A 55,962-nucleotide genomic window follows, 5' to 3' on the forward strand; every position below is an offset into this window, starting at 1 on the left:
CGATCAGGTGCAGCGGCACGGGGTTCGCAGGCGCAAACTGACGCCACAGGAGCGTGCCCGGAACGTTGAAATCGGCGTCACACGCGGGCGGGTGGAGGCGATTTTTGGCCACTGGAAGCGGCACTGGGGCCTGCGCCGAACCCGGTTCCTCGGGGGTGCCAAAATGCAAGCCCTGACCCGTCTTGCGGCCATCGGCTGGAACCTGTGGAAAGGCGCAGGCTTCAAGGCGAGATACGGCTGATAACCCGGCTCCCTCACCAATCTCACCTGCCAGTCAAGGCCACCACCGAAGCCTAACAACCGGCCCAAAACCATCCCGGGGGAAACAAATCCCACCTCACCGCTCAAACGAGGCGTTTCGCTGAGGTCTCTAAAAAAATGTGATCACGTCTGGTGTTAAGCGCGCATCTCGGCGTCGATTAGTTCGACGAGACATTTGTGTACAGCGCGCGAAACCTGAAGAGGAGCGACCGCTCTAAACCCTTTTGAACCAAATTCGCGTGATCACGGTCACGCACGGGCCGCACATTACTCACCCTTCCGGCCTGTTTCCCAAGCTCCGGGCTCGCGCCCGATATAAATCTGACGAATGCAAGCGGCGCTGGAGCCGTGCGCATTGGCGTCACGGGGCCTCGGCCCTTCTCGCCCGTGGCATGTCGATGGCACGGGAGGGTTAGCATTTTGCTTGCCCATTTGTGTTTAACAAAGCTTTTTCTGCTGGAGGACAAAGCATGAAACGAAGAGATGCATTGAAGCTTGGCTTCGGTGCGGCTGGTGCGACGGTCGCGGCGACGCAGGCCGGCGCGGTCGAGATCGAACAATGGCCGGACAATGCCGCCGAGGGCCTGACGCAATCGGGCCTCGTGTTCCCCGACACGTTTCAGCCGAGCATCGTCACCGATCCGAGCCCCTTTGTGGAGCCGTTCACGGCCCCGCTCAACATCATGCCGCTCGCCGAGCCGGTCGATCCGGATACGCTTGACCCGGCCCCTGAGCCGGCGCGCCATCAGCGCTATGACGATTTCCCGCCGCAGAAATTTTACCAAGAGGTGCTGAGCGAGTTCCGCTGGAAATACCACTGGCAGCCCCCCTATGGTGACGGTACGCCGGATGTAGTGGGCAAGGACGGCGATCCCGATATCGGCTCGTGGCACTGGGGCTTCAACGGCATCACGCCGGGCGAGACCTATCACGCCCGCTACGGCGAGCCGGTGTTCCTGCGCCGCATCAACATGTTGCCGGTGGTGGGGGCGGGCAAGGTGCAGTTCGCGCTGCCGTCGCCTACGATCCACTTGCACAATGCGCATACCGCGTCGGAATCCGACGGCATCCCGCAGGACTTCTTCAATCCCGGCGAATTCTGGGATCACCACTATGCCAATTTCCCGGCCGGGTCGCCGAACGGGTGGAGCGCCTACAACACCGAGATCATGAATACCCTGTGGTATCACGATCACCGGCTCGATTTCACCGCGACCAATGTCTATGCCGGGTTCTCGGGATTCTACCTGCTGTTCGACGAGCGCGACTCCGGTGACGAGCGCGACCGCAACCGCAAGGCGTTCCGTCTGCCGTCGGGCGAGTATGACATTCCGCTGATCCTGCACGACGTACAGTTCACCGCCGACGGACAGGCGCGGTGGGATTTCTTCCTGCCCGACAACGGCGACCAGCCAAACCCCGAACCGCGCCCTAGCCCGGTCGATGTGGGCAACTCTCAGGGGGCGCCAGACACGTTTGACTCGAACCGCTTGCAATACACCACGCAGGGCATGATCGGCGACATGGTGACGGTCAACCGCATCATTACCCCATATCTCGACGTGGATCGGCGCAAGTATCGCTTCCGTTTCCTCAATGGCGGTCCATCGCGGCTTTATCGTCTGCGCCTGCGCATCGTGCCGGGTGATGGCGGTGATCCCTATTACGACGACTGGATCGTCCTGTCGAACGACGGCAACCTGTTGGAGGCGCCACTGGTGGAGCCGACCATCAACTTGTGGGTAGTCAACCGGTTCGACGTGATTGTCGATTTCTCGAAGTATGACGATGGCGACAAGATCCAGGTGTGGAACGATCTGGAGATCCGCGACGACGGTGCGGGTCCGACCGGCTATACGCTCGATGCGGACAACATGATGCCGGTGATGGAATTCCGCGCCAAGGGTCAGAAGGTGCCCGATCCATCGCGCATCCCGCGCCGCATGCGTGCCCTGCCCGATATCGACATGTCAGAGGTTCGCCGCGAGCGCCTGTTTGTGTTCGACTACGACAACGGGCTTTGGACGGTGAACGGCCGCCTGATGGATCCCAACCGCGTGGATGCCAAGATCGAGCAGGGCTCTGCCGAGATATGGACGTTCCGCAACGAGGGCAACGCGTGGGCTCACCCCGTGCACACCCATTTCGAAGAGTTCCAGATCCTCGAGATTAACGGACGTCCGCCCACGGCGGTCGAAACGTCCCGCAAGGATGTGGTCTCGCTTGGACCGGGAGACGAAGTGACTTTCTACAGCCGCTGGCGTGATTTCTTCGGCAAGCACGTGATGCACTGTCACAACGTTGTCCACGAGGACCACGCGATGATGATCCGCTGGGACATCGTCGAACCGGGTCAGGGCGACTGAGCGCGCCGTAACGGAATTCTCTGAACGAGAGAGGAAAAGATATGACCAACAGACGTCAATTCATGGCGAGCCTGCCGGTCGCGGCGGCTGCGGGGGTGACGGCGGGGTTCTACACCACGCCCGGCAACTCGCAGGAACGCGCGGCGGCGGCGGCAGCCGAAGCCCGGGGCCGGCTGCGCGACGCCGCGGCGCAGGCGCATCCCAACGACACGCCGGTCCTGTGCAACCCTGTCGAGAGCGGTGGCGTTATCGACCCCAACCTGCGGGATTCGTTTCCCAATGTGATGATGGTCAATCAGGACGGTCTCGGCATGGCCTTCTACGAGGGCTTTGTCGAGAACAAGGTCGTGATGATGCATTTCATGAGCCTCCAGGACGAGGCGCACCTGCCGATCACGCGCCGGATGGCCGATGTCGTGCACGAGCTGGGCGAGAAGGTCGGGCGCGACGTGTTCGTCTACTCTATCACCCGCGACCCCGAGCACGACACGCCCTCGCGGATGGCGGCCTATGCGCGCGAGTTGAACGCGCCCGAGGGCTGGCACTTCCTGACCGGCACGCCGCAGCATTGCGCCGATCTCGCGTTTCGGATGTATCGCATGAGCCATGCAACGCTGCCCGGCAAGCGCAAGGTGGACGTGGTGTTCTACGGCAATGGCCGTGCCGGACTGTGGGGCACCTTCCCGTGGGATATCCGCGCCGATGACGCCGCCGAGCGCGTGGGCTGGGTTATGCCCGGGCGCGCGCCCGAGCCCGATGCTGCGCCGCACCGCGCGGGCCCGCGGGTGTTCGATCTCACGGACCTGCGCAACCACAACCGCGAAGCGTGATTCCGGGCCCCGCCGCGCGGGGCCTGACAAATCATTTGTAACGGAGACAAACGAAATGTTTCGTAAATCCATGAAATTGGCCGCGGTGATGGCAGTGCCCGTCATCAGCCTGTGGGGGGGAACTGCCCTCGCGCAGGGGCCGGCCGGGCTCAACATGTTCTGCGAGAACGGCGGCCATGCCGCCGGCGGACAACAGCCCCGGGTTCCCTTTGAAATCCGCACAACCAACGAAGTGAGCGACGAGGTTATCACCCCCGCCACGCGCACCTACCTCACAACGGCGGGCGGCACGGCAGTGTTTCCCGAGGGCGATTCCTTCGGGCCTAACCCGCCCAACATGCTTCCGACCATCTACGAGAACGCCAAGACGTGCCGGGGCAACGAGATACCGAACACGTTGCCCTCGACACCAGATAACCCCTACAATCTGCATGATGATCCGGTGGTCCGCCCGATCAACAAGACCTCGCCCACCGACGATCTCGACTGGATCATGGACGAGATCGAGGCGATGGCGGAACCGCGCAAGGTCTGCCGCAGTTTCCGCGGCTACGAGTTCTGCTACTCCTATCCCCGCCGGGTCGATATTGGGGACTTGCGGGGTCTGGCGCAGCACGCGGTGGATATCATCGAGGGCAACGACTTGAGCGGGCGGTTCAGCGACCGTGAATACGAGGGCTTTCCGCTCTTGCACTATCTTGGCGGGCTGAAGACCAAGGCAGTCGATCCCGAGACCAAGACAATCACGATAACGCAGCTCTGGTACGACACGCATATCGAGTCGGACGTGGCCTATATCGACCCGACCGTGGTCAATGACGAGGAATGGACGATCAACTATGTCGTCAAGATCCTCAACCGCGGCCACGAGGATTTCGCGCCCTACGCGATGTTCTTCGACGATCCCACGGAGCTCGACCTGACCGATATGGGCGGGCCCGACCTCACACAAGGGGGTGACGCTTTCCCACGCCTGCCGAATGTCGGCATGGACCAGACCTTCTTTCCGATGGAGGAGGGGTTGGAGTACACGCTCAACATGAAGATGCCGCCGGCGCGGTTCTGGAACCTCAGCTATCACTGGGGCTGGCGGAACCACCCGCCGCGCGTGCAAGTCACGGAGAACGTGCTGGTGCCGCTCGGGGTGGACGAGGCGGGTAATCCGCGCCCGCGTAACTTCGCCGAAATCGCCGTGTTCGGGGAAAATCCGCGCGAGAGCGAGGAGGCCAAGCTCAATGCCATCGGCATGATCGGGGATACCGCGCCGGCCAAGCGCATGTGGCGGATGTTCCGCGAGCTGGCCGCGATGGATACCGGGCGTGACTACCGGCGACATTTCCGCGGGTTCAACGCCGCGGTCGTGCGGGCACAGATGGAGCTGATCCGGCAGGCCTTCTACGACTGGCGGAACCGTCGCACGCTGCCTACGGGCTATGAGATGGCGCCGGATGCTGACGTGACGGTGTTGTTTCTCAACAACACCATGTACGGCAAGCTCGAGGGGCATGACGGCGACGCCGAGGTGCGGATGAACCCGGGCCTGTGGGACAAGCGCGGCGATCAGGTCAATATCCAGCTTCTGAACGGCGACTACTTCCCCCATGCCTATGTGCTGGTGGATTTCGGCGGGCTGCGGGGGTGGGAGAACACCTTCCACAACACGCTGCCCGTGGGCGGGGCCGGTCCGCTCTTTACCTTCGGGCGCAACTACTTCTGGATCCACGTGGCAGGCCAGGGCCCGATCCCGGTGCCGCCGGCGACCAAGCCCAACGAGCCGACGCCAACGCCGGTGAGCGACATGGGCTGGCAGCCGGGCCGCTATGCCGGGCTGGGGCACCGTTTCGCCTGGGGTGGGATGCAGCAGGAGATGTCGGACTACGTCAACACCGATGGCGTGGGCGAGCATAACGTGGAGGTGACCTTCACCTACGAGCCCTCGCGTCGACTGCGGATGTACCAGTTCGACGCGTTGCACCACGACGTGGCGGTGTGGTCGGTGCACTGACCCGCAATCCAACACGGAGACCGGCGGTGATGCCGCCGGTCTCCACGCGACAGACATTACTCACTTTCAGTTCGTGGAGACCACGATGAACGTTCATCACATTTCCTTTCCGCGCCTGTGCGCTATGGTGGTCGCTACGGGTGCGCTCATTCTTTTCTCCGAACCCGGCGCGTTGGCACATGGGAGCAAGCATCGGATGCCCGATCATCTGGGCATGGACGACGGTAATACCGAGCTGGCGATGCGCCCCGACGGATTTCATTACAAGCGCGGTCACCACGCCTATGCCGCCCCCGCCGTCCCCTTGCGTGACCGGCAGGGACGCAAGGTGAATTTCGCGGATTTGATGGAGTTCGACGGTCCGGTGCTGCTGAATTTCATCTTCACCAGCTGCGCCACCATCTGCCCGGTGCAAAGCGCGACCTTCGGTCAGGTGCAGCCCGACCTCGCGGCGGTCGACGATCGGTACCTGATGGTGTCGATCTCGATTGACCCGGAATACGACACGCCCCGCCGCCTGCGCGAGTATGCCGAACTGCACGATGCGCGTGACAACTGGGTTATGCTGACCGGGCAGTTCGACGATATCTTTGCCGTCGTGCGCGCCTTCGACGCCGTCTACAAGGGCGAAAACAAGATGTATCACCGCCCACTCACATTCCTGCGCGCCAACGCCGGCGCCAAGTGGTTGCGGCTCGAAGGGCTGCTCGGCGCAGAGGAACTGGCCGAGGAATACGCCAAGCTGCTGCGCCCAGAGGTGAACTGATGCCACGATGGGCAGTAATCGGGCGGCTGCGGGCGGCGGCGCTCGCCGTGCTGCTGGCGGCGGCCCCGGCCTTTGTGGGTGCGGGGCAGGCGGGCGATGCCGAGGCGGGTAAGCGGCTCTACTGGGAGGGGATCGGCGCACATGGCGCCCCGATCCGCGGCGTAACGCAGGGCGATGTCGAAGTGACCGGCGCGCAGTTTTCCTGCGTGAGCTGTCACCGTCCGAGCGGGTTCGGCACCTCGGAGGGGGGCAACTACATGCCCCCCATCATCGGCGAGGTGCTGTTCAACGCCAAGACGCCCGACCGCAACCGCAATTTCAAGGAGCTTTACCAGGAGGTGCAGCCCCCCGGCTTCTGGGCACGGGTGCGCCAGCCGCGGATGCGGCCCGCCTATGACGAGGCGGCGCTGGCGCGCGCGCTGCGCGATGGGGTGGACCCCGGCGGCCACGAATTTGACCCGATCATGCCGCGCTACGATCTGTCAGACGCGGACGTGGTCAATCTTACAGCCTTCCTGCGGACGCTGTCGGACGAAATATCTCCGGGCGTCGATGGGCGCGACATCCATTTCGCCACGATCGTCGGCCCCGATGCCGACCAGGATGCGGCGGATGCCATGCTGCGCACGATGGAATTGTTCTTCGACTGGATGAACAAGGATACCGAGGGCGATACCAATAATCCCACCTTCTCGCCCAATTACCGGTCGAACTTCATTTCCGCCTACCGCTACTGGAAATTGCATGTCTGGCGCCTCGACGGCCCGCCCGAGACATGGCGCGCGCAGCTTGAGGCGAAATATGCCGAGCAGCCAGTCTTTGCTACGGTCAGCGGGCTGGTTGAGGGGCCATGGGACGAGATCGGCGCGTTCTGCGATGCGCGTCGCCTGCCCTGCATCTTTCCCAATACCGAATTGCCCACCCTCGGCGAGGGGCGGTATGGCTATTCGGTCTTCTTCAACCGCGGCCTCGCGCTTGAGGCCGAAGCGCTGGCCCTACACCTGGGCGACCGGGACAGCGCTCCGGCGCGTGTGGTGCAGCTTCACGGCACCGGCCCTGCAGGCACCCGGCCCGCCCAAGCCTTCGCCGCGGCGTTGGCGCGGGTGCTGCCGGATGTGACGGTAGAGACGGTGACCTACGAGGATGCGGCGGAGCTCAGGGCGGCACTGGCCGCCGAGGGGGATGCGGATGTACTTGCGCTCTGGCCACAGGACATTGACGGCGTGCTCGCGGCGCTGGCCGGTGCCGCGCCCGGTGCCTCGCGCATCTACCTGCCTTCGGCGGCCAAGGACCGCGCGCTCGAGACGCTGCCACCCGAGTTGATGGCGCGCACGCGATTGGTCTGGCCCTATGACAAGCCCGGCAGCTATCACCCCCGCAAGTTCCGCGTGCGCGGCTGGATGCATTCCCGGCGGCTCGAGGTGAGCCACCCGCGTATCCAGTTGCAGACCTATTACGCCCTGACGATGGCGCAGTTCTCGCTCCTGCACATGATTGATGATTTCTACCGTGACTACATGCTGGAGATCATTGAGCACCAGGCCGAGAACGAATTGAACCCTGGCACCCATCCCGAGCTTGCGCTGGGACCGGGGCAGCGCTTCGCCTCGAAAGGCGCGTTCATCGCCGCGCTCGCCCCCGATACCCGGCTGGGATATCGGGTTGTCAGCGACTGGATCGTACCCTGAGGTTTTGAGTAATGGGCCAACGGGTGCGTAGCGGGCGGCGGGGCGACCTGCCGTCCGCACATTCTTCAGGCGGCGACGCTGCCGCTCAGGATCCAGACCAGCGCTGCCGCGCCGCAGAGATAGGCGCCGAACGGGATTTCGGCATCGCGCGCCACCGATCCGCGGTGCAGCAGCAGCGTGATCGCGAGCGCGCCAAGTGCAGCGATCAGCGCGATCAGAGGCAGCGCTGCCCAGCCAAGCGCCGCGCCGATGCCAGCTATCAGCTTGACATCTCCCATGCCCAGCCCCTCGCGCCCGCGCAAGCCTTCGTAACCCAGCCGGATCGCGAGAAAACAGCCCGCGCCCACGCCCGCGCCGATGAGCGCGGGCCCCGCGCCCGGCCCCAGTACCCCCAAGGCGAGACCGGTCACGAACAATGCACCGGTGAACGGATCGGGCAGGCGCATGGCCACGAGGTCGCACAGCGCCAACCCCATGAGCAGCCACAGCCACAGCGCGCCAAGCGTCATGATGCCGGGGGTGGGCGAGACGAGGATCGCCGTTGCCGCCAGCGCCACGCCACCAAGCTCGGCATGAAACAGCCAGCGCGGGATCGGCGCGCCGCAATCGCGGCACCGCCCGCCCAGCCGCATCCACGAGATTACCGGCACGAGATCTCGCCAACCGATCCGTGCGCCGCAGCCCCGGCAGTGCGAGCTGCGCAAGATTACCCCCTCGCCATGCGGCAGTCGCTCGGCACAGAGCGCAAGAAACGACCCCGCCGCCGCGCCGAAGAACAGAAGGAAAAGGACGAGAGGCAGCAAGCTCTGCATCGGGCAGCACCGCGGGCAAGGGAGTGGTCAGGGGCGCAGGACGATTGTCAGACGCGTGGCCATCGGTTATCATCAATACTGAAAACTATAGCACTTTCCGGACAAAATTTACCATGAAAATCAATAAGTCACTCCTTTTCAGGCCAAAACTGGCACGGCGCGGCGACGCCGGGTTCTCGCTGCTGGAGCTGATGGTTGTCGTGGTCATCATGTCGATCCTCGCGCTGGTGGTCATGCCGCGCATCATTGACCGCCCGGATCAGGCCCGCGTGGCCCGCGCGCAGACCGATATTTCGGCGCTCGCGGGCGCGCTCAAGCTCTACAAACTCGATAATTTCCGCTATCCCACCACCGAGCAGGGGCTTGCCGCACTGGTCAGCGCCCCGGCCGCCGAGCCGGTGCCCGGCAACTACGCGCAGGGCGGCTATATCGACCGTCTGCCAATGGACCCGTGGGGCAACGCGTACCAATACCTTTCGCCTGGTGTGCACGATGAGTTTGACATCTTCACGCTCGGCGCGGACGGGGTGTCCGGGGGCACCGGGCTCGATGCGGATATCGGCTCATGGGACGGCTGAACGCACGTCCCGATTGCGGCTTCTCGCTGCTGGAAATGGTGGTGGTGGTGGCGATCATCGCCACCCTGTCGGTGGGCGCGAGCCTCTCCATTGGCCAGCGCGGCGGGACGGCGGACGCGCCGCGGCTCACCGCTACCTACGGCGCACTGCGCGACGCGGCCATTTTGGGGCAGGAGGTGCGCGGACTGCGTCTCGTGCCAGGGGGCTGGCAGGTCCTGTTGCCGGGCGAGGGCGGTGACACCGGATGGCGGGTCTCCGGCGGGACGCAGCCCTTCCGTTCCGAGGCACGCTTCGAGGGCGCGCGCGGCCCAATCCTGGCCGCCGCACCCGATGGCGGGCCGCCGCGCCCCGACATCGTGTTTCTTCCCGATGGCGAGGTGACGCCGTTCGAGGTGGTCTTTGTCACCGACGACGCTGTGACCGCCTGTCGGTCGCAGGGGCTCGCCGGCCTTGAATGCGCGACCCGATGAGCGTCAAGGCCGCAACCCGCGGCTTCACGCTGCTGGAACTGGTGGTGGCGGTGCTGGTGCTTGCGATGGCGACAATGGCGGCACTGCGCAGCACCGAGCATGCCACCCGTGCGCTGGGCGGCGAGACCGCGCGCGTGCTGGCGCTTCAGGTGGCGCTCAACCGGGCCGAGGAATACCGCCTCTACGGTGCGCGTGTGGCGGGCGGGCTGCCGCGCGAGGCGCGTTACGGCACCACGCTCTGGCGGCTCGACGTGACCGAGGAGCCGACGCGCGCGGGCCATGTGCTGGCCACCATCGGCGCGCGGGGCGAAGCCGGTCCGGGGGCGCGGGTCGCGGTGATCGCGCCGCGGGCGGTGACGCCATGACCGAGGCGGGCAGCCGAGGGCTGACCCTCGTTGAGCTGGTCGCCGCGCTCGCGATCTTCTCGTTGGTGGCAATCATGGGTCTGCAAACGCTGAGCGGCATGATGCGCGCGCGCGACGGAACCACCGCCGCCGCGACAGAGACGGCAGCGCTCGCCCGTGGCCTCGTGCTCCTGCGGGCAGACCTCAAGGCAGCGGCGGACCTGCCGTTCTGGCCGCCCGAGGCGGTGGAGCCAGAGCCACCCCTGCTTGACCTCAGCGCCGAAGAGGGGCGGTTTGCGCTCAGCACCGAGGCACGCGCCGTGCTGCCAAGAACGCAGGCCGCCGGGACCGAGCGCGTGATCTGGCGTCACGACCGGCGCGGCGAGCGGCTCTTGCGCACCGCCTGGCCGGTGCTGCGTCCGGCATCGGACGCGGCACGCGCCGCCGAAACGGTGATCTTCGAAGGTGTGTCGGGCCTGCGCCTGCGCGCCTATGCGGACCCCGAAGAGGGGTGGATCGGTGGCTGGGGACAGGCCCCGGAGGCGGCGCAGGCCGACCTGCCCCGCGCCGTCGAAATCATCGTGCAACTAGAACGTTACGGCGCGCTGCGCGTGCTGGTGGCGCTGCCATGAGGCGCGACCGGGGCATTGCGCTTCTCAACGCGCTGGTCATGGTGGCGGCGATCGCTGCACTGGCCGCCGGGCTGATGATCCAGGCCGGTCACAGCCGTGACCGGATGGCCCATGTCGCGGGCAGCCAGCGGGCGGCACTGCACCTGGATGCGGGCCTGCTGCTCATCGACCCGGTGCTGCGGGCGGACTGGTTGCGCGCGCCGGATCTCGACCACCTGGCCGAGCCTTGGGCGCGCGCGCCGCTCGATGCCGATATCGATCGGGGCCGCCTTGTGGCGCGGCTGTCCGATCTTCAGGGTCGGTTCAACATCAACAGCCTTGCCAATGTCTCGGACACTGCGGCGGCGCGCGCCTTCGAGCGGCTCTTGCGGCGGCTTGGCCTGCCAGTGGCGCTCGGGGCCGAGATCGCGGGCTTTGTGCAGCCGCGCGGGCCGGTGCGCCCGGCCGATTACGCGGATCGCTCGGTGCCAGTGCGGGTGGTGGGTGGTGCGGCGGACCGGGTCGAGGCACTGCGCCTCGTGCGCGGCATGACCGAGGCGCATTACGTGCGGCTTGCCCCTTTCGTCGCCGCGCTGCCGCCGCGCACGCCGCTCAACGTCAATACAGCGCCGCCCGAGGTTCTGGGCGCGGTCCTGCCCGCTGCCAGCCCCGCCGATATCGACCGTCTGGTAGCCGAGCGTGCCACAGCACCGTTTGCCGACATGGCCGATTTCGAGGAGCGCGCCCGGCGGCTGATCCACCCGAGGGCGACCGCGCGGGCACAGGTGCCGGATGGGGGATTGGGTGTCTCCACCCGTTGGTTTGAGGCGCGGCTCGCGCTGCACCTTGACGGACGCGTGCACAGGCGCATCCTGACCATAGAGCGCTCGCCCGAGGATGGCGCGGCGCTGATCGCCCACCGCCGGATGGTCCTGCCATGATCGCGCTCTTTCACCGCCGTCGCTCTGCGCCCGCCGCGCCGTCCCTCGCGATCCACGCGGTGGAGAGTGGCGCGCCCCTGCCCGATGGGCCGTTCGTGGCAACCGTACCCGGTGCTGATGTGCCGCTCCTGCCGCTCGATCTGCCGTCCGGGCTGAAGGGGGTAGCGCGCGAGCGGGTGGCGCGGCGGCAGTTGCGCGATGCCGGTTGCGCCGCCGGGCTCGACCTGCGGCCCGCGCGGCTGGGGTCAAGGCGCGAGTCGTGGGCGCGGATGCTGGTCTGCGACGGGGCGCTACGCGCCGATTGGGCGACGCTGGTGGCTCCGGCGGGCCGGCGTTGCCGCGCGGTGCTGCCCGACTATCTCACGTTGCCCGCTGCTCCGGGCCTGTGGGTGATCGAGGCGGGCGAGCGGGGTATGGTTTGCGCCCGGCTCGGCCTTGAGGACGGCTTTGCCGCCGAGCCCGACCTCGCCCGCGCGCTGTTGGAAGAAGCGGTGAAGGAGACCGCTCCCGCCGCGATCTTGCGGCTCGGCGCGCCCTGCGTGCCGCTCGACGACTGGCTGACCACGCTCGGTGTGCCGATCAGCGACGGGCCCGAGGCCTTGGCGTCAGCCGGTATCGCGCAGCCTGTGCGGCTTGGGCATGGCGAGCTTGCGCTCGACCTGGCGCGCGACCCTGAGGCGCTGCGTATTGCGCTGCGCGGTAGCCTGCGCCGGATCGCCGCGGCGCTGGTGCTGGCGTTGGGTGGCTTCGGGTTCTGGGCGACCTCGGTGCAGATAGAGACCGAACGACTGCGCGATCTCGACCGCAGCTATCGCGCCAATGCCGAGACGATACTGCGCACCGCGCTGGTGCCTTCGGGTCCTGTTCTAGACATTCGTGCACAGGCGGAGGGCGCGTTGTCGCGGGCGCGCGCCGAGGCCGAGGCCGCGCGTGTGCGATCCCGCCCGCTCGACGTGCTGCGCGCGGCCGGCGAGGCACTGGTCGCGCATGATCCAAGGGTCACGCGCGTCAGCTATCAGCCCGGTCTGGGACTGGTGATCGACCTCGAAATCGGCGATTTCGCGGCGCTCGATGCGCTGGTAGGTGACTTGGCCGCCGCCGGGACCGAGGCGCGCGTCGCCCGCGAGGGTCGCGGTGTCGAGGCGGTGCTGGCGCTGACCACGACGCGCGCGGAGGCGGAACGATGAGCGCGGCGTGGGACAGGCTCGCGGCCCTATTGATGGAGCGCAGCCGCCGAGAGCGTTGGCTGTTGCTCGTGCTGGTACTGGGCGCGCTGCCTCTGGGGCTATGGCAAGGGGTGGCCGTGCCGATGATCGAACGGCAGGCGCAGGCGCGCGCGGCGCTGGCCGTCACGCGCGCCACCGAAGTTTGGGTGGCCGAACAGGCGGTGGAGTATGCGCGGCTCACGCGCGCGGCGGGGGACGGGGCCGGTCGTGCCGCCGCGCCTGTCGGGATGAGCGGGCTGGAAAAGGCGCTGCGCGAGGCGGGGCTGCGCGCGGATGTGGCAGAACTCGCCAATACCGCCGATGGCGGGATCACCCTGCGCTTCGACGCGGTGCGCTTTTCGCGGCTGGCCGCGTGGCTCTCGGCGCAATCGGGGCAGTGGGGCTATGATCTCGACGCCTTCACCATCGAGCGTGGCGAGCGCGAGGACGTTGTGGCTGCCGATTTGCGGCTGGTGCCTGTGCCGCGCTGAATGGTCAGCCCTGTCCGAGGCTGCGTGCGATCTCGGCCCGTCGGCTTTGCATCGCGCCCAGCGGATCGAGCGCGGCATCGAGCGACAGCATCTCGGAGAGTGCGACGTCGGCGCGGCGCAGCTTGGCGTTGACCTCCGCCCCGGAACGCCCGGCCCGCATGTCCGCCAGCGCGCTTTCATGGAGCGCCGTGCCCTCGACGGCGAGCGCGGCGGCGCGGTTGCCGCCCTCCACCTCGGAGGCCAGCATGTTTGCGACCTGTGCCGCCTCGTCATTGCGCCCGGCGCGCAAGAGCGCATGGGCATATTCCAGCCGAAGACGCGGCGCGAGCGGGCCCGACGAGGGGATCAGCGCGGCATAATTGCGCGCTGCGAGATCGTAATTGCCCTCTTCCAGCGCCTTGCGCGCACCGGAATATTTCTTCTGGAAATTCGCGCCTTCGCCGATGGCGCCCGCCTCGCATCCCGCAAGCCCCGCCGTCACGACCGTGAGAACCAGAAATTTCGTTACAAGTTGCTTTATCATAATGCTTTTACCAGTGCCGGTCGTGATCTTGGGATACCATGCCTTGGCGCGGCATGGCCACGTAAAAGACGGGTGACGACGGAAAAAAGACGCCGCGCACGTATGCCTGCTTGGCGTGCGTCTTGGCGATGGCCAGGGCGGAACAAATGAGCTAGGCTCAACGGGTGGCGGGCAGACGCGGCGAGCGACCCGTGCACCTGCTCCCCTATTCCGCCGCGATGTGGCTTTGAAGACTGAATTGACAATGCAATTTTTGAGATTCTCGGCTTTGCTCCTGACGCTCTGCGCAGCGCTTCCACACGTGACCAAGGCACAGGTTTCGCTCGATTTGCGCGACGCGAGCCTGCGTGATTTCGTGCAGATCGTGGCGCAATCCACAGGGCGCAATTTCATCCTCGACGACCGGGTGCAGGGCAGCGTTACCGTGGTCGCCCCCAACGAGGTGTCGCCGGGTGCCATCTACGAGATTTTCCTAAACGTGCTCGAGCTCAACCGCCTGACCATCATCGAGGGCGACGAGACCGACCGCATCGTGCCCATCGACGTGGCGCGCGAACTGGCCCCCGGCGCTGATCGCGGTCGCCGCGGTGGCGATTTCGAGACACGGGTGATCGCGCTCGACAACAGCCCGGCGCAGGAAATCGCCGAGGTCGTCCGCCCGCTCCTGCCGGGCGAGGCGGTGCTGTCGGTGGTGCCCGAGGCCGGGCTGTTGATCCTGTCGGACCGGCGCGAGAATTTCCAGCGCATCGTCAAGCTCGTGGACCGGCTCGACAGCCCGACGCGCAGTGCCATCGAGACGATCCCGCTGCGCAACGGCAAGGCCGCCGAGATGCTCGGCGTCATCAACGCACTGTCGATCGCGCCGCCCGGCGCGACCCTGTCGGCCGATCCGCGATCGAACGCGCTGATCGTTTCAGGTACGCCGGAATTCCGCGACCGGGTGCGCAACGTGGTGGCCCAGCTCGACCGCCCGCAGCGCAGCTTTGCGACCGAGGTGGTGCGGCTCAACTATGCCGGGGCAGAGGACATGGCCGAGGTCATCCGCCAGAGCTTTGGCGGCGCGGGCGCGAGCATTGGGGCGGCGGCGGGCGAAGGCGGTGCCGCCCCCGCGACCACTGGCATCTAGGTCGTGGCCGAAACCTCGCAGAACGCGCTCGTCATCACCGCGCCCGCGGACCGCATGCAGGCCATTATCGCCGCCGTGCGTGGGCTCGACCAGCGGCCGGATCAGGTGCTCATCGAGGCGGTGATCTTCGAGTTGTCGGTCGATAATTTCTCTGACCTGTCGTTCCAGTTCGGCGGCGTAATCGAGGACGCGACCGTGGGTGGTGTCGAGTTCGCGATTCAGGGGCGTCCGACGCTTACGAGCCTCGTGACCACCGTTCTGTCGGGGGCCGAGCCTACCGGCGGAGGCACCGGCGGTAGCCTCGCCGCCTTCGACCGCAGCGGCATCGGTGGGTTCCTCGCTGCGCTCGCCTCGAAAAACTCCACGCGGCTGCTGTCTACCCCCTCTATCCTCACGCTCAACAACCGCGAGGCGCAAATCGTGGTGGCACAGAATGTGCCCTTCGTCACCGGCAGCTTTGCTACAGTGGGCGACAGCGCGGTGCCCGAGCAGCTGTTCCAGACCATCCAGCGGCAGGATGTCGGCCTCACCCTTACCGTCACGCCGCAGATCACCCGTGACAACACGGTGCGGCTGGAATTGCGGCAGGAGGTGTCGAATCTCACCAATTCCGCTTCAGCCGCCGGCAGCGAGATCACCGCCAAGCGGGAGCTCTCGACCAATGTTCTGGTGCGCGACGGGCATGTGATCATGCTGGGCGGCCTGCTGGAAAACGGCTCCGGCGCGGTCAACCAGCGGGTTCCGGGCCTGAGCGAGCTGCCGCTTCTGGGGCGGCTGTTCAAGGGGCGCTCTACCTCGCAGAATCAGCGCATCCTGCTGGTGATGCTGCGCCCTCGTATCCTGTCATCGGATGCCGAGGCCGCCCGTGAGACGCGCCGCATCGCCAAGGCCGCCAAGCGCGCGAGCGCCTATATCGCGCCGCCCGATGATGGCACCTGGCCGCAACAGCCCGATCAGGTCTTCCCTTTCGACGGGGCCGACCTCGCTCAGCCGTTCGACGCGGGCTTCATCGACCCGGCGGCGCGCGCAAGGCGGCTGCCGCCGCTGCCCTCGCGGCTGACCTTCGCGGATCGCTGAGCCATGCCCGCGCCGGTGCTGCCCTTTGCCCTCGCGCGTGACACGCAGGTGCTGATCGAGGGCGGGCGGCTTCTGGCCGGGCCGGAGGCGGGGGCGCGCGGACTGCGCGAGGCGCGCCGCCGCGCGGGGCAGGCGCTTTCGCTCGAACGGCTCGACGCGGCGGAATTCGAGGCGCGGCTCGCCGCGCTCTACCGCGACGATGGCGAGACGGACGAGGGCGACGCGGGGCTGGCCTTCGATCTCGAGGAGGGGCCCACGCGGCAGGGGCCACGCGATCTCCTGGAGGCGGATGAAGAGGCCCCGGTGATCCAACTCGTCAATCAGCTCCTGCGCCGCGCGGTGCGCGCCGCCGCCTCGGACCTGCATGTCGAGCCACATGAGGCGGGGCTGCGCGCGCGGATGCGGGTGGACGGGATGTTGCAAACCGTGCTGGACCGGCGCGACGTGCCGGTGCGCCGGATGATCTCGCGGCTCAAGGTGATGGCCGGGCTCGACATCGCCGAGACGCGCCTGCCGCAGGACGGCCATATCGCGCTACGCCTCGGCGGACGCGCCATCGACGTGCGTGTATCTACGCTTCCGGGGAACTATGGCGAGCGGGTGGTGATGCGGCTCTTGGATCGCTCCGCAGGGCTGATGCCGCTGGAGCAACTTGGCCTGCGCGCCGATCAGGAGGTCACGCTCAAACGCCTCGCCGACCGGCCCAACGGCATCATCCTCGCCACCGGTCCGACCGGCTCGGGCAAGACGACGACGCTCTATTCGCTGCTGCAACTCGCCAATGACGAGGTGCGCAACATTCTCACCGCCGAGGATCCGATCGAATATGACCTGCCTGGCATCAGCCAAACCCAGATCAATTCCGAGATCGGCATGACCTTTGCTGCCGGGCTGCGGGCGGCGCTGCGGCAGGACCCCGATATCATCCTCGTGGGCGAGGTCCGCGACGGCGAGACGGCCAGCATCGCCGCTCAGGCGTCGCTCACCGGGCATCTGGTGTTCTCGTCGCTTCACGCCAACGGGTCGGTTGGGGCAGTGGTCCGGCTGCGCGATCTGGGGCTCGACGATTTCCTCATCGCCGCCACGCTGCGGGGCGTTATCGCACAGCGGCTGCTCCGGCGGCTGTGCACGGAGTGCCGCGAGGCGCAGCCGGTCGATCCCGGGACCGCGCGCCATTTCGAGGCGGCAGGACTGGAGGTGCCGCGGGCGCACCACGGCGCGCGCGGCTGCGATGCTTGCCACGGCACGGGTTATGCGGGGCGGGTAGGCATCTTCGAGATCCTCGAGGTCTCGGACGCGCTGCGCGGGGCCATCGACGCCGGCCAATCCGAGACCGAAATGAAACCACTCGCGCTTCCCCCGGCAGAGACGCTGTTCGGGCAGGCGCTGCGACAGGTGGCCGAGGGGCGCACGAGCCTTGCAGAGGCGCTGCGGGTGGTGGGCGACGCGCTGTGAGGGCCTTCGCCTATACCGCCTTCACCGCCGACGGCGCGCGCAAGCGCGGCACGCTTGTGGCCGAGAGCGAGACGCAGGCCGCCGAAATCCTGCGCGGGCAGGGCCTCTTTGCCGAAGCGATCACCGCCAAAAGCCGAGCCAACGCCCGGCGCGGTTCGCTCACCCGTCGCACCCGGCTTTCTGCTGACATGCGCGCGGTCTTTACCCGGCAGATGGCAGTGCTGCTCGCCTCCGATCTCACCGCCGAATCGGCGCTCGAGACGGTGCGCGCCTCGGGCACCGCGCCCGTGATCGAGGCGGCGGCGGCCGAGGCCAAGGCTGCGCTGATGGACGGCCAGCCGCTCTCCGTTGCACTCGACATGGCCGGGGCCGGGTTCCCGCGCTTCTACATCGCTGCGGTGCGCGCGGGCGAAGGTTCGGGCGACCTGGCCGCCGTGTTCGATCAATTGGCCGATTACCTCGAAAGCGCGGGCGCTGATCGCGCGCAGCTTGCCACCGCGCTCATATACCCTGCCTTCGTGGCCGCCGTCTCGCTTCTGGTGGCGGGCATCCTGATGGTTAACGTCGCCCCCGAGATTGCCGCCATGTTCGCCGTCACCGGCCGCCCCCTGCCGCCGCTTACGCAGACCGTCATGGGAATCAGTGACTTCGTTCAGGCCAACGCGGTTGCCCTCGGGCTCGGTGCCGTGGGCCTCGTCCTCGGTACCGTCTTTGCCCTGCGTGTGCCCGCGATCCGCGACCGCTGGCACGGGCTCGCGTTGCGCCTGCCGGTGGTGGGGCGGCTGATGCGGCTCTCGGCGGCGGCGCAATACCTGCGCACGCTGGCGCTCGTCATCTCCAGTCGGCAGGCGGTGGTGGACGCGGTCTCCTCGGCCTCCGAAGTTTTGGTGGTCCGCCGGTTTCGCGACGAGGCACAAGACCTTGCCGATGCCGTGCGTCGTGGCGAGAGCCTCAGCCAGGGGCTCGCGCGGATGCACCTCGTGCCGCCGGTCTGCCGACAACTGATCGCCGCGGGTGAACAATCGGCGCGGCTGGGGCGGATGACCGAGCGCGCGGCTGTGCTGGTGGAATCGTGGCTCGCGAACGAACGCAAGCGGGTCGCGGCGCTCATCGATCCGCTGCTGATGTTGGTGGTGGGTACGATGGTGCTGGTGATCGTACTCGCGATCCTCTTGCCGATCTTCGACCTGCAGGCGGCCGTTGGCTGAGCGCGCCGTTGCGGCCGACCTGCCCGCCGCCTATAGTCCGCGCGACACGCGACGGAAGGCTGCACCGATGAAGGACACCGACGACATTCCCGCCCTCATGGCCGAGATCGGCGCGCGCGCCCGCGCGGCGGCGGCAGAGCTTGCGACCGCCGACGCCGGGGCCAAACGCGCCGCGCTCGAGGCCGCGGCAGATGCCGTCTGGCAGCGCCGCGCCGAAATACTTGCCGCCAACGAGCGCGACCTCAAGGCGGCGCGCGACAAGGGTCTGACGCCCGCGATGATGGACCGGCTCGCGCTCGACGAGGGGCGGATCGAGGGCATCACCAAGGGACTGCGCGCGGTGGCCGCGCAGGACGATCCGGTCGGCACGGTCATCGCCGAATGGGACCGGCCCTCGGGCCTGCATATCAGCCGCGTGCGCACGCCGCTGGGCGTGATCGGCGTGATCTACGAGAGCCGCCCCAACGTCACCGCCGACGCAGGCGCGCTGTGCCTCAAATCGGGCAACGCGGTGATCCTGCGCGGCGGATCGGAGAGCTTTCATTCCTCCGGCGCGATCCATGCCTGCCTTGTCGACGGGCTGCGCGCTGCCGGCCTGCCCGAGGATGCCATTCAGCGCGTGCCCGTCACCGATCGCGCGGCGGTGCAGGCGATGCTCACCATGACCGACACGATCGACGTGATCGTGCCGCGTGGCGGCAAGAGCCTCGTGGGGCTGGTGCAGCGCGAGGCGCGGGTGCCGGTTTTTGCCCATCTCGAAGGCATCGTGCATATCTATCTCGACGCGGGCGCCGACCCCGCGAAGGCGCTGAAGGTGGTGCTCAACGCCAAGACCCGGCGCACGGGGATCTGCGGTGCCGCGGAATGCCTGCTCATCCACCGCGACTTGGCCGACACCATCGGGCAGGGCGTGATCCGCGCGCTCGTCGACGCGGGGGTGGAGGTTCGCGGCGACGCGGCCCTGCAATCCATCCCCGGCGTTGTGCCCGCAGGCGAGGAGGATTGGGGCCGCGAATACCTCGACAGCATCATCGCCGCGCGGGTGGTCGATGATATCGACGCCGCCATCTCCCATATCCGCCGCTACGGGTCGGGGCACACCGATTGCATCATCACCGAGGACGATGCCGCTGCCGACCGCTTCTTCGCCCGGCTCGACAGTGCGATCCTGATGCGCAACGCATCGACGCAATTCGCCGACGGGGGCGAGTTCGGGATGGGGGCCGAAATCGGCATCGCGACCGGCAAGATGCACGCGCGCGGACCGGTCGGGGCCGAGCAGCTTACCAGCTTCAAGTATCTCGTTGTGGGGGATGGGGCGGTCAGGGCGTGACCGCTTGGGCCAATGCGCGGAATAATGGCGCGGAACGCGCCGCCGCGCAGCGCCCGACCGCTCAGCCTTCGTCATCCTCTGGCAGGCCGTGGTCCTTGAACAGCCGCCCCTGCGTTATGAAGAAGACGAAGATCGCCGCCGTCAGGCCGAAGGTCTTGAAATAGACCCATATCTCCTCGGTCTGCGTCCGCCAGATCGCCTCGTTGAGTATGGCCAATCCGAAGAAGAACAGCATCAGCCGCCGCGTCAGGAGCATCCATCCCCGGTCGGTGAGCGGCATCATCCCGTCCATCACCACCTGCAACCACGACTGCCCGCGCATGAGGCCAACCCCAAGGACACCGCCGAAGAGCAGGTAGATCATCGTCGGCTTCATCTTGAAGAACCGCGGATCGTTGAACCACACCGACAGGCCGCCGAAAACCACGATCAGCACCGCCGTCACCACCTGCATCCGGCTCAGATGCCCGGTCAGCCGCCACAGTGCCGCCATCGAGATCAGGAACACCGGGATGAACCCGGCGGTGACCACGATGAAGCCCTCATACTCGGTGCCGCCGATCTCGAAGCTGCGATCCTTGAGCAAGAGATAGGCCACGAAAAACGCGAGGATCGGGCCGAATTCCAGCGCCGGTTTAGCCCATTTCGGATAGGTCTTGTCAGCCATGGACATCTCCTGTTTCAGCCGCCGAATTCAACTATGACCGCCCCAGCGGCGATCAACCCCATGAGCGCGATGCGCCGCGGCCCGACCGTCTCTCGCAGCACCAGCCAGCCGATCAGCGCGGCAAAGACCGTAGAGGTCTCGCGCAGAACCGCCGCCTCGCCCACCTTGTCGAGCCGGGTGGCCAGCATGATCGAGCCGAACGATAGGAACGCCACCAGCCCGCCCGTCACCCCCCGCACCGCCAGCGGCCCGGGCGCGGGCCGCACCGGCATCGCGCGCCATCGGCGCCACGCCAGCGGCAGTATCGACAACCCGTCAAACATGAAGAACCACGCGAGAAAGGTGAAGGGATCGGCGCTCGCGCGGATGCCGTAGGCGTCATAGGTGGTGTAGAGCGCCACGAACAGCCCCGTCGCCACCGCGAGGCCGAGCGCCATCCGCAGCGTGTCGCGCTGCAGCGGGTAGAAGCGCAGGTTGTAGATCGCGAGCCCGTAGATACCCGACAAAAGCACCGCAACGCCCAGCCATTGCGTGGGCGTGAACCGCTCGCCAAAGAGGAGCCACGCGCCGATAACGGCAAAGAGCGGCCCGGTGCCGCGAACCACCGGGTAGACCACCGTGTAGGCGCCGCGCGAATAGGCCATCGCCTGCAACACCTTGTAGCCGATATGGATGAGCACCGCGCCCGCGAAGATGGGCCACATATGCGGCTCTGGCCACGGCACCACAAAGAGCGCGAAGGGCGCGGCCATCAGCGAGTAAGAGGCGTCAATCGCGCCGCGGCTCAGCCACGGATCGTGCCGCCCCTTTTGCAGCGCGCCGAACACGGCGTGCAGAAAGGCCGCCATGACAGCGAGGGCGGTGGCCAGCAGGCTGCCGGCCTCGGTTCCCTCCAGAGAGATCAGCCAGGCGCTCATGCGGCGGGGGCCGTCACTTGCGGGGCCTGCCTCCCAAACCGCGTGTTTGCTTGGGGGACCAGCCCCCCAAACCCCCCGGAGTATTTCCGCCAAGAAGAAGCAGGGGTGCGGCTCATGCAGCGTCGAGGCCGGTGAGGGCGGCGGCAAATTCCTCCGGGTCGAAGGGTGCGAGGTCGTCGATCTGCTCGCCCACGCCGATGGCGTGGATGGGCAGGCCAAAGCGGTCGGCCAGCGCCACGAGAACGCCGCCGCGCGCGGTGCCGTCGAGCTTGGTCATCACCAGCCCCGAGACATCGGCGAGTTTGAGGAAAATCTCAACCTGGCTCAGGGCGTTCTGCCCCGTCGTGGCATCGAGCACCAGTAGCGTGTTGTGTGGTGCGTCCGGATCCTTCTTGCGGATCACGCGGACGATCTTGGCCAGCTCCTCCATCAGGTCGGCGCGGTTCTGCAAGCGCCCCGCCGTGTCGATCATCAACAGGTCCGCGCCATCGGCCTCGGCCTTTGTCATGGCATCGAACGCGAGGCTCGCCGGGTCGGAACCTTCGGGCGCGGTCATCACCGGCACGCCCGCCCGATCGCCCCAGACCTGCAATTGCTCGACGGCGGCGGCGCGAAACGTGTCACCCGCCGCGATCACCACGGATTTGCCCGCCGCCTTGAACTGGCTGGCGAGCTTGCCGATTGTGGTGGTCTTGCCCGAGCCATTGACGCCCACCACCAGCACCACCTGCGGGCGCTTTGAATAGAGCGGCATGGGGCGCGCCACCGGCTCCATGATGCGTGCGATCTCCCGCGCGAGGATCGACTTGATCTCGCGCGAGGAAAGCCGCTGGCCCATCCGCCCCTCGGCCATGTTGGCGGTGACGCGGGCGGCGGTATCGACGCCCATGTCGGCTGTGATCAGCAGGTCCTCGAGGCTTTCGAGCATGTCGTCGTCGAGCACCCGGCGCGGGGCGCCGCGGGCGTCACCGCGGCCAAGCAGCCGACCGAGAAACCCCGCGCGCGGGGCGTCCGAAGGGGTTGGGTCGGCCGGGATTTCCAGCGGAGCGGGCGCGGCCGTGGCCTCGGAGGGTGGTGGCGGCACCTCCTCGGGGCGCTCAATGGGGGCCTCCTGCGGCGCGGGCGGCGGGGTCTCGTCGGGCCGCGGCGGGATGGTGGGCGGTTCGGGGCGGGGCTCAGGCTCTGGCCGGGGCTCCGGCTCGGGCGGGTCGCCGCCCTCCTGCACGATCGCGTCGAGCCCCTCGTCGAGCTTCGACGAAGACTTGAACAACCGTTCCTTGAGCTTCGAGAAAAACGCCATGCGCCCTCCATGCCGCCGATCACCCGATCCCTACTTCGGATCGGCGGCATATGGAAGCCCGTGCGGCCCTCAGATTTCCTCGGGGAAATGCCGCATGGTCAGCCGGATCGGGTTAGGGGCTGCTTGGCCGAGCCCGCAGATCGAGGCGTCGGCCATCGCGCCGCACAGCTCCTCCAGCAAGGGCTGATCCCAGCGGTCGGCCTGCATGAGCTTCACCGCCTTCTCGCAGCCCACCCGGCAGGGCGTGCATTGCCCGCAGCTTTCATCCTCGAAGAAGCGCAGCATGTTGAGCGCGGCGTCGCGCGCACGGTCGTGATCCGAGAGCACCACCACCGCCGCCGACCCGATGAAGGTGTCATGCGGCTGCAACGTGTCGAAATCGAGCGGGATGTCGTTCATCGAGGCGGGCAGGAGCCCCGAGGAGGGGCCGCCCGGCTGGTAGGCCTTGAATTCATGGCCATCGAGCATCCCGCCCGCTGCCTCGATGATGTCGCTGATGGTCGAGCCCGCGGGCAGAAGGTGCACGCCGGGGGTCTTCACCCGCCCCGAGACCGAGTAGGAGCGCAAGCCCTTGCGCTCGTTCTTTTCGACGCCCGACAGGATCTCGCCGCCCTCGCGCAGGACGCGCGTGACCCAGTAGAGCGTTTCCACGTTGTTGACGAGCGTGGGGCGGTTGTAGACGCCCACCTGCGCGACGAAAGGCGGGCGATGCCGTGGCAACCCGCGCTTGCCCTCGATCGATTCGATCATCGCCGATTCCTCGCCGCAGATATAGGCGCCCGCACCGCGACGCAGCTCGACGTAGCCCGGTTCAATGAGAGCTTCGTCCTCCAACGCCCTGATTTCACGGCGCAAAATCTCCAGCACTGCGGGGTACTCGTCGCGCATGTAGATGAAGCAACGCTCGGCCTCGACCGCCCAGGCCGCGATCAGCATTCCTTCAAGGAAAACATGAGGTTCCCGCTCGAGGTAAAAGCGATCCTTGAACGTGCCGGGCTCGCCCTCGTCGCCGTTGACTGCCACGTAACGCGGCCCCGCCTCGGCGCGGACGAAGCCCCATTTCTTGCCCGAGGGGAAGCCCGCGCCGCCGAGGCCTCGGACGCCAGCATCAAGCAGCGTCTGCTGCACGGTTTCGAAATCACCACCCGCGCGCAGGGCACGCAACGTGGTGTATCCGTCGCTTGAGGTGTAGTCCGCAAATGTCTGATATTGCGGGATATGCGGATGAGTGTCTCCCGAGGAGACGGCGGCCTGTACCTTTTCCGGCGTGGCATTGTCGATATGGTTATGGCCCAGTTCCAGCACCGGCGCGGTATCGCAGCGGCCCATGCAGGGCGCGCGCAGAATGCGCACTTCCGCCGGATCGAACCCGTCCTCAAGCGCGGTCTTGAGCTGTTGCGCCCCTGCGAGTTCGCAGGATAGCGAATCGCACACCCGGATGGTGAGCGCAGGGGGCGGCGTCTCGCCTTCCTTCACCACGTCGAAATGCGCATAGAACGTCGCCACCTCGTAGACCTCGGCCTGTGCGATGCGCATTTCCTCGGCCAACGCGCGCAGATGCGCCGCTGACAGGTGGCCGTATTCATCCTGGATCAGGTGCAGGTACTCGATCAGCAGGTCGCGCCGCCGGGGGGCGTCGCCGAGAAGCGCGCGCACCTCCTCCCAGGCCTGATCCTCAAGCTGGCGGCCCTTGGGCGTGCGCCGGCCTTTGCCCTTGCCGGATTTCCAGACGCCTTTGCGTTCGTCGAGTGCCATTGCGCTGTCCTCCTGCGTCGCTGACGAAGCCATATCCCTCCGGTCGCGTCATGGCGGGACCAAAAGCGACATTTGCGGCGCCGGATGCGTTGCCTTGCCGAGTAATGCCGCAGGTTTTAACGGGTTGCGCCCTGTGCGTGCCATCGTTTGCAGGGTAATCTGCGCACGTCAAAGGCAAATCGCAAGCCGGGGCTGGCCCATGTTTCTCTTCGCGCTCGCCGCATCCTTGCCACTGGTTATGGTGGCGCTCGCCGCGCTTTGGGGCGGAGTGTGGGGCTGGCTGGCCGTTGGGTATGTGACGGTGTTCGTGTTCTGCCTCGATCAGCTCAAGGCACGCGGAATGGTCAACGCCGACCCGCAGGCCGAGTTTCCCGGCGGTGACAGGCTCTTGATCGCGCTGGGGGCGGGGCATTTCGTGGTGCTGGCGCTGGCCGTGCGTGGGGTGGCCGGGGCGGGCGGGCTCGACCCCGCCGGGCGGGTTCTGCTGGCCCTGGCGGCAGGGCTCGTAGCGGGGCAGATCGCACATCCGGTGGGGCATGAATTGATCCACCGCAGCACGCGGGCCAAGCGGCGGCTTGGGCGACTCATCTATACCTCGCTGTTATTCGGTCACCACGCGAGCGCGCATCTGTATGTTCATCACGTCCACGTCGCCACCGCCGACGACCCGAGCAGCGCGCGGCCCGGGGAGGGGTTTTACCGCTACGCCTTGCGGGCTTGGGGCGGTGCGCTCCGCGCTGGATTGGTCGCTGAGACGCGCCGCCACCACGGTGCGGTCTGGCGGCATCCCTATGCGCTTTACCTTGGCGGGGCGGCGGCGATGCTGGCGGGGGCAGCGGTGCTCTGGGGGTTGCAAGGCGTTGTTTCCCTGGGGATTATCGCGGGGTACGCGCAGCTTCAGATATTGCTCTCGGACTACGTGCAGCATTACGGGCTGCGTCGCATGCGGCGTAAGGACGGGCGGATGGAGCCCGTTGGCGCGGCGCATTCGTGGAACGCGCCGCACTGGTATTCCTCGGCGATGACGCTCAACGCGCCGCGCCATTCTGACCACCACATGACACCCTCGCGGCCCTTTCCGGCCTTGCAGCTTACGCCGGGCGCCATGCCGGTGCTGCCGCATTCTCTGCCGGTCTGCGCGGTGGTGGCGCTGGTGCCGCCGCTCTGGCGGCGGATGATGGACAGGCGGGCGGCGCGGTGGCGCGAAACCGGTGGCGTGTCGGCGGACGATCTGGCAAGCTGAGGCCATGCGCCTGATTTCCCTTGTCCTTGCCTCCGTGCTGGCTGGCCCTTCCCTGGCCGGAATGAGCGCAGAAGAATTCGATGCCTACACGCGCGGGCACACCTTCTATTACGGGACCGAGGGCGAGGAGCCCTATGGCGCCGAGGAGTACCTGCCGGGCCGCCGGGTGCGGTGGTCCTTTCTCGATGGCGAATGTCAGGAGGGGTACTGGTACGCGCGAGGTCCGCTCATCTGCTTCGTCTATGAGAACCGATCCGAGCCGCAATGCTGGAGCTTTGAGCGCCGAACCGGGAGGTTGGTGGCGCGGTTTGAGGGAGAGACGCCGATGACCGAGCTTTATGAGGTGCGCAAATCGCTGGAGCCGTTGGAGTGCCCGGGACCAAAGATCGGCGTGTGAGTTTCCGATTGCCAACCTCCGCGCGCGGTTCGTAAGAATTTTGCTGCGCCAGAATATCAAGAAACCAACATTTCGCTAGTTATCCATCACCGCGTCGTTGATGCACGCGCGCGTCAACCAAGGCGCTTGCCCTGACTGATTTGCAAATCTACTCTACGGGATAAGCAAATCTGCGAAGGAAGGGTCGGGACCATGGCGACGCGGAAACTCTATGCCGGGGTCAAGCTGCGCGAAACGCGTCAGAGGCTGGGGCTTACTCAAAAGGATTTTGCCGCGAAACTCGGGGTCTCGCTGCCATATCTCAACCAGATGGAGAACAACAACCGCCCGCTCTCGACGACCGTGGTCTTGGCGCTGGCGCAGGAATTCGGCTTTGACGTCACAGAGCTGAGCACCGGCGATGCCGAGCGGCTGGTCTCTGACATGCGCGAGGCGCTGGCCGACCCGGTTTTTGGTGCCGAGCCGCCGCCGCTGGCCGATCTGCGGCTGACCGCCTCTAATGCGCCGGCGCTGGCGCGGGCGTTCCTGGAGTTGCACCGCGCCTATCGACAGACCCACGAGCGGCTGGCGAGCCTCGACGAGGCGCTGGGGCGCGAGGATGCGCGCAGCCCGGCAAGCCCGTGGGACGAGGTGCGCGATTTCTTTCACTATTGCGACAATTACATCGATGCGGTGGACCACGCCGCCGAGCGGCTGGCCGAGGGCGGGGGGCCGGGCGGGATCGAGATGCTGGCGCGCGCGCGGCTGCGGGACATGGGGATCGGCGTGACCGAGGCGGATACCACCACGCTGCGTCACTTCGATCGCGAGTCCAGCACGCTGACGCTGTCGGCGCGCGCACCGGCGGAGACGCGGCGCTTTCAGCTCTTGCTGCAACTGGCGCTCCTCACGCAGGATAACCTGCTGGAGGCGACGCTGGATTTCGCGCGCTTCCAGTCCGAGGCCGCGCGCGCCATCGCCAAGATGGGGCTGGCCAATTATTTCGCCGGGGCCGCGCTCATGCCCTATGGCGCGTTCCTGAGCACGGCGCAGACCGTTCGCCACGATCTGGAGGTGCTGGCGCTGCGCTTCGGAGCCTCGATCGAGCAGGTCTGTCACCGGCTCTCGACCCTGCAACGCCCGGGCGCGAAGGGCATCCCGTTCTTCTTCGTGCGGGTCGATCAGGCGGGCACGATCACCAAACGCCATTCGGCCACGCGCCTGCAATTCGCCCGCTTCGGCGGCGCCTGTCCGTTGTGGAACGTGCATCGCGCCTTTGAGACGCCGGGCCGGTTCCTGCGGCAACTGGCCGAGACGCCAGACGGGGTACGCTATATCAGCCTTGCCTGCGATGTCAGCAAGCCCGGTGGCAGCTTTGGTGCGCCGGTGCGGCGATTTGCGATCGCGCTGGGCTGCGAGGTCAAGCACGCGGGCGATCTGGTCTATGCCGATGACCTGGACGTGACCAATGCCCGCGCTTTCGAGCCGATCGGGATTTCGTGCCGCATCTGCGATCGTACCGAGTGCCACCAGCGCTCGGTCCCGCCGTTGGAGCGGCGGTTGCAGGTCACGCCGGATGAGCGCGGGGTGTTGCCGTATCGGGTGGGGTGAGGCGGCGTGCGGCGGCAGACCCGCGCCTCTATCCTTGGTGCTCCGCGCCGATCCCCTGAAACATGGTGCGCAGGTCGACGGTGCTTTCCTCGCCGATCCGGTCGAAGCAGCTATCGAGCCACACGGCGGCCGTCTCGCGCCCGACATCGCGCAGGCGGGTGAGGAACGCCCATTCCACGTTCATCTTGGACGAGGCCCCCATCGGTTTCAGCGTGTCCTCGTTCTCGACCAGGTGGACCTTGACCGGGCGGTAATGATCGACTGTGAGTTTGCCCTGCCGGATCAGCCGATCGACGAAGTCGATGGCGCGTAACTCCTTTAGCAGGCTCGCGTTGAAGCTGATCTCGTTCATCCGGTTCTGGATCTCCTGGGCGGTGCGCGGGGTGCCCTTGCGCTCGACCGGGTTGATCTGGATGACCACGATATCGTCGGTGCCGGTCTTGCCGTAGAGCGGGAACAGTGCCGGGTTTCCCATGTAGCCGCCGTCCCAATAGGGTACGCCGTCGATCTCGACCGCCTGATAGATATGCGGCAGGCAGGCCGAAGCCATCACCATGTCCACGGTCAGGTGCTCGCGCGGGAAGACCTTGACCCGGCCCGTCTCGACATTGGTGGCGGAGATGTAGAGCTCGAATGCCGTGCACTGGCGCACCATGTCGAAGTCCACGCTCTCCTCGACCAGGTCGCGCAGCGGATTGATGTTGAGAGGGTTGAGCTGATAGGGCGAGGCGACGCCGGTAAGCGCGTTCATGAAATGATAGAACGGGTTGTTTTCCAGCCCCCAATTGCCGGTCACATGATCCATCGGCGTGCGTTGAAGCGGCGTGTGGCTGGCGCTCGCGCTCATCGAGCGCCAGAATTCGTCGAGCGCGGCGCGCGCGCCTTCGGGGCCTGCACGGGTATAGCCGTCGGCCAGCGCCACCGCGTTCATCGCGCCCGCCGAGGTGCCCGAGACCCCCGCGATGCGCAAGCGGCCATCCTCGAGCAGGTAGTCGAGCACACCCCAAGTGAAGGCCCCATGCGCCCCACCCCCCTGGAGGGCGAGGTTGACGGGTTTCTGCCGTTTGGCCATCGCGGGTCTCCTTGCTGCGTCGCGGCGCGCCCTGTCTTAGCGCAGATTGCCCACGGGATGTAGGGGAAATGCGGCGCGGCGGGTCACGGTCGCGTGGGATCAGCGGGTGAACGCCACCGGCAGGTTGAAGCGGTGGCGTGCCCCCGGCAGGCGGTCGGGCGCGGCGGGCAGGCGGGCGCGGCGGACCGCCCTGACCGCCGCCGCGTCGAGCCGCGCGTCGCCAGAGGAGCGCCGCAGCCCCACGCCGAGGAGCTGCCCGTCGGCGGCAACGTCGAGCACGAGATGCGTGGTGCCGGAAGCGCGCGTGCCGGATGGGTAGCGTTTGTGCCGCTCGATCCGCGAGCGGATCGCCCCACCCCACTGACCCATCAGGCTGGCGCGGGTTGCGTCGTCGATCCGGGCGGGGGCGGCGGTTTGCGCCTGGCCGCCCGCCTGCGCGCCGCCGGAGCCGCGGGCGACTTCCTTGCGTCTTGCAGGGGCGGGCGTGGCGGGGCGCGCCCGGGGTCGCGTGTCCGGCGGCGGCGGGGCATGCACGGCAGGCGGGCTGCGGTCCACCTGTGGCAGGGCTGCCATTGCCGGGGCGCGGGGTGCGTCGGGCGTGGCGGGACGTGGAGTTGGGACCGGGCGGTTCGCTGGCGTGAGGGCTGCCTCTTGCGGTGCCTCGTGTGGCTGCGACGCGGAGGGGGCGCGGGTCTCTACGCGTGGTACGGGCAGGGGGAGTGGTGTGCTCTCCACCTGAGGACGGTGGGGGGTGCGGATGGTGTCGGGCAGGGCGTCCGGCGTGGGCGGGGCTGCGTGCCCCGCCTCGGGACGCAGCGCCACGGGTTGGGTATCCGGTGCGGGTGCAGGACGCGCCGCGGGGGCCGCGTCCTGCACCGCGACCGGGCGTTGCCAGGTCTCGACCAGCGCGGCCATCTGCGGGGTGGAGGCGGCGAGCGTGGCGGTATCGGTCCCGGTCTCGCCGCCCGCGCCGCCGCCCTCGGGCGCGGCGGTCCAGAGCCCGGCATGGACAGCGGCGGCGAGGGCTACGAAGCCCGCGAATTCCAGCCCCCGGATCATTTCGCCCCCGTCACGATCTCGACCTGCGCGATCCCGCGCGCCGCCAGCTGCGGCAGGAGCCGGGCCAGCGCGCGCGCCTCCATCCGCGCCTCGGCACGGATTTGCAGGGCCTCGTCGGGCGTGGCGCGGGCGGCGAGGGCGTCGAGCACCGCGTCGCCGCGCGCCTCGTTGAAGGCGAGACGCCCCTTGGCATCCATGTAAAGCGTGTCGGTGGATGCGGCGTGGTCTCCGTCTGCGCTTTTCGGAAGGGTCACGTCGAAGGGGGCGGGGGGCGCGATCTGCGCGCTCATCAGGAAGAAGATCAGCAGCAGGAATACCACGTTGATCATGGGCACGATGGGCTCTGGTGCACGGCGGCGGCGGGGGGTGGTAAACTGCATGGGCCTACTCCACCACCACGACCCTGGAAAGACCGGCGGCGCGCAGGCCGTCGCTCACCGCGATGAGCCGTTGCAGGGGCACGCCCTCGGCGGGGCGCAGCACGACGATGTCGGAGGGTGCGGACATCAGCGGGTCGAGCGCCGCGGGCAGGGCCTCGGGGGCAATGGCCTGCCCGTTGAGGGTGAGGCTGTCGTGGCCGATGACCACCAGGCGAGGCGGGCCGTCATAGACCGTCGCGCCGCCGCCTGTGGCTATGGGCAGGCTCAGGTCATGGCCGAAGCGCGCCGTCAGCATGAAGAAAACCAGCAGCAGGAACACGACGTCGATCATTGGCGTGAGGCTTGGGCGGCGGGCGTGGCGGGGCGTGCCGAACTGCATCATGGCCGCGCCTCCGGCGTGGTGAAGATGCGGGTGGCGGCGTCCTCCATGTCGGCCTGCACATGGTCGGCCACGCTCTCGAACCAGGTCAGAGCCATCGAGGCGGGGATCGCCACGGCCATGCCCGCCGCCGTCGTCAGCAGCGCCTCCCAGATGCCGCCGGCGAGTACGGACGGGTCGGCGCTGCTGCCGCTCGTCTGAAGCGCCTGGAAGGCGGCGATCATGCCCAGCACCGTGCCCAGCAGCCCCACGAGGGGCGCGATGGTGGCTATGAGTTCCAGCACGCGCAGGCCGGTGCGAGCCTCGTTCAGCAGGGTCTTGGCAACGCGGGTGGTTTCCTCGCGTGCCTGCGCCTCGGTCCACCGGGAGGCCTGTGCTGCCTCCATCGCGGCAAGGGCGAGCCGTGCGCGCAGGCTGCGGCGTGGGCGCAGGAGGGCCGTGGCCTCGGTAGCCTGCCCGTGCTGCCAGAGCGCCACCGCGCGTTCGGTCATCGCGCCCGACCACGCTCCGGTGAGCATCAGGCGCCAGATTTTCCACAAGATGAGCGCCAGCGTAAGCACGGAAAGCGCGGCGATCACCCAGAGCGCCGGGCCACCGCGGTCGAGAAAGCCGGTGAGAGTAGTCTCATCCATGACGGGCCTCCTTTGCGGTGTCGGTGGATTGCCAGAGCGCCACGCCGCGCGCAACCGCGTCATGCACGGCACGGCCCACGGCCTCGCCCACGCCTGTGTGGAGCCCGGCATAGCGCGTGGTCCCGTCGGGCGCGGCGATGGCGATGCAATCCGTGCCGGTGCCGGTGGCGGGTCCGGTGGGCAGGGGTATTTTCGCGGCCATGATTGCAGCGGTTCGGGCCTGGGTCGCAATGCTGAGCGCCTCGAGGCGGGCGGCCTCGGTCAGCCCGGCGTCGATCTCCACCGCGACGTTGATGGTGCCCCAGGCGTGGGTGGCGAGGGGTCGGCGGGTGCCCACCGACTCGGCGTTGGAGAGGCCCACTGTGGCCACGGCGTGGGCGCGGATGCCGTCGGCATCGGCCTCGGCGGTGGTGAAGCGGGCGATGTCGCAGGACGTTAGAAAACAGACCGCGTCACGCGCGTCGCGCGCGGCCAGTTGCGCGTCGAGCCACTGGATCACGTCGAGATGCTCGGGAAGGTCGGCATTGCGCACCTCGCGCCACAGGATGCGCCGGGCACGCACGAGGCCGGGGCGGTTCACGGCCCAGCTAAGCACCGGCATCTCGTGCGGCAGGTCGAGGCAAAGCCAGGGGGGATCGAGGCGGGGCGTGGTCATCGGATCACCTCGAGTGGCTGGAAGACAGGACCCCGGGGCGTGGTCGCGTAATGGGCGCTGACATGGAAGATACGGGCGAGGTTTTCGGGTGTGAGCACCTCGGCGGGCGGGCCGTCGGCGGCGACGCTCCCCTCGCCGAGAAGAATGAGCCGCGTGCAATGTCGCGCGGCGAGGCCGAGGTCGTGCAGGGAGGCGATGACCGCGCGGCCATCACCCGCCAGCCGGGCAAAGACCTGCATGGTGGCGATCTGGTTGGCCGGGTCGAGCCCGGCGATCGGCTCGTCGGCCATCAGGAGCGGGGTCTGTTGTGCGAGCGCCCGGGCGATGAGGGCCATCGCCTGCTCGCCTCCCGAGAGCCGCGTCGCGGTGCGGTGGCGGAGGTGCTCAAGCCCCATCGTTTCGAGCGCGGAGTCCACGTGGGCGCGATCCTGCGGCCCCATCCCCTGCCAGCCGCTGACATGCGGCGTCCGCCCCAGCGCGACCAGTGTCTCCACCGTGACCGGCCAGGCAATGTCGCGCGCCTGCGGCATCCACGCCGCAGCCCGCCCGCGTGCCGCCGGCGGCAGGGCCGCGAGGCTGCTTGTGCCCTCGTGCGGCAGCAGGCCGAGGGCCGCGCGCATGAGCGTGGTCTTGCCCGCGCCGTTGGGGCCGATGAGGCCGATGAACTCGCCAGCCTCCACGTCGAGGGTGACGTCCGTGAGTATCGACCGCCCGCGCAGGCGCACCGAGAGATCACGCAGGGAAAGCAGGGTCATGCCTGTCCTCCCCGCGTTTTGTAGATGAGGTGGAGGAAGAGCGGCGCACCGACGATGGCGGTGAGCACACCGAGTTTCAGGTCGCGCTCGGGCAGGACTAGGCGCACGGCGATATCGGCGGCGAGTACCATCGCTGCGCCGCCCAGGCCCGAGGCCCAGAGGAGCCGCGATGGCCGCGCGCCGACGAGGGGGCGCAGGAGGTGCGGCACCACGAGGCCGACGAAGCCGATGGCGCCGGCCACCGCCACCGCCGCACCGACCATCGCCGCGGTGCCCAGCACCAGCGTGAGCCGCAGGCGCGCGAGACGCAGCCCCATTGCCTCGGCCGCGTCCTCGCCCAGCGTGAGCGCGTCGAGCCCGCGCCCCAGCGTCAGGAGCGCCACCCCGCCCGCCAGCATCAGCGGAGCCGCGAGCCAGACATGGGTCATTGAGCGGTCAGCGAGCGAGCCCATCATCCAGAACACGATTTCCGAGGCGGCATAGGGGTTGGGCGAGAGGTTGAGCACCAGCGAGGTGAGCGCCGCGGCGAGTGCCGAGATGGCGATCCCCGCGAGGATCAGCGTGATCGACCCGCCGCGCGGCCCCGCCAGCAGCAGGATCAGCAGCACGCCGGTGCCCGCGCCCACCAACGCCGCCACCGGCAGGGCGAGCGTGGTGACGGCGGCGAGGCCGGTATGGATGGCCAGCACCGCGCCCAGCGCGGCGCTGCCCGACACGCCGATCAGTCCCGGCTCGGCCAGCGGGTTGCGCAGGTAGCCCTGAAGCGCGGCACCCGAGAGCCCGAGGCTCGCCCCGATCATCACGCCGAGAAGCGCGCGGGGCAGGCGTATTTCGCGCATCACCAGCGGTTCGGGACCGTCGCCGCCAAGGATCAGCGCCGACAGACCATCAAGCGCGCCGATGTGCGCGGGCCCCACGCTGAGCGAGGCGAGGAACAGGGCGGTCGCGAGCGCCGAGAGGCCGAGCGCGAGAGGTTTCATTGCAGCCCCTCCCGCGCGGTGACGAGCGTTTCCACCGCGTCCAGCACGTGTGGCGTGCCGCAGATCCAGTCAGGCGAAGTGATGCGCAAGCCAGCGGTGTCGGCGGTGAGGGCGGCGAGGGCCGGGTGGGTCATCACCGCCTCGGATCGCGAGGCGCCGGGCAAGGGCGTGCCGCGGATGAGCAGGTCGGGCGCGGCCATGACCAGCCGCTCCAGCGGCACCGTGCCGCCGCCCCGCAAGCCCAGTTCGCGCGCGACATTGCTGAATCCGGCAGCGCGCAGGATGTCGTCCGCAAGCGTGCCGTTGCCCAGGCTGTAGCCGTTGGGGTGGTAGAGCGCGGCGCTGTGGGTCGTCTCTCCTGCGCGCAGCGTCTTTAGCCGCGCGTCAAATTCGGCAATGAGCGCCGCGCCGGCCTCTTCGTGGCCCAGCACGCGCGCCATTTTTGCGATCAGTGCGCGGGTGTCGTCGAGAGATTTCACGGTGTCGAACTGCACCACGCGCAACCCCACCCGACGCAGCATTCCCACCGTGGCGGGATCGGTATAGGCCCCGGCCAGCACGAGGTCGGGATCGAGCAGGTAGACCTCCTCGGCGCGACCGTGGTTGGCCTTGTAGGCGCGGGCCTCGCGGGCCATCGCTGAGCTGTGCGGATCGGCGGCCAGCTCGGAGACCGAGACGAGCTGTCCGGGGGCGGCCAGCATCATCGCCAACTGATCGGTGCACAGGTTGATCGACACGACACGGGCAGGAGCCGGGCCAGCGCTGACCGAGGCCCCCGCGAGCGCGAGGGCCAGGCCAAGGGCTATGAGCCTAGAAAGACGCACGCAGCCCCGCATAGGCCGCGCGGCCAGGCGTATTGAACCCGCCAGCCGTCTCGTAATCCTCGTCGAAGAGGTTTTCCACGCGGAGCAGGGCATCGACGCTGTCGGTGACCCGGTATGTGGCGTTGACGTGGAAGAGCGTGTAGTCGCCCACCTTGTTCGCCGCCGGGGCAAAGGGCGACGGCGTCACGCCGCCAATATGCTGAACCGTGAACTGCGCGTCGAGCCGGGGCGAGATCGCGGCGCCGAGGCCGATGGCCACGTCGTGTTCGGGCACGCGCGCCGCGGCGGCACCGTTCTGCTCGGCATCGGTATAGGTGTAGGCACCGGTTAGGGTCAGGAAGGCGTTGATCGCCACCTGTCCCGAAAGCTCGATCCCCTTGCCCTTGAAATCGCCGGTCTCGAAACAGCCGAATCCGCTGGGACAGCGGGTCGAGGTGCCATCGAAGAATATCTGGTTGTCGATATCCGTGCGAAACAGCGTGGCGCGGACGAAATCGTCGCCCTCGAACCGCTTCTCGATCCCGAGGTCGTAGCTTTCGCTGGTCTCGGGCTGGAAATTCGGGTTGCCGAAGAACGGGTCGAGCTGCACCAGAGTGGGCGCGCGGAACCCGTCTGAGGCCGAAGCGCGCAGGATCAAATCCTCTTGGATCCGCCACGCGAGCGCGGCGCGCGAGGACCATTCGCCGGAAAACTCCGAATGGTCGTCGTGGCGCACGGAGAGGGCGATATCCACCGCGTCGGTGGGGGCGAGCAGCACCTCGCCCTGCACGCCGGTGATGTCGATGGCGAGGTTGAGATCTTCTTCCTCGGTGTAGTCCGCCCCGAAGTTGACCGACCAGATGCCGCCAGAATCATAGCTGCCGCGGTAGTCGATGCGCTGGCGCTCGCCTTCGAATGGCGTGGCGAAACCGTTGGAGAAGGAGGTGCGGTCGCTCTCGAAATAGCTCAGTGCCAATTCGTGCTCGAAGGCCCCGGTGGCGAGCTCGGCAAAGGCACGCGCGCCGTGAGCCTCGCTGGTGTTGAACTCGTCAAAGGGTGCTGTCCCGTCGCCGCCGAACTCGTCGAACTCGGCGTCGCTGTCGATGTGGAGCGCGCTCAGCCCGGCGGCGAACGTGTCCGTGAACTGGTGGCGCAGGTAAAGATTGGCCCGGCGCGCTTCGGAGCCGTCCGGCTCGGAGCCCGCAGCGGAGGCGGAAAAGCCGTCGGTCTCTGTTCGGCTGAAGCTGAAGGCAAGATCGGTGCGGTCGGTGCGCGCGGTGAGGCCGAATACGCCGCGGCGGAAATCGTAGCTTCCGGCCTCGACTTCGGCAAAGCCGTGGACGCCGTCCTCGGTGGGGCGCAGGCTCTGGATATTGATGACGCCGCCCACGGCGTTGAGCCCGAAGCGCGCAGATTGCGAGCCCTTGAGCACCTCGATCCGGCCGAGCCCCGCATTGGTCAGCCCGCCGAAATCGAAGCCGCCGCCGCTCGAGGCGGGGTCGGTCACGTCGATACCGTCGATGAGCACCGGCACGTAGGCCCCGCCGAGGCCGCGAATGCGCACGGTCGAGGTGGTGCCGAGCGGGCCGTTGGCCGAGGCGGAGATGCCCGGCTGGAAGGTCAGGAAATCGCCCAATCGCGCGGTGGGTGCGTCACGCACCTCCTCGGCGGGCAACACCTCGACGGTGGAGCCGCTGCGCTCGAGCGCGGTCTGGGTCTGGTTGGCGATCACGGTGATCGTGTCGAGATCGAAGCCCTCCTGTGCGAGGGCCGGGGCTGTGGCGAGAGCGCAGAGCGCGCAGGTTACGAGATATCTCATGTCATGTCCCCCAATACCGGTTGTCGGCATCGTGTTGTCCATCGGGTCGGTCGTTGGAAAAGGACATGCCTCTCCGCAGACGGTGAAAGTGCCACCACTACGGAAAAGGTCCGTTATCCACGGCGCGCCCCGCGCCCGGATAGGGTGATCACTTCGGCAGGTCTCCTGACTTGCGGGTCATCGCTTGGCCGAACCTTCCCACACCCCGCTCGGGTGCAGTGGCATTTTTCCGGCCTCGCTCACCGCTTACAGTTGCGGGGGCAGTCACGGATTTGATCCGATGATCGGATCGCACCGTATTCCCTATTACCGGGGTATTTTCCCGGACCGAAGCAGCCCCGCGTTACGCCTGAAGTCAGATTCGCGCAAGTGTAAATCGCGCTTGCCGCGCGCCGCACGCGCGCGGTATCCCTGCGCCGCCAAGTGGATTTCGAAAGGGTGCGGGTCATGGGCTGGGCCGAGTATGTGGTGGCGCTGGCGGTGTTTTTCCTCAGCCATACGCTGCCGCTGCGGCCGCGCGTGAAATCGGCCCTGGTGGCGCGATTCGGTCAGCGGGGGTTTGCGTTGGGCTACTCGGCGCTGTCGCTGGGGGTGCTTTACTGGGTGTTGATGGCGGCGGGGCGCGCGCCCCATGTGCCGCTCTGGGGTTGGGCCGCGTGGCAGAAGCATGTGACGTTGCTCGCGATGCTCGCAGCCTGCGTGCTGGCGGCGCTGGCCATCCGGCGGCCCAACCCGTTTTCCTTTGGCGGTCGTGCGGGAGCCGGGTTCGATGCCGCGCGCCCCGGCATCCTGCGCTACACGCGCCATCCGCTGCTGGTGGCGCTGGCGCTGTGGGCGGGCGGGCATATGGTGCCCAATGGCGATCTGGCACATGTGGCGCTCTTCGGTCTTTTCGCGGGGTTCGCGATGCTGGGGCAGCGCATCGTGGACCGCCGCCGCAAGCAGGCACTCGGGCCCGAGTGGGAGCGGCTAGACGCGGCGCGGCGCGCCGTGCCGGCGTGGCCGCCGCGCCCGGCCTCGGTCCGTGGCGGTGTTGCCCGGCTGGGGCTGGGGCTTGCGGCGTTTGCCGGGCTGGTCGCGCTTCACCCGTTGGTCATCGGCGTTTCGCCCCTGCCGTGAGCCCCTGCGACCATTCGGGGCACTTGACCCCGCGCGCCGCACTCGCCAAGAACCGGTGCGAACGAGAGGGAGTAGTCGGGAATGGTGCGCAAGGCCGAGAACGGCGCCGATCTGCTGGATCGCGAGAAATCAAAGCGCGTACGCGCGCTGGCCGAGCTGTGGCCGTTCCTGCGTCCCTACCGCAAGCTGCTGGCCGCTGCCGTCTCGGCGTTGGTGCTAACCGCCGCAGTGGCGCTGATGCTGCCGATGGCGGTGCGCCGGGTGGTGGACAATTTCGGCGGCGAGGATGGCGCGCTGCTTGATCAATATTTCGGCGCGGCGCTCGTTATTGCGGCGTTGCTGGCGCTGGGCACCGGGCTGCGCTACCTGCTGGTGTCGCGGCTGGGCGAGCGGGTGGTGGCCGATATCCGCAAGGCGGTGTTCAACCGGGTGATCGGAATGAGCCCGGCCTTTTACGAGCGGGTGATGACCGGCGAGGTTCTGAGCCGGATCACCACCGACACCACACTCATCCTGTCTGTCATCGGCTCGTCCGTGTCCATCGCGTTACGCAATCTGCTGCTGTTCTCGGGCGGCATGGTACTGATGCTGCTGACCTCGGCCAAGCTGACGGGTCTCGTGCTGTTGATCGTGCCGCTGGTGGTCGTGCCGATCCTGTTTCTGGGTCGGAAGATGCGCGTACTCAGCCGCGAGAACCAGGACTGGATCGCCAACAGTTCCGGCAACGCCTCCGAGGCTCTTTTGTCGGTGCAGACGGTGCAGGCATTCACCCATGAGCGCGAGAGCCGGGCGCGGTTCGGCGATGTGACCGAACGTAGTTTCGAGGTCGCGCGCCGCCGCGTGAATACCCGCGCGCTGATGACCGTGATCGTGATCTTCCTCGTCTTCACCGGGATCGTCGGCGTGTTGTGGATCGGCGCACGGGACGTGCGGGCAGGTGAGATGAGCGCCGGCAGCCTCGTGCAGTTCGTGATCTACGCGGTGATGGTGGCGGGCGCGGTGGCGGCGCTGTCGGAAATCTGGGGCGAGTTGCAGCGCGCGGCGGGCGCGACCGAGCGGCTGGTCGATCTGCTGCATGCAGACGACCCGGTCCGGGACCCTGCGGCACCGGTGCCCGTGCCGCAGCCGGTGCGCGGCGCGATCGCGTTCGAGGGCGTGCGCTTTGCCTATCCGGCGCGGCCCGAGACCCCGGCGCTCGACGATTTCAGCCTGTCGATCAAGCCCGGCGAGACGGTGGCGCTGGTCGGCCCGTCGGGAGCGGGCAAAACCAGCGTGATCCAGTTGATCCTGCGGTTCTACGACCCGGAGGAGGGGCGCATCACGCTCGATGGCGTGGCGCTCGCAGAGATGGCGCGGCACGAGTACCGCCAGGCGTTGGCGCTGGTGCCGCAGGAGCCAGCGATCTTTGCCGCCTCGGCGCGCGAGAACATCCGTTTCGGCCGGCCTGAGGCCAGCGATGCCGAGATCGAGGCGGCCGCCCGCGCCGCCCACGCAGATGATTTCATCGCGCGTCTGCCGCAGGGCTACGACACCTATCTGGGCGAGCGTGGCGTGATGCTGTCGGGTGGGCAGAAACAGCGCATCGCCATCGCCCGCGCGATCCTGCGCGACGCGCCCGTTCTGTTGCTGGATGAGGCTACGAGCGCGCTCGACGCCGAGAGCGAGCGCGCGGTGCAGACCGCCGTCGAGGCGATGGCGCAGACGCGCACCACGATCATCGTGGCGCACCGCCTTGCGACGGTGAAGAAGGCCGACCGCATCGTGGTGATGGATCAGGGCCGGATCGTGGCGCAGGGAACGCATGACAGTCTCGTCGCGGAAAACGGGCTTTACGCACGGCTGGCGCGGCTGCAATTCACCGATGGCGCCGCGGCCTAAGCGCGGCGAACGGTCCCTTGCCCAAGGCCCCGCAATCTGGGATAACATCTAGGACATCAGATCGGAGACGCCCATGCGCGCACGCATCTACAAACCCGCCCGGACCGCCACGCAATCGGGCGTGGCCAACACGCAGAAATGGGTGCTGGAATTCGTGTCCGAGTCTGCGCGGGAGATTGACCCGCTGATGGGGTGGACCTCGAATGCCGACACGCAGGCGCAGGTGCGGCTGCGTTTTGACACGAAAGAGGCGGCGCTTCAGTACGCCCGGGAACACGGCATCGACGCGGTGGTGCAGGATCCGCACAAGCGCAAGCCCAACATCCGCCCCGGCGGCTATGCAGAGAACTTCTCGACCAAGCGGCGGCAGGTCTGGACGCACTAAGCGTCATCCGCCAATTCCGGGCGCCTTCCGGATTACGCGGAAAGTACCGTTACTTCACGACCTGGTCACTTAACCCGCCATCAGCGCCTCGGCGGCGGCGCGGGCCTCTTGGGTGACATGCTCGCCCGAGAGCATACGAGCGATTTCGTCCACGCGGTTGGCCCCGTCGAGGGTGCGCACGGTCGAGAGTGTCATCTCGTCCTCCACCCGTTTCTCTACCCGCCAGTGATGCGCCCCGCGTGCCGCAACCTGCGGCGAATGGGTGACAACCAGTACCTGCCCGTCTGTCGCCAACCGTTCCAGACGCCGCCCGACCGCGTCCGCCGTGGCGCCGCCCACGCCGCGGTCGATTTCGTCGAAGATCATGGTCAGCCCCGCATCAGGGGCGGACAGGCAAAGCTTGAGCGCAAGCAGAAAACGGCTCAACTCGCCCCCCGAGGCGATCCGGCTTAGTGGTCCGGAAGGCGCGCCGGGATTGGTCGCCACGGTAAAGCTCACGGCGTCGTGACCCGAGGGACCGGGATCGGCAGGGGCGATTTCGGTCGTGAAAATGGCACGTTCCATCCTGAGCGGTGCAAGCTCGGCCATCACGGCGGCGTCAAGTCGAGCGGCGGCCTCGCGGCGGGCGTGGCTCAGTGCCGTTGCCTCGTGGTCATAGCGCTGCGCGGCGGCGTCCCGGTCTGCGCGGCGGGCCGCCAGATCGCTGTCGCCCGCGTCGAGCGCAGCCAGTTGCGTGCGCAGGGTGTCGGCGAAAGCAGCGAGGTCATCGGGCAGAACGTCGTGCTTGCGCGCCAGCCCGCGAATGGCAAAGAGGCGTTCTTCGCTGCGTTCGAGGTCGAGCGGGTCGAAGTCGAGTGCCTCGAGCGCCGCCTGTGTCTCGCGCCCGGCCTCGTCGAGTTCGACCAATGCGCGCGAGAGCGCGGCGAGTGCACCATCGAGCCGCCCCTCGGCCTTGTCGGAGACGCCTTCGAGCCAGCGCAGCGCATCGCCCGCTGCCCCCTCGGCCCCATCGGGACCAAGCACCTGCGCGGCGCGGGCGATATCCTCGCGGATGCGCTCGGCCCCTTGCATCAGGCGGCGTCGTGTATCGAGCGTCGCCTCTTCGCCGGGTTGCGGGTCGAGCGTATCAAGTTCGGCCACAGAATGGCGCAGGAAATCCTCTTCGGCGCGCATGGAGGCGAGAGCCGCCTCGGCCTCGTCAAGCGCCTTTTGCGCAGTGGCGCGGTTGCGCCACGCCGCCCTGACGGAGTTGCGCTGCGCGTCCAGCCCACCGAAGGCGTCGAGCATGTCGCGATGGCCGCGCGGGTCAAGCAGGCCGCGATCATCGTGCTGGCCATGCAGTTCCACGAGCGTCGCCGAGAGCCGCCGCAGCACCTCGCCCGAGACGCGGCGATCGTTGACCCAGGCGGTCTTGCGCCCGTCCTGTGCGTTGACGCGGCGCAGGATAAGGTCGTCCTCTTCGGGCAGCCCGGCCTCGGCCAAAACAACGCGGGCCGGGTGATCGGCGCCGAGCTCGAACACCGCCACGACCTCGCCGCGTTCGGCCCCTCTCCGCACCAGATCGGCGCGCCCGCGCCAGCCCAGCACGAATCCGAGGCAGTCGAGCAGGATGGACTTACCGGCCCCGGTCTCGCCGGTGAGCACGTTCAGCCCCGGCCGGAACCCGAGCTCCAGCCGGTCGATGATGAGCATGTCGCGGATTTCGAGCGTCGCCAGCATCCGGTCATTCCATGGGGCAGGGGCGCACCCCGCCGCCCCCTAGAGCCACCGACCGAGCACGGTCTGGCGGTAGATTTCCTGCAACCAGCCGTCACCTGCGGCCTCGAGTGTGTGACCCTGACCGGTCAGGAGCGCGTAACTCTGCTCGTACCACTCGGTACCGCGGAAATTGTGGCCAAGGATCGCGCCGGCGGTGCGCGCCTCGTCCACGAGCCCGAGCGAGAGGTAGGCCTCGACCAGGCGGTGCAGTGCCTCGGCGGTGTGGGTCGTGGTCTGGAAATCCTCGACCACCACGCGAAAGCGGTTGGCCGCGGCGGCGAAGTTGTCGCGCTTGAGATAGTAGCGCCCGACTTCCATTTCCTTGGAGGCGAGATGATCGTAGGCGAGATCGAACTTGAGCCGCGCAGACGTAGCATACTCGCTTTCGGGGTAGCGCTCGATCACCTCGCGCAATGCCTGAAGGGCCTCGAAGGTGAGCTGCTGGTCGCGGCCAACCTCGTCGATCTGATCATAATAGCTCAGCGCCAGCAGATACTGGGCATAGGCGGCGTCCTCGTCGGCGGGATAGAAATCGAGATAACGCTGCGCGGCCGCGCGGCTTTCCTCGTAATTGCGGTCGCGGTGATGGGAAAAGGCCTGCATGATGACCGCGCGCTTGGCGAACCCGGAATAGGGATAGAGCCGCTCGACCTCGGCGAAGCTCTGGGCGGCGAGCTTGGGCTTGTTTCGTGAAAGATCGTACTCGCCGCGTTCGAATATCTGTTGCGCGGTGTAATTCTCGTAGTTGAGATTGCCGCGCTCCACGCTCTCACCGCCATCGCAGCCTGCGAGAAACAGAACCACGAGAGCCGCCCCCGCGATCTGCGCCGGACCCTTGCCGATTGTCATGCACATTCTTCCCGTCGTGTTTCGCAAAGGCGTTCCCACCGCCACGGTCTCGCTCTAGCACATAAATCTGCGGTGCAAAACGGGTTTGGCGCGGGGAACGTGATCGCGGGTCAGGCGACGCGGGGAATCTCGCCGACATGCACGCCGGCACCGGGCAGGCGCGCTGCCGTGGCCGCGTCACAGGTGACGATCCGATAGTTGGCCTGATCGGAAAACAGCGCGTGCAGCAGGTCGTTGGTGAGCGCATGGCCCGCACGCATCCCCTGGTAGAAGCCGAGGATCGGAAGCCCCGCGAGCCCCAGATCGCCGACCGCGTCGAGCATCTTGTGACGCACCGCTTCGTCGGCGTGGCGCAGCCCGCCGGGGCTGAGCACCTCGTCGCCGTCTACGACGACGGCGTTTTCCATCGTGCCACCGAGCGCGAGGCCGTTGGCGCGCATGGTCTCGACATCGGCCTTGCGGCAGAAGGTGCGCGAATTCGAAAGCTCGCGCACGAAGCTGCCATTGGACATGTTGAGGCTCTTGGTCTGTACGCCTATGGCCGCGTCCTCGAACTCGATGGTGAACTCGATGCGCAGCGTATCGTCGGGCGAGAGCCGTGCGCGTGCTGCGCCATTTGCAACCTCGACGGGGCGCAGGACGCGGATGGCGCGCACCGGAGCGGCCTGCGGTGTGAGGCCCGCGGCGAGTATCTTGGTGACGAACGGCACGGCGCTTCCATCGAGGATCGGAACTTCCGGACCGTCGATCTCCAGCGTGGCGTTGTGGACGCCGCACCCGACCAGCGCTGCCATCACATGCTCGACGGTCGAGACAGACGCATCGCCCGCGCCCACCAGCCGCGTGCAGAGCGGCGATTGCACCACCCGGTCCCATAGTGCGGGAATTGGCGGGGTGGTCTCGTCCAGATCCGTGCGGTGAAAGACGATGCCGGCCCCAGCGGACGCCGGTCGCAGCACGAGACGCGCGGGCTTGCCCGAATGCAGGCCAACACCGTCGAAACTAACCGCCTGTCTGATCGTTCTTTGCACGCTCTGTTCCGATCATTCGACCAGATGGCTCGCTGCAGCGTGGCGTGCCGCTCTGGGCCGCCCATGACGCGAGCATATGGTCATGAAATTTTAACTGAGACGTGTCTAAAGGCTGCAAGGAACAGCCTCAACTCAATCTTTGTAACCGACTGAAACATCGCGACGCGTTGCATGGGCGGGATTCTGCCTATGCCGCCCAGGTGTTGCTATTGAAATGAAAAAGCCGCCCCGAAGGGCGGCCAGATCGGGCGGTGATGTGCCTGTTTTCAGTTTGCCTGACGCCGCAGGAAGGCCGGGATCTCGATCTGATCCTCCTCTTCCTGCTCGCGGGGCGCGGGCTGCGCGGAGCGCGCGGCCTGCATTGGGGGCTGCTGGCGCGCGGGGCGCGGGGCCTCTTGTCCGCCATGCCCGGTCATCCGGTTGATGAGCGAATTGATCCCGAACCGCGGCTTATCGTCCGGTGCGGCCCCGTCCCCGGACGAGGCGGGGGCCTGCTCGGATGCGGCTGGCTGTTGCTGGCGCGCTGCCGCCTGCGAGGGGACCTTGCTCACCGCCACCTGGAGCCGCTGCATCGCCTCAGGGGAGGGGGTGCCGGGCGCGGGCGCGCGTGGCGCGAGGAAGGCGTCGAGCTCTTCCTCGATCTCCATGTCGGTCTGGCCTGATGCCACGGCTTCTTCGGCGCGGGGCTGGTAGGCGGGTGGAGGGAGATCGTCATCGGCGCCCTGCGCAACGAAAGTATCGGGTTGGGCAGGCTCGGCCCGTGGTTCCTCGGTGCGGTCGAAGAGCGAGGGTTCTTCAGCCACCGCGGGGGTGGCCCCGCCATGCTCGGCGTGAAGGTCGGCCTCGATGGCCTCGGGCTGCCGGAGAGGCTCGGCCAGAGAGCGGCGCGGTACGGGCACGTCGGCAGAGTTTTCACTGGCGTCGATGCCGGTGGCAACGACGCTCACGCGCATCCGGCCCTCCATCTCGATGTCGAGCGTCGAGCCGACGATGATGTTGGCGTCGGGGTCCACCTCCTCGCGGATGCGGTTGGCGGCCTCGTCAAGCTCGAACAGCGTCAGGTCGTGGCCGCCGGTGATGTTGATAAGCACGCCGCGCGCGCCCCTGAGGCTGATTTCGTCGAGAAGCGGGTTGGCGATTGCCTTCTCGGCGGCCTGCACGGCGCGGGTTTCGCCGTCGGCTTCGCCGGTACCCATCATCGCCTTGCCCATCTCGTCCATCACCGCGCGCACATCGGCGAAATCGAGGTTGATGAGACCAGGGCGCACCATCAGGTCGGTGACGCCCTTGACACCCTGGTAGAGGACGTCGTCGGCCATGCTGAAGGCCTCGGTGAAGGTGGTCTTGTCGTTGGCAAGACGAAAAAGGTTCTGGTTGGGGATGATGATGAGCGTATCCACCATCTTCTGCAGTGCCTCGACACCGGCCTCGGCCTGCTTCATGCGCTTGCCGCCCTCGAACTGGAACGGTTTCGTGACGACGCCCACGGTCAGCACGCCAAGCTCGCGCGCGGCCTGTGCGATGATCGGGGCGGCGCCGGTGCCCGTTCCGCCGCCCATTCCCGCGGTGATGAAGCACATGTGCGAGCCCGCGAGGTGATCGACGATCTGCTCGATCGATTCCTCTGCGGCGGCGGCGCCGATCGACGCCTTGGCCCCCGCGCCGAGGCCCTCTGTCACCTTCACGCCCAGTTGGATGCGGCTCTCGGCCTGGCTCTGGCTGAGGGCCTGGGCGTCGGTATTGGCGACGACGAAGTCAACGCCGTCGAGGGCCTTTTCGATCATGTTGTTGACCGCGTTACCGCCAGCGCCTCCGACACCGAACACGGTGATCCGCGGCTTGAGGTCGTCCTGACCGGGGAGTGAAAGGTTGAGTGTCATTGCTCTGTCCGCCTGTCTCTGGGCCTGTCTGCGCAGGCCGTTTTCCGCCTGATTGTCCCCATTCTTACCGATGGTTGCGTCAATCGTCACCAAAAAAACACCGTGAAACTACCAAATATGCCCTGATTTCTGGGCGTTTTCGCGGGATTTCGCTCATTTCGCCACATATTGCGGTCACCAGTTGTCCCTAAACCATTTGACCGCCCGCCGCAGCGAGCGTGCCGGGTAGCGGTCCACGGGGATGTCGAAATCCCACCATTCGTCCTGTGGGTTGGCCGCGAACAGGCACATGCCGACGGCGCTGGCAAAGGCCGGGCCGGTGGCCGCCTGCGGCAGACCGTGCACGCGCAAGGGGCGCCCGAGGCGCACGCGCTGTCCGAGGATGCGGCTCGCGAGCCCGTCGAGGCCGGGGATCTGGCTGCCGCCGCCGGTGAGCACGATTTGCTGGCTGGGCAGGTGGTCGAAGCCGGCCGCATCGAGCCGCGCGCGCACCTCTTCGAGGATTTCCTCCACGCGGGGGCGCATGATGCCGATCAGTTCGGCGCGGCTGACCTTGCGGCGGTCGTGCTCGTAATCGCCGGTCTCGCCGCCGGTCTCGATCATCTCGCGGTCATCCATGCCGGTGGCTACGACCCCGCCATAGAAGGTCTTGATCCGCTCGGCGGTGGCTTGCGGCACCTGAAGACCCATCGAGATGTCGCTGGTGACGTGGTCGCCGCCGATGCGGACGCAGTCCGCGTATATCATGTGCTTCTTGATGAAGATCGAAAGCCCCGCGCTACCGCCGCCCAGGTCGATGCAGGCGGCACCCAGCTCCTGCTCGTCCTCGACCAGCGCGGCGATCCCCGAGACATAGGCCGAGCTGCCGACGCCCGCGAGCTCCATGTCGCAACGCTTTACGCAATGCGCGAGGTTCTGAACGGCCACCCCGTCCACGGTGAGCATGTGCATATCGGTAGCCAGCCAGTTTCCGATCTGGCCGCGCGGGTCGATCAGCCCGGAGCGGTGGTCGAGCGCGAAATTTACGGGCTGGGCGTGCAGCACTTCGCGTTCCTCGCCGATATCGGGCACGTCGCACGCGCTGAGCACGCGGCTGATGTCGTTCTCGGTCACGGTCTGCCCGGTGATGTCGACTTCGCCGGCGAGCCCGTAGCTGCGCGGGCGCGCGCCAGAGAAACAGGCGATGACGTGATCCACGCGAATTTGCGCCATCTTCTGAGCTGCCTGCACGGCGGTGCGGATCGCGCGCTCGGTCTCGGCCATCGCCTCGATCTCGCCCAGACGCACCCCGCGTGAGCGCGTCGTCGCCGCACCGATCACGCGGAATCCTGCCTGCCCGGCCATGCGCCCGACCTCCTCGGCCGCGGCAAAGCGCCCGGTGCCGTCGAAGCGCAGCACCAGGCAGGAAATCTTGGATGTGCCGACATCAAGAACCGCTACCACGCCGCGCTGGATCGCGGCCTTGCGCATCGCGCGCATCGCGCGCTGGGATTCGTAAAGTTCGATCATCTGGTTTCCGTCCCTGACGAAATGGCTGGCACGCCGGACGCGCGCGTGATGCGCCACCACTCCTCGGTGGCATGTTCGCTCATGCGTACCGTGGGTCGCGTGCTGAGGCGCATGTCGATGCTCACAAGGTCGCGTTCCAGCAGGTCGCTGGCCCGGTCGAGCACGATTACCCGCTCGACCGCGCGCACCGGTTCGCGCTCGGGCAGGCGCACCCGTCTGCCGTCGCCAAGCACGAGGTCCCAGCGCCGCTCGCCCATACGCACGAGGCCGCGCAGCGGGCGTTTCAACGCAGTCGCCGAGGCGAGAATGTCGAGTGCCTGCGGCACCGCGAGGTCGGCACCGCTTCCCGCCAGCACCGGCAGGTCGGCATGCGTTGTGCGCGCCTCGACCGTGGCGATGGCCGCGCCACTGATGTCGAGTACCTCGAATCCGTGGCGCGTGCGCCACAGAGCTACCGGCACGCGCTCGGTCACGGCGACGCGCAGCACGCCGCCCTGCCGGATACGCAGCTCGGCACGCGCGACGGCCGGAAGCCCCTCGATCATCTCGCGGAGCGCGGCCATGTCGAAATCGAAGGAGCTGGCGGGCAAGTCATACGGGAAGATCTCATGAATATCCTCCTGTACACCGGCGCTGGCACCCTCAAGTTCGATCAGGTGGACCATGAATTCCGGTCGCGTTTCGATCTGGCGGCGGATCTCGGCGATGCGGTCGGCGATATTCGCGCGCCGGTCGGCATCGTAGAGATATCCGCCCGCAACTCCCGCGACGATCAGCAGTGGCAGGCCTAGCCGCGTCAGCCGCCGGTAGCCCGGTGTGAGACGCATCCGCTCCAGCCGGTAGCGCAGCCGCGAGGGGGAGGGATCGGCGCGGGGGATCACCGGCCGCATGACGCGTCCTCCACCATCCAGCGAACGAGGTCTGGAAAGGATATTCCCACCGCCTGCGCCTGTTCGGGGCTGAGTGAGGTGGGCGTCATCCCTGGCTGGGTGTTGGTCTCCAGCAGCACCAGTCCGTCTGCCCCGCGCCCCTCGTCCCAGCGGAAATCGGTGCGGCTCAGCCCGCGGCAGCCCAGCACTTCGTGGGCGCGCAGGGCGTGGGCGAGGCAGGCGTCGAAAATGTCCTGCGGCACCTCGGCGGGGACCACGTGGCGCGATCCGCCGGGTGTGTACTTCGCATCGTAGTCATACCAGCCGTCGGTGAGGATGTCGGTAACCGTGAGCGCGCGGTCGCCCATCACGGTGGTGGTGAGTTCGCGACCAGGGGCATAGGCCTCTACCATGACCGTCTCTGGCATCTCGTCCGACAGTTGCGGTGGACCGTTAGCGGCCTCCTGCACGAGGTAGACGCCGACCGAGGAGCCCTCGTTGTTGGGCTTGACCACGTAGGGCGGGGCCATCACATGGCGCTTGCGCACCGCCTCGCGCGGGGCCAGCAGGCTTGCCACCACTGGCAGTCCGGCGGCGCGGTAGGCGGCTTTCGTGCGTTCCTTGTCCATTGCGAGTGCCGAGGACAGTACGCCGGAATGGGTGTAGGGGATGCGCAGCCATTCCAACAGGCCCTGAACGCAACCATCCTCGCCCCAGCGACCGTGCAGCGCGTTGAAGACCACGTCGGGAGAGATGTCCTGAAGTTGTGCGCAGAGATCGAGCCCGGCGTCGATCTCAACGACCCGGTAGCCTGCGTCCCGAAGCGCTGCGGCGCATTCACGCCCGGAGGAGAGTGACACCTCGCGCTCTGCCGAGGGGCCGCCCATCATCACCGCAACCATCGGGGTTGTTCTGCCCGAACCAACCACCTAGTGCCTCAATTTTCCGGGCCGCTTCGCGCGACCGCGTTATCGTTCTGACTGCTCTTTGTCGGGGCTGTCGCCCGGGGCCGGTTCGCCGACCCTCATGATTTCCCACTCTAGCTGTATTCCGCTATTTTGGAAAACCCTTTTTCGTACCTCCTCGCCGAGACCCTCCAGGTCGGCCGCGGAGGCCCCGCCGGTATTGATGAGGAAATTGGGGTGCTTCCCGCTCATCTGTGCGCCCCCGCGCCGCGCGCCGCGCAGCCCCGCGCGGTCAATCACCGACCAGGCCTTGAGGTCGTGCACGTCGTCGGCGCGCCCCGTGCTGCTAAAACCGGCCGGGTTGCGGAAAGTGCTGCCGGCGCTGCGGTCCCTGGTGGGTTGCGTGGCGTCGCGGCGGGCCACCTGATCGTCCATCTTGGCGATTAGCGTTTCGGGCGCGCCGGGCGGACCCTGGAACGTGGCCCCGATGATGATGCAGCCCTCGGGAAGGTCGCTGTGGCGATAGCCGAAATTCAGTGCCTCTGGTGTCAGCGTCAATGCCTTGCCCGCGCGCGTCACCGCCTGCGCCTCTACGAGGTGATCGGCCACGTAAGAGCCGTAGCAGCCCGCATTCATCCGCACCGCGCCGCCGATGCTGCCAGGGATGGTGCGCAGAAAGGTGAGGTCGATCCCGGCATCGGCTGCGCGCCGCGCCACATGCGCGTCGAGCACCGCCGCTCCGGCGGTGACGCGGTCGCCGTTCGCCTGGATCGTGTTGAAGCCGCGCCCCAGCCGGATCACCACCCCGCGGATACCGCCGTCGCGCACGATGAGATTGGAGCCCACGCCCATCGGGAATACCGGGATGTCCGGGTCGAGCGCGCGCAGGAACTCTGCGAGGTCATCGGTGTCGGCGGGCTGAAACAGCCAGTCCGCCGGGCCACCCACGCGCAGCCAGGTCAAATCGGACAGGGGGCGGTCGCGGCTCAGCCGCCCGCGCGGTACCGGCATGGTCTGCGGCATCTCGGTCATGGCGGTCCTTGTGCCCCGGCGGGGCCGGGAGGTAAAGCCGCCTGTCAGTTGCGTGGTGGTACCAGCTTGCCGGGATTCAGGATATTGTCGGGGTCGAGCGCGGCCTTGATCGCCCCCATCATTGCCCAGCCCCCCCCGTGTTCGCGCGCCATATAACCCAGCTTACCCACGCCGATGCCGTGCTCGCCGGTGGCGGTGCCGCCCATGCTCAGCGCACGCTCCACCATCCGATCCGAGGCGGCTTTGGCGCGCGCGATCTCGGCTTCGTCGGCCATGTCCACCATCAGCACGGCGTGGAAATTGCCGTCGCCGACGTGGCCGAGGATCGGTCCTGCCACGCCCGCCTGCGCGAGATCGGTGCGTGTCTCCTCAATCGCCTCGGCCAGGCGCGAGATCGGCACGCAGATATCGGTGACGATGGCGCGCGCGCCGGGGCGGCTGGCGAGGATCGCGTAGTAGGCATTGTGGCGCATGGTCCAGAGTGCGTTCCGCGCCTCGGGGCGTGTGGCCCAGTCAAACCCCTTGCCGCCATGATCGCTGGCGATCGCGCCGAAGGTTTCGGCCTGTTCGCGCGCGCCCGTTTCGCTGCCGTGGAATTCGAGCAGAAGGTGCGGCGTCTCGGCGAGGTCGATGCCGGAATAGGCGTTGACCGCGCGCACGCTGTCCTCGTCCATCAGCTCGATCCGCGCCATCGGTACGCCGCACTGGATCGTGTCGATGACCGTCTCGACGGCGTCCCCCACGCTGTCGAACGCGCAGACCGCCGCCGAGATCGCCTCGGGTTGACCATGGAGCCGCAGGGTCAGCTCGGTGATGAGGCCGAGCGTGCCCTCGGAACCCACGAACAGCGCGGTGAGATCGTAGCCAGAGGAGGATTTGCGCGCCGCAGTGCCGGTGCGAATCACCTCTCCAGTCGCTGTCACCACCTCGAGCGCCAGAACGTTGTCGCGCATGGTGCCGTAGCGCACCGCGGTGGTGCCGCTGGCGCGGGTTGCGGCCATGCCGCCGAGGGCGGCGTTGGCACCGGGATCGACCGGAAAGAACAGGCCGGTGGCGCGCAGCTCCTCGTTCAGCGCCTCGCGCGTCACGCCGGGCTGGACGCGCGCCACCATGTCGGCCTGCGCCATCTCGAGGACGCGGTTCATGCGGCTAAAATCCACCACGATCCCGCCGGAAAACGCCTGCGACTGTCCTTCGAGCGAGGTGCCGGTGCCCCATGCCGTGACCGGCACGCGGTGGCGCGCGCAGATGGCGACGATGCGCGCCACCTCGTCGGTGGTTTCGGGATAGGCGACAGCATCGGGCGGGCTGAGCGGGAAATACGACTCGCTGCGACCGTGAAGATCCAGATCGGACTTGGAGAGGCTGAGCCGTTGGCCTAGACAGGAGTGCAGGTCGTCAAGGGCTTTTTGCGTGTCCATTGGGCAACTTTCGTTCGTGACTGTCACGATACCCTAGGCGATGAAGCCGCGATGCGAAAGCAGCGCAGTCGGATGGTAACGTGACGCAGCCCGGGGACAGATCGTTTTTCGCGCGATTGCGCAGACAGGCGGCGATTCGCCTGCGCGGGGGCTGGCGGATGCTGCGCAGGCGCGGGCCGAGCCAGTTCCAGTTCTGGGTGATCGCGCTCCTGCTGGGAAGTGCCGCGGGATACGCGGCAGTGCTGTTTCGCAAGGGTATCTCGGCGCTGGAAGGAGTGGTCTACCAGACCGGGGACGTGGCTCGGCTACACTCGCAAGCCGAGCATCTGCCGTGGTTCTGGGTGCTGATGGTGCCGGTGGCCGGGGGGCTGATCGTTGGCCTGGTCCTGCATCGGTTCACCGATGACGGGCGCGTGCGCACGGTCGCGGACGTGATCGAGGGCGCGGCGCTCAGCGAAGGTCGGGTCGAGCGGCGCGCGGGGCTGGCCTCGGCGCTCGCGTCTCTGGTGACGCTGGGCACAGGTGGCTCGTCGGGGCGAGAGGGACCGGTGGTGCATCTTGCTGCGGTCATCTCGGGCTGGGTGAGCGACCGCCTAAATGCCGACGGGATCACTGGGCGCGACCTCCTGGGCTGCGCGGTGGCCGCCGCCGTTTCGGCGTCTTTCAACGCGCCCATCGCCGGTGCGCTCTTCGCGCTCGAGGTGGTGCTGCGGCATTTCGCGATCCACGCTTTCGCGCCCATCGTGATCGCGAGCGTTGCGGGCACGGTCATCAGCCGACTGCATTTCGGCGACGTAACCGAATTCGCGCTGCCGGTGAGCAGCGTGCTGTCCTTTTACGTGGAACTACCCGCCTTCCTCATCCTCGGGCTGGTCTGCGGGCTGGTGGCGACGCTGATGATGCTGGCGATCTTTGTGGCCGAGGATGTGGCCGGACATGTGCAGATGCGCCTGCGCATACCGCGCTGGCTGCGGCCCGCAGCGGCGGGGCTGATGCTCGGGGCGTTGGCGATCTGGTTTCCGCATATCATTGGCGTGGGCTACGAGACCACCTCGGCGGCGCTGACCGGGCGGTTGGTGTGGCACGAGGCAATCGTGTTCGCCGTCCTCAAGGTGCTGGCGGTGGCAATCACCCTGGGCGGGCGCATGGGTGGTGGCGTGTTCTCGCCTTCGCTGATGGTAGGGGCGCTCACGGGCCTGACCTTCGGGTTGCTGGCGACGGCGGTTCTGCCCGACTATTCCGGTGCGGCCACACTCTATGCGCTAGCCGGGATGGGTGCGGTGGCGGCGGCGGTGCTGGGCGCGCCCATTTCGACCACGCTGATCGTGTTCGAGCTGACCGGCGACTGGCAGACGGGTCTTGCGGTCATGGTGTCCGTCTCGACCTCGGTGGCGCTCTCGGCGCGACTGGTCCGGCGCTCGTTCTTCCTGACTCAGCTCATGCGGCGCGGCATCCGTCTGGCTGCGGGGCCGCAGGATTACCTGCTGGGCATGTTCCGGGTGTCACGGCTGATGCGTGACCCCGATCACGCCCGCGCCGCCGACCCCGACCAGTGCTGGTCGCTGATCGAGCAGGGGATCTATGTCGATGCCAGCGCCACGCTCGAGACGGCCATGCCGGTTTTCGAGCGCGCGGGCGTGCCCTTCGTGCCCGTGGTCACGCTCTCGGGAGGGGATGCCCCGCCGGACCTCGCGGGGGCGTTGTTTCACGTCGATGCGCTCAAGGCGTATAACGGCGCGCTGGCCGCCGTGTCGAAGGAAGAGCACGGCTGAGCGACGCGTCCCCGTGCGTCGCCCGGCAATCAGATACGCTCTACCGCGACCTTGTCGGTCGTGTAGAAGGCGATGTGCCCGGCGATCCGCACGGCCTCGGGCTTTGGTGCCTCGTAGCTCCAGGCGGCGTTCTCGATGGTCTGGCTCTTGGTCTCGATGGAGAAATAGCGCGCATCCCCTTTGAACGGGCAATGGCTGGTCTGTTCGCTCTCATCGAGAAACGCCATCGCAATGTCCTCGCGCGGGAAATAGATCACCGCCGGGTACTCGCCCTCGGTAAGTTCGAGCGCGTTGCGGCTTTCGGCGAGGATTGCGCCGCCCGCGCGCACCGTCCAGGTGCCGTCGGCCTTGCGTATCGTTATCTTGTTCATGTGTCGTCCTTCCTGTCGTTCCGGTGTTCTTGTTCGGTCATGTCTGCCGTCCGAGTGTCACGGGAATGTGTCACAGCGGCGCGGTCTGTCGCTGCAACCATACCCGCGCCGGTGCCGAAAGCAGAGGGCCGATCTTGTCGCGGCAGGCCGCGTGATAGCCGTCGAGCCAGGCGCGCTCTGGCGCGGATAGCAGGTCTGAGCGGATCAGGCGGCGGTCAATGGGCGCGAATGTGACGGTTTCGAAATCGATCTGCGTGGCCCCGTCGCCGCCCGTCACGGGGGAGGCCTCGCGCACCACGATCAGGTTCTCGATCCGGATGCCGAAGGCCCCTTCGCGGTAATATCCAGGCTCGTTTGACAGGATCATGCCGGGCGCGAGCGGCACCTCCGACAGGCGCGAGAGTCGCTGCGGCCCCTCGTGTACGCAGGAATAGACGCCGACCCCATGCCCGGTGCCGTGGCCGTAATCGCAATCGTCGAGCCACAGATGATAGCGCGCCAGCGCATCGAGATCGCGGCCCGCGAGCCCCTCGGGGAAGCGCAGGCGCGAGATGGCGATCATGCCTTGCAGCACGCGGGTAAAGGCCGTGCGTTCCGCGTCTCCGGGCGTGCCCACGGGCAGGGTGCGGGTGATGTCGGTGGTGCCGTCGAGATACTGCCCGCCACTGTCGAGAACCAGCAGGTCGCCCGCCCGAAGCGTGCGGTTGCTGGCCTCGGTCACGCGGTAATGCGGCAGCGCTCCGTTGGGGCCCGAACCGGCGATGGTGTCAAAGCTGATGTCGAGCAGGCGACCGGTGGCGGCGCGGCATTGCTCCAGCTTTGTCACCACGTCGATCTCGGTCAGCGTCCCGGCGGGCTGCGCGTCGAACCACGCAAGGAATTCGCAGACCGCCGCACCGTCGCGCAGGTGGGCGGCGCGGGTGGCGTCGATCTCGGCGACGGTCTTTTGCGCCTTGGGCAGGATACAGGGATCCTCGGCCCATGTATGTGCGACACCCGCCGCCGCGAGCCGCTGCACGACCCAGACTGGCACGCTCTTGCGGTCTAGTTGCACTGGGCCGTCGAGTGAGTCGAGCGCGGGGCCAAACGCCTCGGGAGCGGCTGACGTCACCTCGTCGCCCAGATGCGCGCGCGCACGGGTATCGAGCTTGGCCGGGTCGGTGAAGAGCGCCACACGGCCCGTGTCGTGCAGGATGGCAAAGCCCTGCGGCACCGGGTTGCGGGGGATGTCGGCACCGCGGATGTTCAGCAACCAGGCGAGGGAATCGGTGAGCGTGATGACCGCCGCACGCGCACCGGACGCGCGCAAGCTCTCGGCCAGTTGCGCGCGTTTCTCGGCATGGGTCGCGCCCGCCAGTGTCTCGGGCCAGGGCTGTATCGGGCCGCGCGGCGGGGCGGGACGGTCGTGCCAGACGGCATCGACCAGGTTGTCGGACGGCACGAGCCGGACGCCTTCGGGCAGTGCCGCCTCGATCTCGTCTATCTGTCCGGGTGTCCACAGCCACGGGTCGAACCCCACCGCGCCCCCCCCGGGCAGGTGCCGGGCGAGCCACGGTCCGGGCCGCGTCTCGGGCCAGTCCACGGGGGTGAAATGCCCGGTATCGATCTGCCCGCTCACCTGCACGCGGTAACGCCCGTCCACGAACACGCTCGCCACATCGTTCAGCACCACGCAGAGCCCAGCCGAACCGGTGAAGCCCGTGAGCCACGCCAACCGGTCGTCGCAGGGCGCGACATATTCGCCCTGGTGCGCGTCCGCCCGCGGCACGAGAAAGCCTACGAGACCTGCCTCGGCCATCGCGCGGCGCAGGCGGGCAAGGCGCGGCGGGCCCTGTTCGGGGCGCGCGGTCTCGGTAAAGCTCTGGAACAAAGGCCGTCTCTCTCGTGGTGCGGGGTGGGGTTCAGTGCTAAAGAAGAGCCCGTGAAATGGCAACAACGGGGGCGGGGCAATGGAAAGCCGGGTACGCGCGGGCGAGAGGCTGGTCGAGGTGCCGGAGGCAGGCGACGCCGCCCTGCACTTCATCGGGCGCATCCACACGCCCTGGACCGAGCGCAAGGACTGCCCCCGGCAGGGGCGCGTAGATGGGCCCGAGTGCCGGGTGGAGGTGTTCGCGCCATGGCAGGAGGCGCTTATGGGGGTCGAAGACTATGCCCATCTCGACTTGCTCTATTGGCTTGACCGGGCGCGGCGCGACCTCGTGGTTCAGAACCCCGGCAATGACGGTGTGCGCTATTTTGGCACCTTCGCCCTGCGCTCGCCGCAGCGGCCCAATCCCATCGGTCTCTCACGCGTGCGGCTGGAGCGGGTCGAGGGGACCACGCTGATCGTGCGGGGGCTTGATTGTCTCGATGGCACGCCGCTCATCGACATCAAGCCGGTGACCTGCGAATTCACCCCCAAGGCCCCGCCCAAGGGCTGAGCAACGCGGAGGTTTCAAGCATCTGGCGAAGGTGCTAAGCCCACGCGCAATCCATCCCCACGAGGACGCCATGACGACCATTCGCCTCTATAACACCCGTACCCGGCGCAAGGAGGGTTTCGCGCCTTTGGACCCCGACAACGTGCGGATGTATGTCTGTGGGCCGACGGTCTATGACCGGGCGCATCTGGGCAACGCGCGGCCCGTGGTGGTGTTCGATGTGCTGTATCGGCTGCTGCGGCATGTCTACGGGGAGGGGCATGTCACCTA

54 protein-coding genes and 1 riboswitch (1 of these 55 only partly in view) are annotated in these 55,962 nt (G+C 67.5%); of the genes, 27 read left to right on the plus strand and 27 right to left on the minus strand.

The window, feature by feature from the left end; all coding sequences use genetic code 11:
• The 6 genes from C6W92_RS04740 to C6W92_RS04765 all read left to right on the plus strand — a co-directional run.
• A partial coding sequence (locus C6W92_RS04740) for a transposase (protein ID WP_164989171.1) occupies positions 1-241 on the plus strand: 241 nt, incomplete at its 5' end.
• A gap of 490 nt (positions 242-731) precedes the next feature.
• Positions 732-2,627, plus strand: coding sequence for a multicopper oxidase domain-containing protein (locus C6W92_RS04745; protein ID WP_241691074.1), 1,896 nt, complete (start codon positions 732-734; stop codon positions 2,625-2,627).
• 41 nt (positions 2,628-2,668) lie between these two features.
• Positions 2,669-3,457 (plus strand): SCO family protein, encoded by a 789-nt coding sequence (locus C6W92_RS04750; RefSeq protein ID WP_129431895.1) that lies wholly within the window; start codon positions 2,669-2,671, stop codon positions 3,455-3,457.
• A gap of 70 nt (positions 3,458-3,527) precedes the next feature.
• Positions 3,528-5,462 (plus strand): hypothetical protein, encoded by a 1,935-nt coding sequence (locus C6W92_RS04755; protein WP_129431896.1) that lies wholly within the window; start codon positions 3,528-3,530, stop codon positions 5,460-5,462.
• A 196-nt stretch (positions 5,463-5,658) separates the two neighbouring features.
• Positions 5,659-6,228 (plus strand): SCO family protein, encoded by a 570-nt coding sequence (locus C6W92_RS04760; RefSeq protein ID WP_164989172.1) that lies wholly within the window; start codon positions 5,659-5,661, stop codon positions 6,226-6,228.
• The gene (locus C6W92_RS04765) at positions 6,228-7,916 is read left to right on the plus strand and encodes a cytochrome c (protein ID WP_129431898.1); all 1,689 of its coding nucleotides are present in this window, start codon (positions 6,228-6,230) and stop codon (positions 7,914-7,916) included. Before C6W92_RS04760 ends, C6W92_RS04765 begins: the two co-directional genes overlap by 1 nt.
• Before the next feature lie 65 nt (positions 7,917-7,981).
• On the opposite strand, the gene C6W92_RS04770 is transcribed toward C6W92_RS04765, so the two are convergent.
• Positions 7,982-8,728: an A24 family peptidase gene (locus C6W92_RS04770; protein ID WP_129431899.1), complete on the minus strand. Its 747-nt coding sequence runs from the start codon at positions 8,726-8,728 to the stop codon at positions 7,982-7,984.
• A gap of 113 nt (positions 8,729-8,841) precedes the next feature.
• On the opposite strand from C6W92_RS04770, the gene gspG reads away from it, so the two are divergent.
• Genes gspG through gspM form a run of 7 tightly spaced genes read left to right on the plus strand, consistent with a single transcriptional unit; the run spans position 8,842 to position 13,368 of the window.
• Complete coding sequence (gene gspG, locus C6W92_RS04775; protein ID WP_129431900.1) at positions 8,842-9,306, plus strand: type II secretion system major pseudopilin GspG; 465 nt, start codon at positions 8,842-8,844, stop codon at positions 9,304-9,306.
• Positions 9,294-9,776 carry a GspH/FimT family pseudopilin gene (locus C6W92_RS04780; RefSeq protein WP_129431999.1) on the plus strand — a complete coding sequence of 161 codons (483 nt, stop codon included), beginning with the start codon at positions 9,294-9,296 and terminating at the stop codon, positions 9,774-9,776. The genes gspG and C6W92_RS04780 overlap by 13 nt, the downstream gene beginning before the upstream one ends.
• A complete protein-coding gene (locus C6W92_RS04785; protein WP_164989173.1) occupies positions 9,773-10,141 on the plus strand; it encodes a prepilin-type N-terminal cleavage/methylation domain-containing protein in 369 nt (122 codons plus the stop codon). Before C6W92_RS04780 ends, C6W92_RS04785 begins: the two co-directional genes overlap by 4 nt.
• Positions 10,138-10,752: a type II secretion system protein GspJ gene (locus C6W92_RS04790; protein WP_129432000.1), complete on the plus strand. Its 615-nt coding sequence runs from the start codon at positions 10,138-10,140 to the stop codon at positions 10,750-10,752. The genes C6W92_RS04785 and C6W92_RS04790 overlap by 4 nt, the downstream gene beginning before the upstream one ends.
• A complete protein-coding gene (gene gspK, locus C6W92_RS04795) occupies positions 10,749-11,672 on the plus strand; it encodes a type II secretion system minor pseudopilin GspK (protein WP_129431902.1) in 924 nt (307 codons plus the stop codon). The genes C6W92_RS04790 and gspK overlap by 4 nt, the downstream gene beginning before the upstream one ends.
• Entirely contained in the window at positions 11,669-12,859 is a 1,191-nt protein-coding gene (locus C6W92_RS04800) for a hypothetical protein (protein WP_129431903.1), read from the plus strand. The genes gspK and C6W92_RS04800 overlap by 4 nt, the downstream gene beginning before the upstream one ends.
• Entirely contained in the window at positions 12,856-13,368 is a 513-nt protein-coding gene (gene gspM / locus C6W92_RS04805) for a type II secretion system protein GspM (protein WP_129431904.1), read from the plus strand. Before C6W92_RS04800 ends, gspM begins: the two co-directional genes overlap by 4 nt.
• A 4-nt stretch (positions 13,369-13,372) precedes the next feature.
• On the opposite strand, the gene C6W92_RS04810 is transcribed toward gspM, so the two are convergent.
• Positions 13,373-13,891, minus strand: a complete 519-nt coding sequence (locus C6W92_RS04810; protein WP_129431905.1) for a hypothetical protein — start codon at positions 13,889-13,891, stop codon at positions 13,373-13,375.
• Between the two features lie 244 nt (positions 13,892-14,135).
• Here C6W92_RS04810 and C6W92_RS04815 point away from each other — a divergent pair, with 244 nt between their 5' ends.
• From C6W92_RS04815 to C6W92_RS04835, 5 genes are all read left to right on the plus strand, one after another.
• Positions 14,136-15,017, plus strand: coding sequence for a secretin N-terminal domain-containing protein (locus C6W92_RS04815; protein WP_129431906.1), 882 nt, complete (start codon positions 14,136-14,138; stop codon positions 15,015-15,017).
• 3 nt (positions 15,018-15,020) lie between these two features.
• Complete coding sequence (locus tag C6W92_RS04820; RefSeq protein WP_129431907.1) at positions 15,021-16,094, plus strand: hypothetical protein; 1,074 nt, start codon at positions 15,021-15,023, stop codon at positions 16,092-16,094.
• A gap of 3 nt (positions 16,095-16,097) precedes the next feature.
• Positions 16,098-17,549: a GspE/PulE family protein gene (locus C6W92_RS04825; RefSeq protein WP_129431908.1), complete on the plus strand. Its 1,452-nt coding sequence runs from the start codon at positions 16,098-16,100 to the stop codon at positions 17,547-17,549.
• Entirely contained in the window at positions 17,546-18,757 is a 1,212-nt protein-coding gene (locus C6W92_RS04830; protein ID WP_129431909.1) for a type II secretion system F family protein, read from the plus strand. The genes C6W92_RS04825 and C6W92_RS04830 overlap by 4 nt, the downstream gene beginning before the upstream one ends.
• A gap of 67 nt (positions 18,758-18,824) precedes the next feature.
• The gene (locus C6W92_RS04835; protein WP_129431910.1) at positions 18,825-20,090 is read left to right on the plus strand and encodes a glutamate-5-semialdehyde dehydrogenase; all 1,266 of its coding nucleotides are present in this window, start codon (positions 18,825-18,827) and stop codon (positions 20,088-20,090) included.
• A 61-nt stretch (positions 20,091-20,151) separates the two neighbouring features.
• Here the strand turns inward: C6W92_RS04835 and C6W92_RS04840 are convergent, their stop codons facing one another.
• The 4 genes from C6W92_RS04840 to C6W92_RS04855 all read right to left on the minus strand — a co-directional run bounded on the left by C6W92_RS04840 (position 20,152) and on the right by C6W92_RS04855 (position 24,729).
• Positions 20,152-20,757: an inner membrane-spanning protein YciB gene (locus C6W92_RS04840; RefSeq protein WP_129431911.1), complete on the minus strand. Its 606-nt coding sequence runs from the start codon at positions 20,755-20,757 to the stop codon at positions 20,152-20,154.
• A gap of 14 nt (positions 20,758-20,771) precedes the next feature.
• The gene (locus tag C6W92_RS04845; RefSeq protein ID WP_129431912.1) at positions 20,772-21,674 is read right to left on the minus strand and encodes an EamA family transporter; all 903 of its coding nucleotides are present in this window, start codon (positions 21,672-21,674) and stop codon (positions 20,772-20,774) included.
• Positions 21,675-21,786: 112 nt separating this feature from the next.
• Complete coding sequence (gene ftsY / locus C6W92_RS04850; RefSeq protein WP_129431913.1) at positions 21,787-22,974, minus strand: signal recognition particle-docking protein FtsY; 1,188 nt, start codon at positions 22,972-22,974, stop codon at positions 21,787-21,789.
• Between the two features lie 69 nt (positions 22,975-23,043).
• Positions 23,044-24,729 carry an NAD(P)H-dependent oxidoreductase subunit E gene (locus C6W92_RS04855; RefSeq protein WP_129431914.1) on the minus strand — a complete coding sequence of 562 codons (1,686 nt, stop codon included), beginning with the start codon at positions 24,727-24,729 and terminating at the stop codon, positions 23,044-23,046.
• A gap of 199 nt (positions 24,730-24,928) precedes the next feature.
• Here C6W92_RS04855 and C6W92_RS04860 point away from each other — a divergent pair, with 199 nt between their 5' ends.
• The 3 genes from C6W92_RS04860 to C6W92_RS04870 all read left to right on the plus strand — a co-directional run bounded on the left by C6W92_RS04860 (position 24,929) and on the right by C6W92_RS04870 (position 27,959).
• On the plus strand, positions 24,929-25,972 hold the full coding sequence (locus C6W92_RS04860) for an alkane 1-monooxygenase (protein WP_129431915.1): 1,044 nt from the start codon (positions 24,929-24,931) through the stop codon (positions 25,970-25,972).
• A 61-nt stretch (positions 25,973-26,033) separates the two neighbouring features.
• Positions 26,034-26,369 carry a hypothetical protein gene (locus tag C6W92_RS04865; protein ID WP_347232785.1) on the plus strand — a complete coding sequence of 112 codons (336 nt, stop codon included), beginning with the start codon at positions 26,034-26,036 and terminating at the stop codon, positions 26,367-26,369.
• A 192-nt stretch (positions 26,370-26,561) separates the two neighbouring features.
• Entirely contained in the window at positions 26,562-27,959 is a 1,398-nt protein-coding gene (locus tag C6W92_RS04870) for a helix-turn-helix transcriptional regulator (RefSeq protein WP_129431917.1), read from the plus strand.
• Positions 27,960-27,987: 28 nt separating this feature from the next.
• Here the strand turns inward: C6W92_RS04870 and C6W92_RS04875 are convergent, their stop codons facing one another.
• The 10 genes from C6W92_RS04875 to C6W92_RS04920 form a co-directional block, all read right to left on the minus strand.
• A complete protein-coding gene (locus C6W92_RS04875; RefSeq protein WP_129431918.1) occupies positions 27,988-29,031 on the minus strand; it encodes a patatin-like phospholipase family protein in 1,044 nt (347 codons plus the stop codon).
• A 99-nt stretch (positions 29,032-29,130) separates the two neighbouring features.
• Positions 29,131-30,090, minus strand: coding sequence for a TonB family protein (locus C6W92_RS04880; RefSeq protein ID WP_129431919.1), 960 nt, complete (start codon positions 30,088-30,090; stop codon positions 29,131-29,133).
• Entirely contained in the window at positions 30,087-30,470 is a 384-nt protein-coding gene (locus tag C6W92_RS04885) for a biopolymer transporter ExbD (protein WP_129431920.1), read from the minus strand. Before C6W92_RS04885 ends, C6W92_RS04880 begins: the two co-directional genes overlap by 4 nt.
• 4 nt (positions 30,471-30,474) lie before the next feature.
• A complete protein-coding gene (locus C6W92_RS04890) occupies positions 30,475-30,849 on the minus strand; it encodes a biopolymer transporter ExbD (RefSeq protein ID WP_129432001.1) in 375 nt (124 codons plus the stop codon).
• Positions 30,849-31,481: a MotA/TolQ/ExbB proton channel family protein gene (locus tag C6W92_RS04895; RefSeq protein ID WP_129431921.1), complete on the minus strand. Its 633-nt coding sequence runs from the start codon at positions 31,479-31,481 to the stop codon at positions 30,849-30,851. The genes C6W92_RS04890 and C6W92_RS04895 overlap by 1 nt, the downstream gene beginning before the upstream one ends.
• Positions 31,474-32,136 (minus strand): adenosylcobinamide amidohydrolase, encoded by a 663-nt coding sequence (locus C6W92_RS04900; RefSeq protein WP_129431922.1) that lies wholly within the window; start codon positions 32,134-32,136, stop codon positions 31,474-31,476. The genes C6W92_RS04895 and C6W92_RS04900 overlap by 8 nt, the downstream gene beginning before the upstream one ends.
• A complete protein-coding gene (locus tag C6W92_RS04905) occupies positions 32,133-32,891 on the minus strand; it encodes an ABC transporter ATP-binding protein (protein ID WP_129431923.1) in 759 nt (252 codons plus the stop codon). Before C6W92_RS04905 ends, C6W92_RS04900 begins: the two co-directional genes overlap by 4 nt.
• A complete protein-coding gene (locus tag C6W92_RS04910) occupies positions 32,888-33,871 on the minus strand; it encodes an iron ABC transporter permease (protein WP_129431924.1) in 984 nt (327 codons plus the stop codon). The genes C6W92_RS04905 and C6W92_RS04910 overlap by 4 nt, the downstream gene beginning before the upstream one ends.
• Entirely contained in the window at positions 33,868-34,695 is an 828-nt protein-coding gene (locus C6W92_RS04915) for an ABC transporter substrate-binding protein (protein WP_241691075.1), read from the minus strand. Before C6W92_RS04915 ends, C6W92_RS04910 begins: the two co-directional genes overlap by 4 nt.
• Positions 34,682-36,493, minus strand: a complete 1,812-nt coding sequence (locus C6W92_RS04920) for a TonB-dependent receptor (protein WP_164989174.1) — start codon at positions 36,491-36,493, stop codon at positions 34,682-34,684. Before C6W92_RS04920 ends, C6W92_RS04915 begins: the two co-directional genes overlap by 14 nt.
• A 137-nt stretch (positions 36,494-36,630) precedes the next feature.
• A riboswitch (cobalamin riboswitch) is annotated at positions 36,631-36,840 on the minus strand.
• A 100-nt stretch (positions 36,841-36,940) separates the two neighbouring features.
• Here C6W92_RS04920 and C6W92_RS04925 point away from each other — a divergent pair.
• The 3 genes from C6W92_RS04925 to C6W92_RS04935 all read left to right on the plus strand — a co-directional run bounded on the left by C6W92_RS04925 (position 36,941) and on the right by C6W92_RS04935 (position 39,875).
• The gene (locus C6W92_RS04925; protein ID WP_129431927.1) at positions 36,941-37,612 is read left to right on the plus strand and encodes an NnrU family protein; all 672 of its coding nucleotides are present in this window, start codon (positions 36,941-36,943) and stop codon (positions 37,610-37,612) included.
• Between the two features lie 81 nt (positions 37,613-37,693).
• On the plus strand, positions 37,694-39,490 hold the full coding sequence (locus tag C6W92_RS04930; protein WP_129431928.1) for an ABC transporter transmembrane domain-containing protein: 1,797 nt from the start codon (positions 37,694-37,696) through the stop codon (positions 39,488-39,490).
• 73 nt (positions 39,491-39,563) lie between these two features.
• Complete coding sequence (locus C6W92_RS04935; RefSeq protein ID WP_104019437.1) at positions 39,564-39,875, plus strand: ETC complex I subunit; 312 nt, start codon at positions 39,564-39,566, stop codon at positions 39,873-39,875.
• A gap of 69 nt (positions 39,876-39,944) precedes the next feature.
• On the opposite strand, the gene recN is transcribed toward C6W92_RS04935, so the two are convergent.
• The 9 genes from recN to C6W92_RS04980 all read right to left on the minus strand — a co-directional run bounded on the left by recN (position 39,945) and on the right by C6W92_RS04980 (position 51,129).
• Positions 39,945-41,594 (minus strand): DNA repair protein RecN, encoded by a 1,650-nt coding sequence (recN, locus tag C6W92_RS04940; protein ID WP_129431929.1) that lies wholly within the window; start codon positions 41,592-41,594, stop codon positions 39,945-39,947.
• A 39-nt stretch (positions 41,595-41,633) separates the two neighbouring features.
• Positions 41,634-42,482: an outer membrane protein assembly factor BamD gene (locus tag C6W92_RS04945; RefSeq protein WP_129431930.1), complete on the minus strand. Its 849-nt coding sequence runs from the start codon at positions 42,480-42,482 to the stop codon at positions 41,634-41,636.
• A gap of 110 nt (positions 42,483-42,592) precedes the next feature.
• Positions 42,593-43,513, minus strand: a complete 921-nt coding sequence (gene lpxC, locus C6W92_RS04950) for a UDP-3-O-acyl-N-acetylglucosamine deacetylase (RefSeq protein ID WP_129431931.1) — start codon at positions 43,511-43,513, stop codon at positions 42,593-42,595.
• A gap of 266 nt (positions 43,514-43,779) precedes the next feature.
• On the minus strand, positions 43,780-45,393 hold the full coding sequence (ftsZ, locus tag C6W92_RS04955) for a cell division protein FtsZ (protein ID WP_129431932.1): 1,614 nt from the start codon (positions 45,391-45,393) through the stop codon (positions 43,780-43,782).
• Positions 45,394-45,567: 174 nt separating this feature from the next.
• Entirely contained in the window at positions 45,568-46,902 is a 1,335-nt protein-coding gene (gene ftsA / locus C6W92_RS04960; protein ID WP_129431933.1) for a cell division protein FtsA, read from the minus strand.
• Complete coding sequence (locus C6W92_RS04965; RefSeq protein ID WP_129431934.1) at positions 46,899-47,792, minus strand: cell division protein FtsQ/DivIB; 894 nt, start codon at positions 47,790-47,792, stop codon at positions 46,899-46,901. Before C6W92_RS04965 ends, ftsA begins: the two co-directional genes overlap by 4 nt.
• Positions 47,780-48,673 (minus strand): D-alanine--D-alanine ligase, encoded by an 894-nt coding sequence (locus C6W92_RS04970; RefSeq protein ID WP_129431935.1) that lies wholly within the window; start codon positions 48,671-48,673, stop codon positions 47,780-47,782. The genes C6W92_RS04965 and C6W92_RS04970 overlap by 13 nt, the downstream gene beginning before the upstream one ends.
• A gap of 66 nt (positions 48,674-48,739) precedes the next feature.
• The gene (gene murB / locus C6W92_RS04975; protein WP_129432002.1) at positions 48,740-49,699 is read right to left on the minus strand and encodes a UDP-N-acetylmuramate dehydrogenase; all 960 of its coding nucleotides are present in this window, start codon (positions 49,697-49,699) and stop codon (positions 48,740-48,742) included.
• A 53-nt stretch (positions 49,700-49,752) separates the two neighbouring features.
• The gene (locus C6W92_RS04980; protein WP_129431936.1) at positions 49,753-51,129 is read right to left on the minus strand and encodes an FAD-linked oxidase C-terminal domain-containing protein; all 1,377 of its coding nucleotides are present in this window, start codon (positions 51,127-51,129) and stop codon (positions 49,753-49,755) included.
• Positions 51,130-51,287: 158 nt separating this feature from the next.
• Here C6W92_RS04980 and C6W92_RS04985 point away from each other — a divergent pair, with 158 nt between their 5' ends.
• A complete protein-coding gene (locus C6W92_RS04985) occupies positions 51,288-52,901 on the plus strand; it encodes a chloride channel protein (RefSeq protein WP_129431937.1) in 1,614 nt (537 codons plus the stop codon).
• Between the two features lie 29 nt (positions 52,902-52,930).
• Here the strand turns inward: C6W92_RS04985 and C6W92_RS04990 are convergent, their stop codons facing one another.
• Positions 52,931-53,272 carry a DUF427 domain-containing protein gene (locus C6W92_RS04990; protein WP_129431938.1) on the minus strand — a complete coding sequence of 114 codons (342 nt, stop codon included), beginning with the start codon at positions 53,270-53,272 and terminating at the stop codon, positions 52,931-52,933.
• A gap of 70 nt (positions 53,273-53,342) precedes the next feature.
• Positions 53,343-55,142: an aminopeptidase P family protein gene (locus C6W92_RS04995; protein ID WP_129431939.1), complete on the minus strand. Its 1,800-nt coding sequence runs from the start codon at positions 55,140-55,142 to the stop codon at positions 53,343-53,345.
• A gap of 79 nt (positions 55,143-55,221) precedes the next feature.
• Between C6W92_RS04995 and tsaA the strand changes: the two genes are divergently transcribed.
• Both tsaA and cysS read left to right on the plus strand, forming a co-directional pair.
• Complete coding sequence (tsaA, locus tag C6W92_RS05000; protein WP_129431940.1) at positions 55,222-55,692, plus strand: tRNA (N6-threonylcarbamoyladenosine(37)-N6)-methyltransferase TrmO; 471 nt, start codon at positions 55,222-55,224, stop codon at positions 55,690-55,692.
• A 70-nt stretch (positions 55,693-55,762) separates the two neighbouring features.
• Positions 55,763-55,962 carry the 5' end (the start) of a cysteine--tRNA ligase gene (gene cysS / locus C6W92_RS05005; protein WP_129431941.1) on the plus strand. 1,201 nt of this gene lie beyond the right edge of the window, so 200 of the gene's 1,401 nt are visible here — the first part of the coding sequence; it begins with the start codon at positions 55,763-55,765; its stop codon lies off the right edge, out of view.

This window comes from Roseovarius sp. A46 (genome assembly GCF_004126395.1).
Lineage (GTDB): Bacteria > Pseudomonadota > Alphaproteobacteria > Rhodobacterales > Rhodobacteraceae > Roseovarius > Roseovarius nitratireducens.

Bases quoted from the DNA above. Each gene is read 5' to 3' on its own strand.
- C6W92_RS04745 (WP_241691074.1), top strand. From the start codon at position 732: ATGAAACGAAGAGATGCATTGAAGCTTGGCTTCGGTGCGGCTGGTGCG.
- C6W92_RS04750 (WP_129431895.1), top strand. From the start codon at position 2,669: ATGACCAACAGACGTCAATTCATGGCGAGCCTGCCGGTCGCGGCGGCT.
- C6W92_RS04755 (WP_129431896.1), top strand. From the start codon at position 3,528: ATGAAATTGGCCGCGGTGATGGCAGTGCCCGTCATCAGCCTGTGGGGG.
- C6W92_RS04760 (WP_164989172.1), top strand. From the start codon at position 5,659: ATGCCCGATCATCTGGGCATGGACGACGGTAATACCGAGCTGGCGATG.
- C6W92_RS04765 (WP_129431898.1), top strand. From the start codon at position 6,228: ATGCCACGATGGGCAGTAATCGGGCGGCTGCGGGCGGCGGCGCTCGCC.
- C6W92_RS04770 (WP_129431899.1), bottom strand. From the start codon at position 8,728: ATGCAGAGCTTGCTGCCTCTCGTCCTTTTCCTTCTGTTCTTCGGCGCG.
- gspG (WP_129431900.1), top strand. From the start codon at position 8,842: ATGAAAATCAATAAGTCACTCCTTTTCAGGCCAAAACTGGCACGGCGC.
- C6W92_RS04780 (WP_129431999.1), top strand. From the start codon at position 9,294: ATGGGACGGCTGAACGCACGTCCCGATTGCGGCTTCTCGCTGCTGGAA.
- C6W92_RS04785 (WP_164989173.1), top strand. From the start codon at position 9,773: ATGAGCGTCAAGGCCGCAACCCGCGGCTTCACGCTGCTGGAACTGGTG.
- C6W92_RS04790 (WP_129432000.1), top strand. From the start codon at position 10,138: ATGACCGAGGCGGGCAGCCGAGGGCTGACCCTCGTTGAGCTGGTCGCC.
- gspK (WP_129431902.1), top strand. From the start codon at position 10,749: ATGAGGCGCGACCGGGGCATTGCGCTTCTCAACGCGCTGGTCATGGTG.
- C6W92_RS04800 (WP_129431903.1), top strand. From the start codon at position 11,669: ATGATCGCGCTCTTTCACCGCCGTCGCTCTGCGCCCGCCGCGCCGTCC.
- gspM (WP_129431904.1), top strand. From the start codon at position 12,856: ATGAGCGCGGCGTGGGACAGGCTCGCGGCCCTATTGATGGAGCGCAGC.
- C6W92_RS04810 (WP_129431905.1), bottom strand. From the start codon at position 13,891: ATGATAAAGCAACTTGTAACGAAATTTCTGGTTCTCACGGTCGTGACG.
- C6W92_RS04815 (WP_129431906.1), top strand. From the start codon at position 14,136: ATGCAATTTTTGAGATTCTCGGCTTTGCTCCTGACGCTCTGCGCAGCG.
- C6W92_RS04825 (WP_129431908.1), top strand. From the start codon at position 16,098: ATGCCCGCGCCGGTGCTGCCCTTTGCCCTCGCGCGTGACACGCAGGTG.
- C6W92_RS04835 (WP_129431910.1), top strand. From the start codon at position 18,825: ATGAAGGACACCGACGACATTCCCGCCCTCATGGCCGAGATCGGCGCG.
- C6W92_RS04840 (WP_129431911.1), bottom strand. From the start codon at position 20,757: ATGGCTGACAAGACCTATCCGAAATGGGCTAAACCGGCGCTGGAATTC.
- C6W92_RS04845 (WP_129431912.1), bottom strand. From the start codon at position 21,674: ATGAGCGCCTGGCTGATCTCTCTGGAGGGAACCGAGGCCGGCAGCCTG.
- ftsY (WP_129431913.1), bottom strand. From the start codon at position 22,974: ATGGCGTTTTTCTCGAAGCTCAAGGAACGGTTGTTCAAGTCTTCGTCG.
- C6W92_RS04855 (WP_129431914.1), bottom strand. From the start codon at position 24,729: ATGGCACTCGACGAACGCAAAGGCGTCTGGAAATCCGGCAAGGGCAAA.
- C6W92_RS04860 (WP_129431915.1), top strand. From the start codon at position 24,929: ATGTTTCTCTTCGCGCTCGCCGCATCCTTGCCACTGGTTATGGTGGCG.
- C6W92_RS04865 (WP_347232785.1), top strand. From the start codon at position 26,034: ATGAGCGCAGAAGAATTCGATGCCTACACGCGCGGGCACACCTTCTAT.
- C6W92_RS04870 (WP_129431917.1), top strand. From the start codon at position 26,562: ATGGCGACGCGGAAACTCTATGCCGGGGTCAAGCTGCGCGAAACGCGT.
- C6W92_RS04875 (WP_129431918.1), bottom strand. From the start codon at position 29,031: ATGGCCAAACGGCAGAAACCCGTCAACCTCGCCCTCCAGGGGGGTGGG.
- C6W92_RS04880 (WP_129431919.1), bottom strand. From the start codon at position 30,090: ATGATCCGGGGGCTGGAATTCGCGGGCTTCGTAGCCCTCGCCGCCGCT.
- C6W92_RS04885 (WP_129431920.1), bottom strand. From the start codon at position 30,470: ATGCAGTTTACCACCCCCCGCCGCCGCCGTGCACCAGAGCCCATCGTG.
- C6W92_RS04890 (WP_129432001.1), bottom strand. From the start codon at position 30,849: ATGCAGTTCGGCACGCCCCGCCACGCCCGCCGCCCAAGCCTCACGCCA.
- C6W92_RS04895 (WP_129431921.1), bottom strand. From the start codon at position 31,481: ATGGATGAGACTACTCTCACCGGCTTTCTCGACCGCGGTGGCCCGGCG.
- C6W92_RS04900 (WP_129431922.1), bottom strand. From the start codon at position 32,136: ATGACCACGCCCCGCCTCGATCCCCCCTGGCTTTGCCTCGACCTGCCG.
- C6W92_RS04905 (WP_129431923.1), bottom strand. From the start codon at position 32,891: ATGACCCTGCTTTCCCTGCGTGATCTCTCGGTGCGCCTGCGCGGGCGG.
- C6W92_RS04910 (WP_129431924.1), bottom strand. From the start codon at position 33,871: ATGAAACCTCTCGCGCTCGGCCTCTCGGCGCTCGCGACCGCCCTGTTC.
- C6W92_RS04920 (WP_164989174.1), bottom strand. From the start codon at position 36,493: ATGAGATATCTCGTAACCTGCGCGCTCTGCGCTCTCGCCACAGCCCCG.
- C6W92_RS04925 (WP_129431927.1), top strand. From the start codon at position 36,941: ATGGGCTGGGCCGAGTATGTGGTGGCGCTGGCGGTGTTTTTCCTCAGC.
- C6W92_RS04930 (WP_129431928.1), top strand. From the start codon at position 37,694: ATGGTGCGCAAGGCCGAGAACGGCGCCGATCTGCTGGATCGCGAGAAA.
- C6W92_RS04935 (WP_104019437.1), top strand. From the start codon at position 39,564: ATGCGCGCACGCATCTACAAACCCGCCCGGACCGCCACGCAATCGGGC.
- recN (WP_129431929.1), bottom strand. From the start codon at position 41,594: ATGCTGGCGACGCTCGAAATCCGCGACATGCTCATCATCGACCGGCTG.
- C6W92_RS04945 (WP_129431930.1), bottom strand. From the start codon at position 42,482: ATGACAATCGGCAAGGGTCCGGCGCAGATCGCGGGGGCGGCTCTCGTG.
- ftsZ (WP_129431932.1), bottom strand. From the start codon at position 45,393: ATGACACTCAACCTTTCACTCCCCGGTCAGGACGACCTCAAGCCGCGG.
- ftsA (WP_129431933.1), bottom strand. From the start codon at position 46,902: ATGATCGAACTTTACGAATCCCAGCGCGCGATGCGCGCGATGCGCAAG.
- C6W92_RS04965 (WP_129431934.1), bottom strand. From the start codon at position 47,792: ATGCGGCCGGTGATCCCCCGCGCCGATCCCTCCCCCTCGCGGCTGCGC.
- C6W92_RS04970 (WP_129431935.1), bottom strand. From the start codon at position 48,673: ATGGTTGCGGTGATGATGGGCGGCCCCTCGGCAGAGCGCGAGGTGTCA.
- murB (WP_129432002.1), bottom strand. From the start codon at position 49,699: ATGCCGCAGACCATGCCGGTACCGCGCGGGCGGCTGAGCCGCGACCGC.
- C6W92_RS04980 (WP_129431936.1), bottom strand. From the start codon at position 51,129: ATGGACACGCAAAAAGCCCTTGACGACCTGCACTCCTGTCTAGGCCAA.
- C6W92_RS04985 (WP_129431937.1), top strand. From the start codon at position 51,288: ATGCTGCGCAGGCGCGGGCCGAGCCAGTTCCAGTTCTGGGTGATCGCG.
- C6W92_RS04990 (WP_129431938.1), bottom strand. From the start codon at position 53,272: ATGAACAAGATAACGATACGCAAGGCCGACGGCACCTGGACGGTGCGC.
- tsaA (WP_129431940.1), top strand. From the start codon at position 55,222: ATGGAAAGCCGGGTACGCGCGGGCGAGAGGCTGGTCGAGGTGCCGGAG.